This is a genomic window from Vibrio sp. Y176 (assembly GCF_033438945.1).
In genome coordinates, this window is record NZ_JAWOQS010000002.1 from 1 (window position 1) to 57,671 (window position 57,671).

Below are 57,671 nucleotides of genomic sequence, written 5' to 3' on the forward strand. Positions count from 1 at the left end.
TGGAGGCGCCTCCCGGAGTCGAACCGAGGTCCACGGATTTGCAATCCGCTGCATAGCCACTCTGCCAAGGCGCCTTTTTTATTACGCTTCAGGGCTCTACCCCGTTGCGTTGGTGGCTACTTTACGGATTGAGAGAAGATAGTCAAACAAAAATATTTCATTTTCTGTTCGTTTGATTTCTTTTAAGTCAATTCGACCAAAGTTCGATCTTATTGGCTTAAAACGAAGCAATATAAATCTCGCTTTCAGTTCGTTTTGTCCCATGAAACATTAAGGCGTTTAATAGTTGCTGACCCTTTTTAGCAATCTTCCCACAACATTAGGGTGATAAGACCAAGTGTGATCAAACATCGACATTAATGCAGGGTTTCCGTATTTCGATAAGCTAATCGCGTGAAAACGGTTTTTCTTCGCTTTGAGCGCATCCACTTTGGCCAGTAACTCGTCTTGTTGTTTTGGCGCGATAAAGTCGGAAATGACTACCATGTCTGCGTTTTTATATTTATCACCGCTCATCAAGTCGATAGATTTAATCAAAGTTGGCTCTAAGTCTGTACCACCATGGAAGCTATAAGTTAGAAAGTCCGCCGCCTCGCGCAGACCATCTTGTTTGGTTAGTTCGTAGATAATGTGTTCCGTAGAAAAAATAATGACATAGCAATCACGTTGCTCCGCTAGTGCGATTTGCATCAGAGCATAAGCCATGGCTTTGGCGCATTGCTCAGGAAAGCCACTCATGGAACCGGACGCGTCCACACAAACAATGAAGGGGCCTTTTTCGATATTTACCGCTTTATGGTCAGGTCGGTGAGCTTTAACTTTACGTAACGTGCGCGATTTGCCTTGTGTACGATAGTTCATGAGCCTTTTATCAACTAAGTGTTTATAGAATACAACTTCAAGTTCAGGATACGCCAAAAACATCGTTTCGTTGGGAAGTAGCTTATTTAGATCATCGCTTTCGTGAATACCAACAATATCATCCGTCGCCTCATCACTTTTCTCTTCGACCAATTGAAGTTCTTCAGTGGGCGCACGATTTAGTTCAGGATCATTTACTTGCCCCGCCATACGACCGAGTTGCTCCGCAATTTCTTGCAAGCCTTGGTGCTTCTTCAGAAACTCAGCATGGCGTTTCATCACCGTTAAGTCTGTTTTACTCAACTTGGCAGATGCCATATCCCACAGGCGCCCTACACTTTCAGCGTCACCCGACTCCGTGACTTTATCCATATTACGCATGGTTTCCATACGTTGATACAGGTCATTCAGCACCTTTTCTTTATTGGCTTCAAGCTCGCTTACTTGCGCTTGTTTTATAGCATCGGTGAGGCTTTGGTACCATTGATCACAAAAGTAATGAGGGAACATAGGGTTATTCATCCCTTTGTTCTTTTCCATCATTCGGCGAGCTTGCATGTAAAACGCAGAGTGCCATTCCAGCTTTTTAATCACATCTTCGATGTTTTCAAAAAACGCCTCTTCATCCCAGTGAATAACCTCTTGATATAAAGACAGCTCTTGTTGGAAACGCTCTGTCTCACATACCTTGGTGATCCGTTTTTTGACGCTGCCTCGCCACTTTAACAAGTGACCTTTGACCGAAGATTTAACACCTCGGTTTTCTGCCATCATCATGACTTGTGAACGCGCCATCAAATCATTAACTGCGCTATCGATGATGCCGGAGTCGGCCACCATCAGCGCGAGGTTAAGTCCGTCTGCACCTAGCATGTCGTCTCCTTATGAGAAAAACTGATGTAAGTTTTTAAAGCGTTGGATAACTTTTTCACTTTCTGCTTGGATTGATTCAAGTCTCTGACTGACCTGTTGCAGACTCGACTCCATTAGGCGGGGTAATTCAGGATCAACAAAGCTATGCGGAAGCGCATCATGAAAGTTCGCTTTCACCTTACGCATATGGTGTTCTGCCTCACTAAGCTGATTTACGGCTTTTTCGCTCTGCGTTAACCACTTTTGGTAAAGCTCTACATCCAAGCCCTCTTGAGTCACTAGACTAACCAGAATGCCTCGGTTCGCGATATCACGGATAACTAGGTTGTTCGCCGCGTCAACGTCAAATCGTAAACGGCACATGTTGGTGTTTTGATTGACGTAACCATACACATCACCGCTTCCCTCTTTAATGACTCGATCTAACTCATCTTTGGGTACATAAACCCAGCGGCTATCACCTTTTTCTGATTCTGAAACCGACATGTTGCTTTGCAAGACAACCAATTTAACTAAGTTAACGGCTGCGCCAACTTTGTACATCTTGGCTTTAGAGGTATCAAAGCGCATGGTTTCTTTACGCAAAATACCCGTTGCCGCTTCAGACGTTAACGTCATGCGGTAGGCATCTTCAAGTTCATGTTGAACATCAACCAAAGACTCACGGCAGTACTCAATTTCCTGCTCCGCGTCTTGTTGATCAAATGCATGTTTTAAGGCGAACTCTTGAACCACTTCACGTACCACATCTCGCGATTCAGGACTGTTCCATAAACAATCTTGCAACAGTAGAAGGTCAAGCGGATTTATTTCATCGCGACCATTAAAAAACGCGCTCGCTTTTAACAACTTCACGGCTTTCTTCCAGCGGCGGTCAGAGACATACATATCGGTATTGACCACATCACCAAACTGAGCTTCAACTTTGCTTTCTAACATCGTTTTAAGCTGGAAAAGCTTTTCGAATGCATTGTCGGTTAGCGTCAATTTGTCGAGCTGTTGTTGCCATTGATGATATTCTTCATCAGTTATCGCTAGGCCTTCTGGTACTTGTGCCTCTTGCGATGTGCCCACAGTCAACATCGACTTAAAGTTTTGTTTATTCTGAATTCGATTCACAAACACACGTACCAACATGCGGTCGTAGAGCGCATCCAATCCACTATCTTCATCGGGTAATTCATTGGAAGCCGATACCAACAAGCGCATTGGCACACGCTCGATATCGCTGCCATTTTTGAATGTTTTCTCATTAACCACTGTCAGCAATGTATTAAGAATTGCAGGGCCCGCCTTCCAGATTTCATCCAAAAATACGACTTGTGCAGTTGGCAAATACCCTTTAGTTAAGCGAACATAACGGCCGTTGTCTTTTAGCTCTTGGATACTCAGTGGCCCAAACACCTCTTCAGGGGTTGAGAAGCGCGTCATCAGGTATTCGAAGTAACTGCTGTTATCGAACGCTTGGATGAGTCGTTTGGCAATTAAGCTTTTTGCAATACCAGGGGGGCCTAAAAGAAAAACACTTTCACCAGCAAGTGCAGCAAGAAGGCAGAGCTTGATCGTATGTTCACGCTCATAAACGCCATCCGTTAACGCTTTCGCCAATTTATTGATGCGTTCTGAGAGAAGCGCTTTTTCGGCATTTGAGGCAAATAAGGTTTGTGTCATACGTTCTCCGGCTACTGAAGTGGTATTGCGTTAACATTTTTATACACTTGTTATAACTTTGTTACAAATGTATTTTGTCGAATTCCCCTTATAGCAGATGCTTTTCCCCATCTTGACGAAGCAATCAAAGTTTCCATTTATGAGACATTGCTCACTTAAAGTGCAAACGCTTTCGTCGTGTTGCAGTATTTTTTGCTTTTGTTTCCCACCATTTGTGGTTAATGTCGAAAAACGTCAAAAATGCGGTAACAGCTAGGGTTCATAACTGCATGAGCAAGATAATTCATAAATGGAAGCAAATTTCTCTGATTGAAGAAGACGTTATGCTTCCTACAGGACAGGCAATTACGCACACCACAATCCATCATCCGGGCGCTGCAGTGATTCTCCCTATTACAGCGGAGGGTGAGATTGTCCTTGTCCACCAATTTCGGCCTTCACTTAATAAATGGCTATTGGAACTTCCTGCTGGTACCAGGGAAGGCAACGAAGAGCCACTCTGCTGCGCCAAAAGAGAGTTAGAGGAAGAAACTGGGTTTAGTGCAGAGAAATTCACGTCTCTCGGCCAAGTCACCCCTCTTGCCGGATTTTGTGATGAGATACAGTATCTATTTGTTGCCGAAAAGCTCAACAAAACAAACCGTTACGAGTGCGATGAAGACGAAGTGATTGAGGTCGTCACCTTGTCAATCAAGCAACTCGAAGAAAAGATTGTCGATGGCACGATCACCGATGCCAAAACGATCGCCTGCTTAAGCAAAGCGCGCCTTTGCGGATATATTTAGGACTTTGACCAAGGAGACATTCATGGATTTTCGATCAGATACCGTTACACAGCCCACCCAAGCCATGCGAGAAGCCATGTTTAAGGCCCCCGTTGGGGATGATGTTTATGGTGATGACCCTACGGTCAATGAGCTTGAAAAATTTGCTGCGCAGCTTGCTGGTTTCGAAGCAGCTTTGTTTACCACTTCAGGCACTCAAGCCAATCTGCTCGGTTTAATGGCGCATTGCGAGCGGGGAGATGAATATCTATGTGGGCAACAAGCACATAACTACAAATACGAAGCTGGTGGCGCGGCGGTTTTGGGATCAATTCAACCTCAACCAGTCGAAAATAACCCAGATGGCACGCTACCATTTGATAAACTGGCTGCTGCGATTAAACCAGATGATTGTCACTTTGCTCGCACTAAGCTTCTCAGCTTAGAAAACACAATTAATGGTAAAGTACTGCCTCTGTCTTACTTAGCAGAAGCACGTAACTTCGTGAATAAACATAACTTGCAGATGCATCTAGATGGCGCTCGCGTTTTTAACGCAGCCGTTGCACTTGATGTTCCGGTAAAAGAGATCGGTCAGTACTTTGATTCAATGACGATCTGTCTGTCGAAAGGTCTGGCTGCCCCTGTTGGCTCGCTACTGCTTGGTAGCAAAGACTACATCGCAAAAGCACGTCGCTTAAGAAAGATGGTCGGCGGTGGTATGCGTCAAGCGGGTATTCTTGCCGCAGCAGGCAAACTTGCCCTTACCGAACAAGTGGAACAGCTAAAACAAGATCACATCAACGCAAAAACCTTAGCGGAAGGTTTAGCAGAACTGCCTGGTTTTTCAGTCAACCCTGAATTTGTTCAAACGAACATCGTGTTCGCGAAGCTTGATCCTCAAGTGGACATAGTAAGTATCGCTGCGAAACTAAAGGAACAAAACATCACGATAACCCCTGGAAATCCAATTCGTTTTGTAACTCATAAAGATATTTCAGCGAAAGACATCGACACTTTCTTATCAAGTATAAAATCTCTACTTTAATTTGATTTTGATCATTGAGCTTCCCCTAAGGGGAAGCTTTATTGTATCGGCATGATTTTTAGCGAATAGATAACCTCCATGCTCAGATTTGTACTTTTAATCTCTTTTATTTTCTCTTCCGCTATCTATGCCGAACCGTTTGGTGATGCTGATAAAGGTAAAATCAAATCACCTAGCTGTGTCTATTGCCACGGTGTTACAGGCATCGCAACGAACAACACCTATCCAAGCCTTGCTGGTCAAAATGCTCAGTACCTTTACAATGCAATGAAATCTTACCAAGCCGGTGAGCGTAAAGGGCCACTTGCAGAAATGATGGCAGCACAGTTAAAAATGTTAAATGATGGAGACCTTCGTGATGTCGCTGCTTTTTATGCAGAACAGACAGAAATCAAGTGATTAGATCACCTGCAGATGTACTATGAAAGCTCGTGAATCATCCAAACTCAACGCATATTGAAACATTAACCCAACATTTGACCGCAAAACAATCAAATTAACTTCACTTCAAATATTTGATGAATTTATAGTTCAACACAAGCATTAATATTGACTTTTTATTCTATTTTATCGATATTTCATGCTTTATTGAATTTAACGTGAAGTAAGTTATGTCTCACACACATGCGCAACCAGCAGACTCGGTTGCTACCCCCAAGTCGTGGCAGATGCCAGATACCCTCATTTTGATCTTCATTGTTGGTATTCTTGCTGCAATTCTTACCTACTTAATTCCTGCTGGTCATTTTGATAGCCAACAGGTGACCTACATGGTCGACGGTGCAGAAAAAACTCGCACAGTTATCGATCCTTCTTCTTTCTCTTATGCAACCGACGAAAACGGTGAATTGGTTTACAACAAGGTTGGCCTGTTTGCTTCTGGTGGTGGCATTGGTCTAATGAACTTCCCTTTCGAAGGGCTAGTTTCTGGCTCTAAATGGGGCAGCGCAATCGGCGTGATTATGTTCATGTTGGTTATCGGCGGTGCTTTCGGCGTTGTAATGCGCACAGGCACAATCGATAACGGTATCCTGCGCCTTATCGATAAGACCAAAGGTAACGAAGCTCTATTCATTCCAGTGCTATTTTTGCTGTTCTCGCTAGGCGGTGCGGTATTTGGTATGGGTGAAGAAGCCGTAGCGTTTGCGATTATTATCGCGCCGCTTATGGTTCGCCTTGGTTATGATGGTATCACTACGGTAATGGTTACCTATGTTGCGACTCAAATTGGCTTCGCTACTTCTTGGATGAACCCTTTTTCCGTCGCTATTGCGCAAGGCATTGCGGGTGTACCTGTTTTATCCGGCATGACAGTACGCATGGGGTTATGGGCTGGCTTTACGTTAATCGGTATCGCTTTCACAATGATCTACGCCGCTCGTGTGAAGTCAAATCCTAAACTTTCTTACAGCCATCGCACAGACCAGTATTTCCGTCAGCAAGAGCTTGGCAATCAAGATTCTCGTTGGAACCTAGGTGACACACTCGTTATCCTTACGGTTATTGCGACCACGGTGTGGGTCGTTTGGGGCGTAGTCGCTAACGCATGGTACATCCCAGAAATCGCGTCTCAATTTTTCACTATGGGCTTTGTTGTCGCGATCATCGGTACGATTTTCCGCCTGAACGGTATGACGCTAAACTGCGCAGCTGATGCATTTAAAGAAGGTGCAGCTATTATGCTTGCACCTGCCCTATTAGTGGGTTGTGCAAAAGGGGTATTGTTGATCCTTGGTGGTGGTACAACTGATGAAGCGAGTGTACTGAATTCAATTCTAAACAGTGCTGGCGGCGTGATTAGCGGGCTTCCTGACGTGGCTGCGGCATGGTTAATGTATGTATTCCAATCTATCTTCAACTTCTTCGTCACTTCGGGCTCTGGACAAGCCGCACTAACGATGCCTCTACTGGCCCCTCTGGCAGACATTGCAGGAGTTACGCGCCAAGTGGCAGTTTTGTCATTCCAACTTGGCGATGGCTTTACTAACGTTATCGTCCCTACTTCGGCATCTCTCATGGCAACGCTTGGTGTCTGCCGTATCGACTGGGGTGACTGGGCAAAATTCTGCTGGCGATTTATTCTATTACTCTTTACCCTATCAAGTATCGTCGTTATCGCAGCTCATATTATGGGTTTTGCGTAAAACGAAACCAATTGGTAATTAAGGCGAGACATGTTCTCGCCTTATTAATATTCATCGTATGACGACGCTAAGGTTTTAGATTAGCTTATGGTTTTGGAGTGGTAACTTTAATGGCAACACAATTTCTCGATGACATGATTCAGGGTCATCAAGTGATTCAATCTCTCAATGTAGCAGACCTAAATTCGGGCGAGCATAAGTTTTGGTTTCGCATCGCAACGAATGCTCTCTCTCAGTGGCAACACCTACCTGTGCTAGTGTTCAAAGGTGAAAAACCTGGCAAGAAGATCATGATTACCGCAGGGGTTCATGGTGATGAGTACAATGGTGTGTTAGCAGCGCAGAAAACTGCTCGAGAGCTCATCGGCACTGAAGTCGCTGGTACTGTCACTATTGTTCCAACCATTAACATGCCAGGTATACTAAACCACAGCCGCGATTTCTATTCCGCAGACCCTGACGCGTCTCCTGCAAACTTAAACCGCTTTTTTCCTGGTGACCAAAACGGCAATGAGGCCCAACGTTACTTATATGCATTGTGGAATGATTTGCTCAAGCCAAATGCTGATTTAGCCATTGACCTTCACACTCAAACCAGTGGTGCGGCCTATCCACTTTACGTGTTTGCAGATTTCCGAATCGAGCAATCATTAGAAATGGCTCGTCTCATTAATCCTGATGCGATTTTAAATGATCCTGGAGATGCTGGCGTCCTTGAAACGGTCTGGAATAACCATGGTGTCCCAAGCATTACAGTTGAAGTAGGTATGGGGCGATACACCGAGCAAGAGCTCATCAGTCGAACTGTAACAGGCATTTTTAATGTGCTGAAAAAGCATAGCATTGTTGAAGGTGATATGGACCCTATTACGTCATGCTTGGAAGGAAACGAAATCGTCAGTGTGAAAGCGACACACGGCGGCTTTGTACTGCCTCATGTCAGTTTGATGAATTTTGTCGAGCAAGGCCAACTTCTTGCGATTCAATACGACAGCTTTGGCGCTGAGATTAAACGCTACACCGCCCCAACAAACGGCACAGTACTTAGCCACAATGTTGAATCTATTCGAGCACCAGGTTCCCTGATCGTTCGTTTGATTAAGTAAACCATAACCGTTTGTTGATAGAGCAACCTTTCGACGCTCACTCAAATTTATATAAGCCCCATCACGAGTAATCACAAATGATGGGGCTATATCCATTTTGACCACATCAAGTTACGCGGTAACAAATTACTGTTAAGCGAAATGACAAACTGAGCTCTTAATTAGGAAGCTTCCCCTCTGTCCGCTTTTTCAGCCACGCTGATGAACTTAAAGCTGCCGTTGTTTCTCTTGTTCAACAAAAATGAGCTCGTCGATAGCGAAACCTTTCTCTTTAGCTACGTACTTAAAGCGCTCCACTACTTTCTCATCAACGTTAGGCGTTCTAGACAATAGCCACAAATAGTCGTGGTTGTAACCGGAAACAAACGCATAGTCATAGTTTTCACCTAGCTCAAAAACAATGTAAGAAGAGTATATTGGCCCAAAAAAGGAAACCTTTAAGTGTCCAACCGTTTTATCTTCAACAAAATAAGCTTTGCCTTCAGCTTCTGACCACTGTCGCTCTTCTTCGGAATATCCACGGTTTATCACCTTAACCCCACCATCCTCGCGAACCTGATACTCAGCGGTAACGTTGGATAAGCCTCGCTCAAACGAATGGTCTAGGCGTGCAATCTCATACCACTTACCTAGATATGGCTCTAAATCGAAATTATTCACAGGTTCCACCCCATCCGGCTTCGAGGTACAACCAAATAAAGTTGCAAGTGACAAAAGTAAAAATATTTTTATCGATTTCATACAACACCTAAATTTTAATTAGTGATTGATTTTACTCTAGAAGATAACAAATCGATCACTAAGCCGCACCATCACCTTCATAGGTACACATCACAATTCTTCATCAATAGCGCGCTGAACACCGAAACCTCGTCATCTCAGCAAATCGTTAACAAGATTGCTCTATTTTTGACTTACAAGCTGACCGTGCTTGTACATTTTGTCAGCATTTAACCCTATGCATATAGAAACTTTGCACAACATAGACATTCGTAGGCATATCACCCTCCTATAATACGTTGCGTTATAGACAGAGGTTATTGTTATGAAATTAAAAACAGTGTCAGTTTGTGCACTTTTGGTGTTACTTGCAGGTTGTCAGCAGGAAAAGCCGAGCGAAACGACACAATTAACGACCTCGGCAGATGTATGTAATGCACAAGGAAACATGCCAGGTGGGTGGAATGAGTTTAACGCGACCCCTGATGCACAAAAGGCAATGGCCTTTGTTTTAAAGAAAATGGACACAATAGCGTCGTTTAAACAAATACTGAATGTTCACGCGCAAATCGTTAGCGGCGTCAACTATGCTATTGAGTTTGAATTGGATGATGGCTCTGTTTGGAACACGATTGTTTATCGCAACCTCGATGGCGAATATGCGATTACCCAATCGCCAAAAGAAGGCTACTTTTGCGAACAGTAGCGACTTAGTCAGAAAGCCCCTAACAATAGGGGCTTTTTGATCTAACAGTAGTCACTGAATTAGACAGCGAAGCGACATTGAGATTTAATCGACACCGTTGAACCAAGTCTTGATGGTTCAACATCAATCCTCTGCGCCATTTGTTCTTTCAACTCAGAAACGTGAGAAATAACACCGATCATGCGCCCAGTCTGTTGCAGGTCCACTAGCGTTTGAATAGCAAGATCTAAAGACTCTGGGTCTAAACTACCGAAGCCCTCATCAATAAATAAAGTGTCTAAACGGATACCGCCACTATAGGATTGCACAACATCCGACAAACCAAGTGCCAGAGCAAGCGCTGCCATAAATGATTCACCGCCGGAAAGTGTCGCAACATCACGCGTTTTTCCTGTGTAGCCATCTTCAACCATTAAATCTAAGCCGCGACCCGCAGCGCCTTTGAAGCCCTCTGTTTTTCGAGCAAGAATATAGCGCCCTTTACTCATAAGGCTTAAGCGTTGGGAGGCCTGAATCAGCACATCATCCAACAGTACACCAAGAACAAAGCGATGTAGGCTAACCCTGCTGCCTGTTTTACCGCTAGCAACGTCGTACAACGTACCAAAGACTTTGTATTCTTCTTCTAACTTACTATTTTTCTCATGCAACACGGCAATATCTTTACGAACCTTTTCAAGACGTTCAAATATTGAGCGTGTGGTATCAAGTTGATTCCTTACTTCAATATATTGCGCCTGCAGAGTGGTTAACCTGTCGTTAAACGACTCTAAATTAGGCTTTTCAAGATCTTTCAATACATGATTTAAATCATGTAGTGTTTGCTCAAGCTTGGTTTGTGCCTGTTTGAAGCTGTCTATTTCTTGCTGCCAGGCTTGAAGCTCATCGTCTCCCACTCGACTACTTAGATAATGGCTTTCATCCTCAAATTTACTCGCCTGTAGTGCCTCATTCCACGCTAATTCTGCTTGGCTAAGTTTTTGCTCTGACTCAGATAACCACTGCTTGTTCGTCGCTAAGTGACTTTCCGCATTTGATTTCTCCAATATCGCTTGCTGCAAAGCGGTTTGCGCCTTTTCTAAGCCTGTGTTCAAACTCAGAATTTGCTCTTTTGTCAGCAAAATTTCACGTTCAAGCAAGTCAGCGGAACTGTATTTTGGGTCAATAGAAGCTTGTAATTGAGCCAATTGTTCTTGGTTCGCTTCAACGGTTGATTCATTTGCCGCCATTTTATTCTGCAGCTCATGAATTTTATTTTCACCCACGACGCAGCGTTGATTAAGCTGTTCAACGTTCTTTTCTAGCTTTTCAATATCAATAGCTTGTAGACGTAGGAGTTGAGCATTGATCGCTTGCAAATCATTTTGAACCGTCGAGATCTCAGATGTAGCATACTCACCCAACTCCTCTTTCAACTGGTTACACTGATTCTGATACTGACTAATGACAACGTTATGTTGTTCTAGCTGATTGCTTAGTTGGTTCAACAAGGTTTGAGCTTCTCGCTCTTTCGCTCTAGCCGCCTGAACTTGCTCTTTTGTAACGGCTTCTTCAACAAACGTTGCGGGGTTAGGATGCGTTTCGCTACCACACACCGGGCATGCTTCACCTGCTTTTAGTCGCTGCGCTAATACTGCCGCTTGAGAGTTGTGCCACTTAAGCTCTATCGTATCAGCGGCTTGTTGACGCTGCATATAGCGCTGACTGGCTTCGTGTAGTGACTGCTGCTTGCCTACAGTTAGCGCATTGAGTTTAGAGAGCTCTAAAGTAAGATCATGCAGCTTTTGTAGATCCTGTAACAGCCGTTGTTTTTGTTTTATTTCCGCATCGATGCTGCCAATAAGCGCAACATCAACTCGTGCTTTCTCTAGCTCCTTCTGTCCCTGCTGGGCCTGTAACGTTAACTTATCTTTTAGTTCTATGTACTGTTTTAACGTTGCTTCAAATTGTTGTTTTTGTTGATAACCCGCCGTTATTTTACTTTCCAAATTGTCTTTCTCGACCAACTTGTTTTTCATACTTTCAAGCTGATACTGCAGTTGCGTTAACTGCGGGACCTTTGCCGCTGCCTCTTTTGCACTTTGCTGCAAGTTTTCTTGTTCTCTCGCAACGACATTAGCTTTTTCGAGACTCTCTTTCAAAGCTACGATTTTTTGCCTAAGCTCTTGCGTTTGAGCTTTTGCATTTTGTAATGAGATGTAGGGCAACTCTATCTTATTGGCATTTTTAGCGTTTTCTAATTGCTGTTGACGAGCTTTTATCGAATCAGAGTGTTCTAGATGCAGCTTGAGTGCGCTTTCTGCTTGCTCTCGTTTCGAAAACTCTCCATTCAAGGTTTCCGCTTTTTGCAATTCAGATTTAGCAGTATTGAGCTTATCTAACGCTGCTTGCTCATTCTTTTTATCAGACTCTAATTGCTTAGTTACTTGTTCCAGTTGTTGTAATAGTTCTTGTTCAGAACTCGCTTCTGCAACTTGTAAAGCACCTCGAATTTGATTATCAAATTCGCCTTTCGCTTTACTAATTGCACTCGCTTTATCTTTGAGCGCGTACTCAATTTTTTTATATATGTCAGTTTGAAAGAGCTGGCCAAAAATTTCTTCACGCTCTTTAGAGCTAGCAAGCAACAGTTCTCGGAATTTTCCTTGAGGCAACACCATAACTTGACGAAATTGAGTTTCATTCAAGCCAATAATATTGCTAACTTCAGTTTTAACCTGAGTCGTCTTGCTGGTGATAAGCGTTTCAGTCTCACCGAGTTCATAAAGAGCCGCAGTGTGCTTTTTAATCGTCATCCCTTCACCACGGGCCTTGGGCGCTTCCTGCTCAGGGGATCGAACAACTCGGTATTGTTTGCCGTGTAACGAAAATTCGAGAACTACTTCGGTTGGTAAGTCTTGCGCGGATAAGTCACACCGCATCTGAATACCTTGTCGCTCATTACCTGTGGTTTCACCATAAAGGGCGAAGCAAATGGCATCTAAGATCGACGTTTTACCGGAACCTGTAGGACCATTAATCAAAAATAGAGGGTTACTGCCAAGCTTCTCAAAATGAATGATTTCAGTTTTTGCAAACGGACCAAAGGCTTGCATGGTTAGTTTAATTGGTTTCATCTTTGGTCCCTATTGCTGTGATAATTGCTTAATAATGTCAGTAACAGCTTGCTCTTGCTCTTTAGACAACTGGCTATCTTGCGCCTCAATAAAAAAATCTCGGAACATATCAATTTCGCTTCGCGCCAACTTTGCTTGCGCCATTTCCTGCTCTACCCCAATTAACATGCCAGGTTTCTCAAGGTGTAAAACGTTTGGATACACTGAACGAAGTTTTTCCATTGGGTTTAAAATCGCATGTTTATCCATCAAACGAACTAACAAATAATCTTCATTCTTGGGGTCTGTTTTCCCTTGCTCAATAACTTTATCCAGCTCGCCCTCTACAATACGCATTTCATGAGGAGCCGTAAGATCAATATGCTTTGCAGAAACGAATCCTTTCTTGTCCAGTTCAACTAACGTGAAACCTTTTCTCTGGTTCTGTTCACCAAAGCTATACTTCATGAGAGAGCCAGAGTAACGGATATGCTCTGAGCCTTTCTTTTGAGGCTGATGCAAATGACCAAGTGCGACGTAGTCAAAATCTAAGAAGTGTTCATGACTCACGCGATCAGAACCACCAATAGATAATGGTCGTTCAGAGTCTGACTCGATAGCCCCATCAACAAAACAGTGACTCACGAGCACGCGCTTTTGCTTAGAGATAAAGCGCTCTTTAATTTGCTCAACAAGCAATTGATGAGCCTCATCATGAGTGGATACCGAGGCTTTGTAGGCAAACCTGACCTGTTCAGGGTCGTTATAAGGCATACCATAAAACGCGACCTCGTCCGCAGAGTCCGTTTTTATGATGATGGGAGTGAGCATCTCTTCAAAGTTGCTAACAATATGGAGACCTGCATTTTTCATTTGCTCTGAGCCGAAACCTAGCCTTTCTGCACCATCATGGTTGCCAGATATCAATATCATTGGTGTTTCTAACTCGGTACAAATGCGTTTCACGACTCGATTTAACAGTTCTATTGCAACCGTTGGTGGCACCGAACGGTCATAAATATCTCCCGCCACTACAACCGCATCGACGGGGTTGCGTTCAATATAGTTAATCAGTTGTTCGAGTACTGCTTGTTGATCTTCGAGTAGTGATACGTTGTGGAATTGTCGACCAAGATGCCAATCTGAGGTGTGGATAAACTTCATTCGAATTCACTTTCCGCCAATTCTATGAGTAGGCTTGCTTCTGTCAGAGTCCATGTACCGTTTATAAAAAGGAATGCGTCACGGGTGGGATCTCGAACAAGCCAAAACTCAAGTTATTTTATATCGGTAAGGATATCTTGAGTCGAACAGCTTTTCATGTGGTTTGTGTTCTATGGCTTGCTATTTAATCAGAAAGCGAGAAGAACACTGTAAAAACGCGGTGAGCAAAGCTATTTTGACAAGCAAGCTGCGCCTAGTCATTGTCCAAACATCATTAAAGGGCCAGTTTCGAGTCAATCCCCCATAACATTTGCATCACTAAAACCTCAGCTACTAGAAGGAAAAGCAATAGCCAGACCTATTCGCTACGCCAATTGTATATTACTCCTACCGCATAGCCATCTGGCTCGATGTCGGCTTGCAACACGTGAAAGTCTGGGCAGGGGCTGCTTCTTTGAAGCTCATCAATCACTAACGCTTTTAAAACGCCGCCACATGCACCCAATCCGCCAAGTTTGATATCAACAAATTGATACTGAGTTTGCTCGGTCACCCACGGAGACAAGAATTGCATTGAGTTTAACCATTGCGGTTCTTCCTCATTAACGGATAAATACAATTGACTGAGTGGATGTTCACAACTTACTCCTAATTGCTTAAACACTTTGTCCACGGCGATGCGTTGTTGTTTGGCATCTAAATCAATTCGAACAACATCAGGCACAAGACCTGAATGTCGACAAAAACACTTGGTTAAAATGATAGAGCTTTGAGGTTTGACATGCCCTTCTACATCGCTCGTAACCTCTATAGTCAGTATCCAAGTCGCTTGCGTTTCATTAACTTCACGATTTATCCGATTTAGTGCCATCAAAAATGCAGCTTGGCCATAAGGATAAAAGTAAACTTCAGTATTGACAGTTTGGTCAACGAAAATAGAAAGCTCGCTTATCAATGCTTTAAGCAAACTTTTGTCTACCGAAGATGGTAAAAGAACACAGAGATTCCCCTTGATATCAGCTTGCTCAAGACTCTCGCGCTCAGAGCGCACGAGGCTTAATATATGCTCATCTATTGATTGAGCAAAGTCAGGGGATCGGATTTCCTCGGACAATCTAAAAGAATCATCAGCTATCTCGCGAACGGTGTGTGAACGGCCATTAAAGGATAGAAGATGCGTTTGAAATGCGAGTGGCATCTAGCCTCCGATTAAAACCGTAGGCATACCAGATAGAATTTTGCCACCATGAGACGTTGAATCGCCGACTCTCGCGGCTGGTTTACCGTTGATTGTTACGCTAGAAGAACCTGCTGAGATACTATCCGGAGGACCGATACAAATAAGCTTGTCGCCTTGTCTTGCCGCAGGTATCCCGCCAATCGTTACGTTTGGTGAACCAACAACGACGGGACCACCGACATGCGGTATCTTTCCTGTTTTTTTAGGGCAAAGATGAAAGCTGCCCAAAATTGCGGCTGGTTTACCCACTTTAAATCACCTTAGTTCAATGAAATTTGCCCAGCTTTAAGAGCAATAGCTGAGCCGTTAATGGATATTTTATTACCTTTGATATTGATTTCTCCAGAGCTAGACATCTGAATAGAAGCACCACCTACTTTGATCTCGACGCTCTTTCCTGCATTAAAAGACAGCACTTCACCCGTTTCATTCGAAAAGTTTTTACCTACTTTCAAGCTCGCGTTCTGACCAACCTCTTGATTAACATCATTGGTCACTTTTTCGGTTTTACTGTTTTCAACGGCGATATCAACACAGTCTTCAACTAGCATTTGGAACAGTTTTTCAGCATGAAGATAAATGTGCTCTTCACCGGGCTTATCATCAAAGCGCAACTCATTAAAATTGGATGTACCTTTTTGTACAGAGCGTGATTTATAACCACTCTGAGAACTTTGCTCTGGTAAAGCGTAAGGAGGGAGTTGACTACCGTTATATAGTGACCCCGTAACGATTGGTTGATCAGGGTCTCCGTTAACAAACTCGACGATGACCTCTTGTCCGACTCTAGGGTGAAACACCGCCCCCCATCCGTTACCTGCAATATTTTGCGCAACACGAATCCAACATGAACTATTTACATCGTATTTACCAACACGGTCCCAGTGAAACTGAACTTTGATACGGCCATGTTTGTCTATGTAAATTTCACCATCTTTGTTCCCCGTAACTACTGCGGTTTGCAAACCTTTCATCTGAGGTTTCGGGTAGTTAACTGAAGGACGCAGGATTGTCTTTGAGTCAACACAACTAAACGAGACTTTGACACCTTGCGCACCGGTGCCACCTTGACCAGTCTGGTTATAAACAGCAGCAGACAAAAAAACAGAAGACAGTACATATTCTTTGCCGACTCGAGATTTATCTTCATGCTTTTTAAACTTGAAGCACTTGCCTACACTGAATGTTCTGCACGTAGCCTCGCCACGACACAAATATGCATTTTGCTGTAGTGCTTCTATTGCATGCGTGTTTCTCAGTGCGTATTGATCATTGCTCTCCATTTCACCCATGTATTCAAAATACTCGCTTCCAGGTACTGTAAAAAAATCACTTTCACCCTTTGCAGTATTTTTAGGATTCGAAGAAGGCTTGAGCATGTTATAGCCTGACTTTTGACTCGCTTTAGTAGTCAGAATTTGCGTTTCATGCCAAGAAGAAATGTGGCTAGACTTCGCCGTACCTGTATCAAAATCGACTAAAAACTCAGTACCCGGCTTATAAAAACTGATGTCATCAAAAATATTGAGCGTATGGGCAGACTTAGTATGTGTAAAACAAAATGATAGCCCCTCCTCCGATAACAGACGTCGAACAAATTCAAGATCTGATTCTTCATATTGTACTTTGTATGTGTATTTAGGATAGGACTTGGTTAACTCAAAACTAAAGGCAACACTATGCTCCGATAGTACTTCAGAGATAATTTCCTTTATATCTTTATGCTGAAATATTCTACAATTTTTTCGATATTCAGCGAAACGTAATTTAGGCTCTATTAATAATTCTATGTTTTTATAGTTTTCGCCTTTATGTGTATTAGAAACCCTTTTCCCTTCTAATCTTGCAGCAGAAACATAACCATGCATATAACGAGGATTTGAAGAAACATCCTCATTATTTTCAAGGGTAATGGTAACTTCCTTACCAATAATTTCGTTTAACTCACTTCGTTGATCATTAAAGTAAGCTTTAGCACGCAATGAAAAAAGTTCTGAGATCTCTTCTCTATACTCAAACGAGTTTAGTATGATGGCATCTTTACCGAATGGCGAAGAAATTCGGATGAAATTGTTATCTTGAGTTGCTCTTTTCATTAAATACTTCTTTCAAAAAAATGCGGAGGAATACTCCCCCGCATGAAAATTACATTTGTTGACCTTTAACACCGCTGTAGCCGTATACCAATGGAGCAGAAGTGTTGTTCTTATCGTCAGTAGGAGTCACTGTCATCATCATTTCTGTGTAAGAAATTGTGATAGTTTCAACTGGACGATCGTCTTGGATAGAAACTGAGTAGTTAGAAATCATCGCATCAGTCAGTTCGATCTTCATGATCTCTTCAACCTTCTCACCCTGCTTAGTAATATGGAAAACCGCTGGTTTACCTTTACCAATCGTCGCTTCTTTAAATAAGTCAGGAGAAGAACGGTCTTGAAGTTTAGTGATAGTCAAATCATATAGACGAGTAGCGCTCGCTTCACGGTCCATCGCTGTACCAGTGTATGATGAGATCTCACGACCTACACTCCAATCTACAGATAGTAGTGTAATCAAATCTTTGTATTGCTCGGCTGTTGCCTCACCCTTAATATCTGCGTATTTAAGATACGTATTAGACTGCATGCTAATCTCCTATAGCATTATTAATTGACATATATCGTAGTAATTTAATTATCTGACGTTTGGTGATAATTAGTGATTAATGTATCAAAAACTTCATTTTAAATACGCCCTGTTATATCTTTAAATAAGATTTAATTTAAGCGTTTTTTATAAAAAATAATAGTTAATATGAACCAACTCCCAATTATTATTGAGAGTGTAAAGGATGTTAAACTATTGAGACATCGAGTCCACTAGTTGTACCTTTAACAATAATTTCATCAAACGTCTTATCATTAAGAATTGCATGCAATATTTCATGAGAAATCTTCGGAAGTAATGTATTTTCTATGGTTGTTTGTACCACACGCGCACCACTCCCAGACTCATTGCTATTGTCTACAATATCATTAATTAGTTCCTCATCAAAAAACAGGTCAGCGTTATAGTGCTTACGAATACGAGTCGTAATTTTATCCAACTTTAATTTTGTTATTTCTATCAATACTTTTCTTGATAGAGGCAAATAAGGTAATACATTCACACGCCCTAAAAATGCAGGTTTAAAGTCGACCAACAAATCATCGCGTAAAGCATCTTTTAGTGCTGACGGCTCAGGAGATAAATCAGGATCAGAATACAAAGACATCGTCGTTTCGGTCCCTGTGTTCGCGGTCATAATAATAATAGTGTTTTTAAAGTCTATATCTCGACCTTCACCGTCTTTAATTGAGCCTTTATCAAATACCTGATAAAAAATATCTTGAACACCAGGGTGCGCTTTTTCCATTTCATCGAGGAGAATTACACTATAAGGTTTACGTCTAACAGCTTCAGTCAGTACACCTCCTTCTCCATAACCGACATAACCAGGAGGAGAACCTAATAGCAATGAGACTTTATGCTCTTCCTTAAATTCCGACATATTGATAGTCGTGACATTTTCTTCACTACCATACACTTTCTCTGCAATCGCCAAAGCCGATTCGGTTTTACCCACTCCGCTTGGTCCGGTTAGGAGAAATACACCATTTGGTCGTGTCTCATCCGTGAGCTGCGCACTCGCGGTTTTTATCACTTCAGACATGAGCTCTAAAGCGTGATCCTGCCCGACAACTCGCTTGCACAAACTTTCTTTCAAACCCAATACTGCTTGGATTTCATCATCCTGAAGTTTACCCAGCGGTATACCGGTCCAATCCGAAATAACTTCTGCGATTAGCGCTTCATTTACATGCGAAAAAACTAAGGGCTGTGAGTTAGCGGAGAGGTTATTTTCAAGCTCTTGTAACTTGTCTCTCGCAGTCTCAGAACCCTCCTGGATTATTTGGGTTCTAAGTGACTTAGCTTCACTTACCCATTCTTTTTCTTTTTCCCAAAGTACTTCTAATTCAATAATGTCATTAGATAGCGCATCAATCTCTTTTCGGACACTTTGCAGCTGCACATCAAGAGATGCTCCTAGCCGATTCTCTTGGCTAAGATGCTCATACTCAGCTTGCTTTGCTTTAAGTTTATTTCTTTTCGCATCTAGGCCTCCCGGTGTAGATGACTGACTTAACGCAACTCGAGAGCAGGCCGTATCCAAAACAGAAACCGCTTTATCTGGCAGTTGACGACCATTAATGTATCGAGCTGATAGTTGGACCGCTGCATTGAGAGCTTGGTTAGTGATATGAACATCGTGGTGTTGTGCCATTACATCAAGTAAGCCTCGTAACATTTCGATCGCGAGTTCAGGGGCAGGCTCATCAACCTTTACGACTTGAAAACGCCTAGTTAAAGCTGCATCTTTTTCAAAATACTTTTTATACTCTGCCCACGTTGTTGCTGCGATCGTTCTGAGTTCACCTCTCGCTAATGCTGGCTTCAGAATATTCGCCGCATCACCTTGGCCCGCTTGCCCACCACCGCCAATTAGGCCATGAGCTTCATCAATGAACAATATAATAGGCTGTGGAGCGTCGTTTACTTCCTTAACAAGGTTCTTAAGCCTGTTTTCAAACTCACCTTTCATGCCTGCGCCGGCTTGCAGTAACGCCAAATCCAGAGACTTAATTGCCACATTTTGCAGAGCGGGAGGTACATCGCCATCAATGATCTTTTGCGCCAAACCTTCAACAACGGCTGTTTTTCCAACACCAGCTTCTCCCGTAAGAATCGGGTTGTTTTGTCGACGTCTTAATAAAATATCGATCATTAGGCGAATTTCATTATCTCTACCAATCACCGGATCTATTTTACCTTCCCTAGCTTGCTCAGTAAGGTCTGTTGTAAATTGATTCAAGGCGGAATTCGCGTTTGACTGCGCTAAGTCATTCGATCTTGATTGAGGCGCATTACTTTCTTTAAAGTTCAATAAGCGAGATGGTTCTATCTTGTTTAGTTCAGGACTAATCGAACCAGCCATGTTGACTAACGTATCATCAGACAAGTAGGCAAATAAAAGATGGATGCACCCCAACTGTTCTTGATTGAATTCAATGGTTGCAGACAACAAGGCATTTTGCATAACAGTCACCGTATGAGCTGATAGCCCAGGCACCGACTGGCATCCTGTTTTGTATTTTTCTAATGCCTTTTGAATATCGGTTTCAACCTTGATTTTATCGACATCAAATTCGTCAAAAACTTCAGAGTAAATATCGTCAGGATGGCGGATAATCATCATTAACCAGTGAGACATTTCAATACTGTGATGAGTTCGGGAGCTTGCCATCGCAGCTGCCTGTTCAAGTGTTTCCTTAGCCTGAGGAGACAATCTTTCGACCAACGCTGAAAGTGAGAGTGAAGCCATTACATTTCCTTTAAATAGTAATTGTTATAGTTCGATCTTTTGTACGTTCGTGTTTTTTAAGCACAGAACCAATACCTAACTGCCCCTGCTGTTTCGATAAACAAGCTTGTGGTAGCAAACTATGTTTGGTGGTGAGCTGCCACTTCAGTTGTTTATGTTTTCCAATCAACTCATAAGCAGCGTTCTTAATGATTGCTATATTGGGTTGGTTAGGAAGCAATTTACTAACTAGCTGTTTATCTTTTGGCAGAAATTCTATTGTTGTCCCCGCGTTGATGTTCCATGCTTTCGAACCCAAAGACGCTCCTAAACCAAGTTGAGCAAACTGCCCTTCAGGCATAGTTCGGGATGCAAGGCGTGTTTGCTCTTCTTTCGTAAGGTGTAACCATTGTCCTTGAAATTCATGAACTTTTACTTGGCATCCAGATAAACATTCAAGAATACTTTTTAGTCCACCTTTACTTCTCACTGGTGAAGCAAACACACCACCATAGTGCCGGGACAGTGAACTCCCTTTCCCAGTTAATGCCGATTTACAGCTTTCTAACGGCGAACGCGCGCCCTGCGCATGCGCACGAGACTGAACAGTCAGCTGACTCAGTTGCCAACATCGATAATAAAGAGATAATAAGCGATGATTGAAAATATCGTAGAAGTCCACCATAGCCGTATCGCCTTCTTTTTGGCGATGTAAAGCTAATTCACTATAGTGCTGGGGAAGCACACCTTGCTCACCCGTTAGGCCTATTAAATTGGTCTCAATCTCTAACTTGCTGTCATCTATATTTTTCAGTTCACAAAACTGAGCATTTTCAAAACCTAATGATGGATTAACCTTTAAGTTTAGCTTTTCATGCTTCGGTAACGCATCTGTTCCTATTTGCGCCTCTGCTTGCAGAACTTCGTGTTCAATAAGATGAATCGCTTCAAACAATGGATGTTGCTTTAATTCTCGATAAAATTGTTCCGCGCTCATAGCAACACCTTATCGCCAGTTAATGCGGGCCATAGGTGGAAAGACTTTCCCGTGGACTTAAGTCTTATTTCTAACTGCGTAAAAATGTTAATTTCAGCATATTGCGAGAAGTAAACAGATAAAACACTACCTAAGAGAAAGATCTGCTCTTTAGGTAAAATTTGATCAGAAACCGTCAAAATAATTTTTATACCGTGCGCAAATCCAACTTTGCCTTTCTGACTAATTCTTCCTGTAGTAGGCTCAAACTCTAACTTAGTTAAAGCATCGATTACCGCTTTCGTTTCTGCTGTCCCAGAAAATGCATAGAGATTAAGGGTCTGCTTCAAAGTTGCTAAACCATCTTCCTCGGTAAAATGGTTTAAAGTTAAAAGCTTAGTTAACTGCCATCGTGTGCTTTCATCCATTTCTGGCCGAATAGTTTCTGATAAAGAAACTAAACAACGAACAGATTCGAAATTGTCATTTACCTCCGGTAAAGATACTTGCGGCAGCCCACCTCCAAATGGAAGTTTCTGCGCTAAGTTGCGGTTACAGCACTCAGCTTCCACGTACATTAACCAGTTTTCCCGGCTATCCGGGCTGAACAATTGATGTTTTTTATCAACAAAAGAAATGTAAGTTTCTCTACCTGGCTCATCATACCCACCAGCCCAGTTCTTATCCTCACGTCTCATCAACCAATAAATCTCACTAGTGTTCGTATAATGCGTGTGCTCACCAGCGTGATAACATGGCAAATTGTGGTACGTTTTGTTCCAGTTTCTCAACGTTACGTCAGAAATTGAGACAACCTCATTACTTTCAGCTTCTTGGTATTGCGGAGACAAGTGGTAATCGTATTCAGTTGGTAGAATACGCTTAGGCTCCATAATACTTTTAAATAAGTTGATCACAGGCACACAGCCTACCATTAAGCTTTCTTCGTCCACTTGCTTTGGAAGCCAGTCATCGTTGGTATCAAAGTAAAAATACAGTTCGACTTGCTCTCTAAGATCTAGCTCTGATAATCCAAGTTCGGTGATATCAAAGAACATAAACTTCTCAGGAAAGTGTAAATACTCAACAAGTAATCTTGCTCCTGAAAAGCTTCTTTTACTGTATGGCACAACTTTCTCATCTTCTGAAAATCCCACTTCAGAAAGATGCCTTTTGGTTAAAGGACGAACTTCTTTGCCATCCACAACAACAGATAAACCAATTAGGTTTTGAAACAGCATTTGGTAGAGCTTAAAAGTCAATTGAGATTGACCGTTTAAATAGAAGCGCAGCCGTTCTATCCCCATTTCACCAAGAGGAGTCTCTTCATCTTGAGCCGTGAGCTGTACTTTCAAAACTGAATGAGCATTGCTTTCCCATCGTGAGCCAACTGGCTTGAAAGGCGCATTTTTAAAAACGCCAGAGGTCACATCAACAGGATACATTCTGACCGGATAACAAGTTCTAAACTCGCACTCATGATATCCAGGAGCACCGATAACAACTCGCTCGCCTTCTTCTACATCAAAATAAGAGGAAGTGGAGTTAGAACAGCTCATTTTAATGACTGACATTGACGGGATTGGGGCGTGAAAATCAGGATATAACTGTCCCATCAAAGACTCTGTAAATTGAGGGTAACTATTGTCTAAGCTTTGTCTAATCCTTGCTGTTAGAAATGCGCAGCCTTCTAACAATCTTTCTACGTGCGGATCGTCAACCTGTTCCTCACTAATACGAAGTCTCGCAGCAATCTTAGGATACTGCTCCCCAAATTCTTGCCCTTTGTGACGCAAATAAGCTAACTCGCGATTATAGTACTTGAGAAACTCTTCACTCATTTTGCTCTACTCAGTTTCATACCTAAATTTACCGGCTCTACTTCAGAATTGAATCGCACTTCATGAATACTGTTATCAATTAAGCAAGTGGCATTTATCTGTAACCTCAATACCCTATCAATAGCGTTTTTCTCGTCTGAAATCTGGACATGAGGGTTCCTTAACCTCGGCTCAAACTCTTTAATTGCATCATGAACGATGTCGCAAAGCTGATTCTGCCCTTCTTGGCTGCTATAGGGCATTGAGGAAAAATCTGGCAGCCCATAATTCAATATTGAATAACGAACCTCTAAAAGATCATCAGGAATGTTTTTCCATCCAATACGACTATTCAGCATCGACTCTAGATCTCTAAGTAAGCTGCTCAACATCTGTTGCTGGCTTGCAGGGAAGTCTTTCTCATCTCGAGTGAGAGGATCACTATCTATCAATTTGTCGAGCAGAGAAACGGTTAAAGACATGATATTTCTACGCTATTTGTTTCTGTTCTAATAATGTAGTCAAATCACAGATTGGAAGTGCTAAATCACCGACTAACCAACATTTTTGACCCAAGCCAACAAAAGATTCTTGCTCACCAATCTGCTTCCAATCCGTTTCTCGGCCTAACTTTTGTGCATCGGTCTCTGAGTCAACATATGTCAACGGCATATGGCCTTCGCCTTCACCGAGTCCATCGATATCAAACTCGACAGGTCGCCAAATACTCTCTAACAAAGAAGTAGGTGCTTTAACTTCTAGCGTATGGATGCTCGATATGGGTACAAGAAAATAGTTACCTGCTGTAGAAAACAGTTCAATGTAACCACCTAAACGATCATCAATATCTCTAGCATCTTCGTAGTTTGTGCCGTTTACGTTAAACCCTTTAATAGTACGATGCTCTTCAATGCGATGCGATAGACGTGACGCTTCTTCGTACTCTTGATTTCCGAGAGCAAGATTAAATCGAACAAGCTCTTTAGTTAATTCCTCATCACCTAATACTTTGGCACTAGCCGCACCATTGATAAAATCCTTTCTAGCTTGAGCTGCTTTCACTAAATGTCGTAGCTGACTTGCACCAGGCAGATACTCAGGAAACAATTTAATCGATTGCATGAGCTGAGCGTCCGCACGCTCGAAGTCCCCATCAATGCAAAGAAGCTCAATGAAGGAACTTCTCAAGCTCGCATCTTTAGGTGTTGCTTTAATTTCATCAGTTAACTGCTCTAGAGCGTGTTGCAATAGGCCTTGGGACAAAGCATTTTTCCATTGAGTCATTGTTATTTCCTTACACCATGTGCTCTGGTGATAATTCGGTAATTAATTTAATGCTAGATACCATTTGATCGAGTTGAAAATGCGGTCGCAAATGGATAACTGAGTAATAATGTCCAGGAGTTTCTCTTTTCTCTCGAACTGTAATTTTCGCTTCATTTAGGGGATATTTAGCTCGAAGCTCATCAGACGCTTCATCTGATGCGGTAGTGTACTGATGTAACCAGCGTTGAAAGTCACGCTCTAGGCTTTCTGCGTCTTGATACCCACCAATTTTGTCACGCCCCATAACCTTGAGATAATGTGCGACTCGCGATACACACAATGTGTATTGCAACATCGATGTCAGTTTTGCATTCGTTGAAATATGCTTTTCTGCGTATTGTTTGGGCTTGTAGAGAGATACATTCGAGGTCATCCCTACCATATCAGTCTCAGGTATTGGAGAAATAGAAATAAAACCGCACTCAGACAATTCTTGTTCTTTTCTCTCAGAGATTTTCAAGTTTAACGGACATCTTTCACGATCATTCTTGCCGTTAACACGCATCTTGCTCCTTGTAGGAGCGACGATAATGCCCTGACTGTAATCGCCTTGTTTAATCCCTCGCATATGCGTGAACCAACCATGTTCCTGAAATGCTCTAATTGATACGGCAGCAAAACAGTACGCACTACTCCCCCATAGCAAATCTCGGTTGGAGTCGTAGATGTGTTCTTGAAAATTGAATTTATCATTCCGCGAGCCATCACTTTTGTATGGCTGACGGAACAAGACGTTAGGTGCAGTCAAACCAATAAATTTAGCGTCATCGTTGTCTCTCAAACTACGCCACTTTGCATAATCTTCCTGTTCAAATTGGGCCGCTATATCTCTTATCGCAGAGAGTTGAGCGAAACTATCAACACCAAACATCTCTGGCGATGCAGACATGATAAATGGGCTGAATGCTGCAGCTGCAGACTGAGAGATCTTACTCAACACAGACAGATCTCTATCAAAATAATTTTTACTAGGATCACAGCGAAGCTGATAATCTCCAACCACCACACCAAAGGGTTCTCCCCCTGCCATGCCATATTCATTTTGATAGAGCAACTTAAATAGTGCTGATTGGTCAAACTCGATGGCTTTTAAAGCATCTTTACTGATTTCATTCCATGTCGCCGTTAAAACCTTAACTTTTACAGAATCCGATGAACGAGAATCAACCTGTTCACATAAATACCTAACTCCAACCCACCCCCTTTCGAGCTGTTGAAACTCAGGATGATGTAATATTTCATTTAGTTGAGATTCTAATAGCTCATCAATGCGGTTAATTGTGTTCATCACACTATGACGAAAGCTGTCTAAATCTCTTGAACGTGTACCTTCTAGCCAAATTCGCGCTGACGATACAAGATCAGAAGATTCATTGAATCGAGTCAACCACGGGCTATCAAGTTCAGCGTAGCCTCCGGTACTGAACTCATGTTTTAGCTTGCTAGGGTCGCGAAAGTTAAGTGACACTGCTAATTCCATCTAGAACATAAAGATTGGTCATGGCTGGCCTTTCGACCAGCCAATTCGTTTCTTATCCACCTGACTGAGGGATCTTGGCCACAAGTCGCAAAGATGTCGTCAGTTCTTCCATTTGCAACCAAGGTTTCAGCCATGCTACGGCATTGTAAGAACCAGGTGCGCCAGGAATTTCCTTAACCTGAACACGAGCGTCTGCTAGAGGGTATTTCGCTCTGATCTCTTGACCACCGCCTTCAGAAGCATTGACGTAACCTAGGATCCAGCGGTTCAGCCAAGACTCAACGTCTTCTGCTTCCATAAAGCTACCAATTTTATCTCGAGCCATTACTTTCAAATAATGCGCAAAACGAGATGTTGCCATCATATAAGGTAGGCGGGCAGAAATGGCCGCATTGGCCGTTGCTTCAGGGGATTCATGGTTCGCTGGTTTTTGACAGGTTTGCGCACCAAAGAACACTGCATAGTTGGTGTTTTTGTAGTGACAAAGCGGTAAGAAACCAAGCTTACCAAGCTCCGCCTCACGTCTGTCGGTAATACCAATCTCTGTTGGGCACTTCATATCAGGGTCGCCATCATCACTCATGAAGAAATGCGTTGGCAAGTTATCCACTCGACCGCCGCCTTCTGCACCACGGATGGCAGTACAAAATCCATATTTTGAAAATGCGTCGGTTAACTTAACACCAAGAACATACGAAGAGTTCATCCAACAGTAGTCGTTATGTTCAGCGTTAACAGCAATACCTGAAACAGGATCTACTTCGAACTCTTCAAACCCAAACTCTTCGACTGGAGCGGTAGCTTGTCCGTATGGCAAACGAGCAAGGACTTTTGGCATCGTCAGACTAACGAAGCGCGAATCGGCACTCTCGCGGAACGAACGCCATTGGGCGTATTCTAGTGATTCAAATACCTTATCTAGGTCGCGTGGTTTTGACAGCTCAGTCCACTCATCAAAGCCGAATAGTGCTGGTGAAGCCGCGGACAAGAATGGAGAGAAACCAGAAGCCGCTACATTTGACATTAGGCGTAACGACTCAATATCTTCTGGGTGGTTGGTAAACTCATAGTCTCCAATCAATGCACCATACGGTTCACCACCAGCACTACCAAACTCAGACTCGTAAACCTTTTTAAAGATCTGGCTTTGATCAAACTCAACAGCTTTGCTCAAGTCTTTATGTAGCTCTTTCTTGGTCATACTAATCATGCGAACTTTCAGAGTAGAGCTGGTCTCTGAATTCATCACTAGATAATTTAAGCCGCGCCAAGAACCTTCGAGTTTCTGTAATTCTGGGTGATGCATTACTTCAGACAACTGATCAGAAATCTGCCTATCGAGCAAATTAATCGCTTCACGAAAAGTTACTGTTAGGTTTTTGTTCCAAGTAACTGTCCCTTTCATTGCTTCTTCAGCGAGCGTTTTAATCAGCTCCTCAGCACGAGAAGCTTCGGTCTGCTTTGTCGCACCAATAGCTTGATCTAAGAATGAAGTTGTCTGTTCATTAACTGTTGGATCTAACTGTTTTTCAGCTTCAGTCGTCATTATTCCGCTCCTTCAGTACTGTCTGACTTCGCTTTCTTGTCAAGATCTAACTCGCCTGCAAGTCTTGCCAGATTGTCCGTATTGTTCAAAACATCCTCTAGGATATTTTCAAGCTCTTCTGAGCGGTCAACTTTTGTCATCAAATCACGCAGTTTATTACGCGTTTCCATCAATTGGCGTAGTGGATCAACTTGATTTACGATCGCAGCAGGCTCAAAGTCTTGCATTGATTTAAAGTTTAAATCGACCTCAAACTGTGAATCGTCATTCGCAAGCTTATTCGCAACTTTAAACTTCACCGATGGATTCATTTTTTTGAGTACATCGTCAAAGTTATCTCGATCGATCTGAATAAAACGGCGGTCTTTTAATGGCTTCAACGCTTCTGTGTTTTGACCAGCGAAATCACCCATTACACCTACAACAAAAGGCAGTTCTTTCTTAAGAGTTGTACCTTCAGTTTCAACATCATAGGTAATGTGGACACGAGGCTTCCGTACTCGTGATAGTTTCGAGTGGATACTCGTCATACCATTCTCCCTTTATTAATTTTCATTTTGTTCTGCTATGCCAACCAAACGGAAGTAGCTTTTCTTTGCATCCCCGTCGGAGATAAGTTCCGCCAGTAACTCCGGCAGAGGCATCCCACACCAACGAATGATCTGTTCGATGGAGTAAGAAACTGGTGAGTGAGGTTCACTCTCTCGGAAGAAATCAGCTACTTGCTGCAATTGTCTAATTGCCTGCTCTCGTGATTTCATGTTTGTCGCTAATAATGCGTCACAACTTTGTGCACTTAACGGTTGTTCAGAAGAAGATTCATCAAGATCCTCTAGCTCTTCAATCACTGCTTGTGGTTGATTAAAACGGTCTCCAAGAAGGTGCTTTAATGCCGAGTGTATTGATTCAAGTCTTTTTGATATATAAGAGCTAGGAGTCACATCACCGACCGCTTCATCTAATCGCTGACTGAATTCATTAAATGATTCCGTAGCGAACTCCAAATCCGTGATTAATTCTCGATAAAACGTATCAGAAGTCGACTTAACCGTAGTTGTAATTTCAGATAGCTCAACAGCCCCAAGCTCGACTCGATTTCGGCGCTTATCTTCGTCTAAGCGCTCAAGCTCTATAGCTTGCTGATATTCCCAATAGGCATAAGCTTGCTCTACGCCTAAGTCAGTCAATGGTATACAAGCAATTGGAAAAATAAGTGTTCCTTCACTATCGATACCATTGAGGCCAATAATCGCCGATATTCTTGTCTCAATACCATCTTCATCAGGCATTGGGTACAGATCATCCCAAAAGTTCTCAATTAAACTGGTTGCGAGTTTGTAGCCAACGCCCATACCACGAAAACCATACAATCGAGTTAGGGCTTCTATAAGCCAGGCAACAAATTCCAAATCTTTAGACTGATTCGTGAGTATTTCTGGGACATCTTCAATAAATACTCGCCATAAATTACTGTGGGTATAGATACTTTCTTCTTCTATAAGAGCGTTACGTTCAGCGTTGCGGGCGGCCATACGCTGATCTTTCAACCGATAGTAAGCAGACTGTGGTGATACATCCTCTCTAGGATCAACACCTGTAGGATTTTCTTGAGATATAGGAGCCAACGCTTGTTCATACCAATCAAACATTTCATTACTCATAAGCTCTCCCTCTTAGAAAGACAGGTATTGTCGCGTCTTCTCTAGTTACTGTTTCGCACTCCGTTTGCGCTTGGCGAACTTTGATCAAAGCACAAGTTACGTTATCACTTGCGCCCCGAACCAAAGCCGAATGCATGAGCGCTAATCCAGCTTGGTTGACTGAGTCTGCATACAATGTCCGATGAATTTCATCACTCGTAAGTTCCTTAGAGAGCCCATCGCTACAGAGTAAAAACTGATCGCCGTCAGCCAACTGCCCTGAAACTTGATCAATAGTGACACTTTCGTCGACCCCAACAGCTCTGGTAATAACATTTGCAAGAGGGTGAGATTCGGCATCTTCAAATGCCAATAAGCCCTGATCCACTAAGTCCATGACTTGACTATGATCACGTGTTTTTTGGACAAAATTACCACTTCTAAGCTGGTAAATTCGGCTATCCCCCACCCAAAGACAGTGGTAATACCCATCCTGAATAAACAACAAAACAAGTGTTGTTCCCATCGTTTTACCGTCTAAGTGATTTTGTGCGTATTGGTAAATTTCTAAGTTCGCTTCTTGAACCACTCTTCGGATATCATCGATATTAGTATTGGAGACATCCTGCATGTGGCGCGCGACTCTATCCACTAGCATCTGGCTTGCTATATCGCCAGCACTGTGTCCACCCATTCCATCGGCAACCACCCAAATATGCTGCTCTGTCATATCCAACAGAGCATCCTCGTTATAAGGGCGTACTTTTCCTGCGTGCGATTTAGCAAAGGTAAAATAGTTCCAATTCATTCTTCTATCCTACCAATTCCACTTTTTCCAGCCGCCATCAAGCATGGCTGAAAACTGACCAATTGAAGGAAATCCACTAGTAATGAACATGCATGGTTCAACCTTCGTTGAACCTTCAGTCCACCAAAAACATGGTTTACTCAATTTTTCTTTAATGAGGTAATTCAAAAGCGTATTTTGATCAGTATTGCCGTGATCATGAAAAACTGTAGATATTTGGCTTTGATAAAGAAACTCTAGAGGCCTCACTTCACTTGTTACATTCGCAACGAGGTCATTTTTTTCTTGAGTACTCTTATGCCAAACATCAAAGACAAAGTCGTCCTCAAGTACTGAAAGAGCAAGAGCGGCACTGTCCTCTGTCCAAGCTCTGTCACCCCAATATTGCGCAGCTTCACCTTTTACGGCACGAGCTATAGTAAAGAAAAAGTATCTACCGCATGCATCAACACTAGGAATCATGCTACCAATGTAGGTTGAGTCTTCTAAATAGCTAATATCCAAAGCAAAGTGCCACACAGGAGCCGTTAAAAAGTGCTCATTCCAGCTTTCACCCAGTTGTTCCCTGCTGACTGCAATAACCGCCTGTTGCCAATCATGCCAACGCTCCGAGAAATCTTGTGATAAACCATCTTTCACAAAGTCCCCTTTTGCAGGCATTTTACCGATATAGCCCCAGCCTGATGTTATAAGGTTCGTGGACATCTGAACCTCTCCATTTCATTTGACCAAAACGGATTAATGGCACTAGAAGGAATAAGCTCTAGCTGCACCTTATTTCCCTTTAAATCAATCATAACTATATTGTCTTTACGCGATTCTGGCCTTGCTTTAAGTGATTGATCCAAAAGCTTGAATATGCCCCACTCACCTTCATAGGTATGCGCAATTTCGCGTTTAGATTCAGGTGGTGTGAACACAATTCGAGTCTGATCTTGACCGGCAGGCCAACTCAACGATTTAGCTCTTGCTGGTCCATGCTTATAAACCAAATCTTGTCCACCCAACTCTAAGACAAATCGAGTAATGTGCTGGTCTAGATAAACAGGCCTCATCCCAAACTCTACGCGTAAGGAATTATCAGATTCAAAGAAAGACTGCCTGATACGTTGCGCTCTTTGAAAGACCATTAGTGTTTCTGGACGAACTCCAATTTCCTTTTCTAATCGCCAACGACTTTTCGAAGTATCCACAAACGGTTCGAGGTATTCTTGGAAGAATGCGTCAAGCGTACCTCCATAACCAAAGAATCGCTTAAAGTCTTTCAATCTAACTTCTCTGCTCGCGTTGGGCTCGAATGGATATCTGCCAGCAATAGTCCGCTGATAAGGGCGGACCACCTGTGTTACCCAAAGTTGATTTAGATGATCCTTCGAACCGCTCTCCGCAAACTTAACCGACTCTTGAGAAAGCTCACCTAGCCATTGATTAAATGGTCTCGGCAAAAGTTCTTTAGCACGAGCAAAGGAAGCTGCGACATCTTGTGTAACGGTTCCATCTAAAATACTTTTGTAGGCAATTTTCTGATTGTTACCAGAGCTTGATAAGTCACTTAAATACGAACGCAAGTTAACCATTGCTTGTTGAATATCATCAAAGTCTTGCTCACCAAGGCGTAAGATCTCTGAAAAATGCGATTCGACTTCTTTACCTGGCAGAGCAACATTGAAACCGTTTTCTTCAGGTAAATACATGTCTAGTCTATCTGCCGTATTTGAAAACTTAACTTTGGCAACTTTACCAGCAACTTCAGAAGCGGCTTTTTGATTTTCTGACAATGATACTTTTGATAGAGCAACCTCTTTTTGGATTGCTCTCAACAAAGATTCGATTGGTCTTTCAACTCCAGATAAAACCCTCGCTTGCTCTGTCGCAAGTTCTAGGCTCGGAGCCTGCTTCAATTGAATATCTTCGATCAACGTTTTCCATTCATTAACATAATCTTGATAGTATCGTGACTGAACGCCTTGGATGGCACTATCTTGATCAATTTCATGAGCCTTAAGATCGTCACCATAAACCCAGTTCTCTTCCATTAGGCTTTTTACTGTACGGTTGATCTGAATCTGAAAAATGCTATGAAAACCATTGTACGTGTAGAAGCCCGAAATGCCTTGTGATAGCGGTTTTCCACTAGCTCGCTCGAACTGCTCAAGCCCTTTAGGTCCCAATACATCAGTCAAGCGAAATGAAGGTACATGACTCTTAGAAAATTGTATTTTCATTCGCTGATAAGCACGTTCAGGTAGAGACATTTGAGTCAACACTTCTCGAGCACTCGTCACAGCAGCAGTGTTGTAAGTAAAGCCTTGTCCATCGTTGCCTAATAAATATTGAGTGTGCTGTAACAAGCGTCTTCTTAAGTCTGCGTTTAGCTCACCCGGATATTGACGTTCGAAATAAAAGTTAAACCAAGCCAACACTTCATCTTGTTGATATTTGTCTGGATTGAATAACATCAAATACGTTTTTAACGTTTCGTACAAATACTCACGATGCTGTTGATTGCTCTCCATTTCTGACACCAGGCTATCAAGAAGCAAAGGGGCGTAATATTGGGTCAAAGCATCAGAATATGCATTGCTTGCCGCCTGAGATACTTTGTCTCCTTGATAGAGACCAAACCTCTTTACAGAGTCGGCATCACCGTAGTTGCTTTGCTTTCCGAGAGGAAGCGTCATCAACCTATCTAATGTTTCTACAGCTGAAACAATATCCGCTTCAAAATCTAAACTTTGAGCGCCAATCATTGCATCAATATGGCTAGCTTGTTCATTGGTGTCGACAATTAACTGTGAGTTCCACTTATAACTCATAAACCAAAGCGAAGAAGCTCCGAGCAGTAGCGTTGTACATCCAATGTAAACACCTCGACGCATCCAACCTGACTGCTTTTGATAGTGACGATTAACTGTTCCTAACAGTTGCTCTTTGAAAATAACCTTGTCAAAAAGATTCTTTACGAAATAACTATGAGAACCAGTCTGACTCTTTGCTAGAGCTAATCGATTTAACCCAAGTCCATTGGTTGATTCATTCATCAGCTTATCGACTGGTAAGCCTTCTTGGACCGAACTCAACATAAACACACCACGAATCAAGGCAGGCTCTTCAAAACTGTTTTGTGCAAAAATTTCAGCTAAAAACTCGTCAAGATTAGCTTGTAGCACTCTTAATTGCTTTGGAAATTCAAAGATAAGCGCGCGTTTATCTAAATCGTCCTCTGTTTCAAGTATTCTAAGCATACGGGCATCAAGGCGCTCCAACATGCCATGAAATTCTTTGTTGAATAGAGAAATAACGCCTCTTTCATCATCCACTTCACGAGGGAACATGAAACCAAATAATTCCTCTCGCTCTTCCTTACTTAAATCGGCAAAGAACTCATTGAAACCGGCAACTAAATCCATTTTGGTGAGCAGTACGTAAATCGGAAACTGCATGCCTAACTGGTTTTTCAGTTCTTGAAGTCTCGACTTAATTGCTCGAGCATGAAGACTTCGCTCGGTTCGAGTCTGAGACATCACGCTGGCTAAACTTATCGTAACAATCGCACCATTAATTGGTCTTTGCGTTCTATACTTTTTCAACAATCCTAAGAAACCATGCCACGCTTTAGAGTCGACCTTTTCTTGACTGTCTTGTGTCGTATACCGGCCAGCCGTATCTATAAGAACTGCTTTATTTGCAAACCACCAATCACAGTGGCGAGTGCCGCCTACACCGGCAATAGAGTCAGAGCCAAGGCTGTCTCCTAATGGAAACTCTAACCCCGACTGCTTTAATACGGTTGTTTTCCCCGTTCCAGGAGGGCCAATCAATACATACCACGGTAAGTCATACAAACTTCTCTTGCCTTTGTGTGTTTTCGTCACTACTTTTACAGCTTGCTCAATACGCTCGCGCATTAAGTCAATTTCACTTGCCGCTTCTTTATCTGATTGGCTATCAACCTCAAGCAACGTTTGAATACTTTCGTCTTCTTTCACCTTTTGCTTATGCTGCTTGGTAACGTTAAATATCGCCCAAAGCAACACCAACACAAGAATAGTGACTAGCCGTTGAAAGTCACTCTTTAGGGGCTCATATCCCGCTATCGTAACAAGTGGACCAACAACCCAAATGAAAATAGAACAAGCAGCGACACCGATAAGGCCGAGAAACCATCTTTGAGTAAATATTCTGCCAATTTCTTTAATACGCATCTCTATCTACCTATTATTAATTCGCGACAAGAAGGTCGATTTCAATCCGGCGGTTAATAGCTCGGTTTTCATCACTACTGTTTTCAACTAATGGTCTTGCATCCCCCAATCCCTCGGGTATCACTCGCCCTTCTAATGCACTATTCGAGATCAGTTGTTCAGACATAGCAGTGGCTCGAGCTAATGATAGGTGCCAGTTCGAGGGATATTTACTCGTGAAAATAGGCCTATCGTCGGTGTGACCAGTAACAATGATCTTGCCTTGGGTCGACTCCAATGTTCTCGCAAGCTTAGAAATAACGGGTTGGATGTAAGCGACAACATCAGCACTACCTGATTCAAATAGATCTTGAGACTTTAACGAAATTCTTACCCTGTCTTGCAGCGGCTCAACATTGATTAGCCCCTTACCGATCTCAGTTGCTAGATACATTGAAATCTTTTCTGCAATTGGCGCTGATTTTGATTCTGACGTTGCATCTTGGTTAAGTTGTTGCGGTTGAATCAAATTGACTAATTGAGAAAAGGTGCGATTGGATGCCTTATTTAGCTCATAGCTAAAATACATATATATGCAGACCAATAATGCCGCCGTTACAGAACATACAACCCAAAGAGGGGCTCTATCAGAAGCCTTTGAGCCATTCAAAATGTGTTGGTCGATACTATTACTTAGCTCCTGAGGGACTCCTCTCCCATAAGACTTAAGAGTAGCAATAACCTGTCTTCTCAATTTCCGGTGCGATTCCAGTCCATTTTTTTCTAAACGGTATTGACCCAGAAACCCGAGAGATAAGCACACATACATTAGTTCAAGCAAATCTAAGTTCGCATCTGGTTTCGCCATGCACTTATCAAGATGCTTAAAGAACGCTTCCCCACCTTGACTGCTAGCATAGAAGGAGCTAAGTAATGAATCGTGACTCCAGAATGAATTCCCACCCCAATTGGTGTTAAGGACAACTTCATCTAGTGAACAGCATAAACAATAACGAGCTGTATCAATGGTATCCAAATCAACGTCATGCTGACGTAATCGGTTCTCATAATCTCTAAGCTTTTGTGCCAATGTCTCTTTTAGAAACAACGGATCGGAATGAGTCGCTGTCGACCGAATTTGACCGATAATAGATAACAGGCCATTCGCCTCTGCTAGTAGAGAGTTATTCCCATAAGCGACCACTGAATCATTGTTCACCAATTCAGGGCTTTTTGAGATAACTACGGTATTATCCACAGACTTTTCTGATTGTGGTTTCGATGCGGGTGCTCTTCCACCCGGTGTTGGTTTTACTATCGTTTGTTCCATACAGAGCGCGCCTATTGATTAATACTCCAAAGCTCAAGTTCAGCATTCGGAAAATGCCCTGATAGGTGAAGCGCAATACCGCCACTATCTTTTAGCCTCATCCAAAATGGCCCTTTCTTGACAACTTCGAAATAGACATAGCCCGTTTGGTAAGGAATCTGTCTCGGGACGACACTCAACGGCACTACGTTTATACCGTTGATCTGATTATTAATTAGATCGCGAATCTGTTCTGCCGGGCCAAACTTGAGTTGCGCTGGGACCAGGCGTCTTATTTCATCTGTTGTGGTATCTGCTTTAATTGCTAGCACAAATTGGCATGACTCAAGCAAGCGTTTATCTGGAAGCGGCGTCACTTGAATACCGTATTGGCGAGGCTCCAACGGAAGTTTGGTCGCAGTTTGGTCAAGAACAACACTGAGGTACTGACTGAGTATCTGATTCAACTCGCTATAAACACTTGATACATCTAAGTGATCATACGCAAGCAAACTTGGGAGTCTTTTAGTTTTATTAGAAAAAGTGGCTAACTCACCAATGTAACCTTTAAGTGTCGTCGCTAATTCCAGTGGATGTAACCTATCTAACTCACTGAAATGCTTTAACTTCGCCTCATATCGGTTCAACATTTGGAGCATGATGAAATCAACAGCAGATGCCGATGCAGATTTGCCCTTAATCAAGCGCTGCGCAATAACGTCAGCACGCATCTTTGTCATCGCGATAACGTTACGTAGATAAGCTGACATGACTTTATCGCTCAGGAGATTGATAAGCGGAGGAACGTACTCATCGTCTAGTATAACTTCCCCTTCAGGGGTTACCTCTTTGATCCTTAAGATAGGTAACTCCACATAACCCGCTAATTTGTCATTACTCGCTTTCAACTCAAGGTTGAGGGCTGCAACTTGGATGGTTTCTTCATCTTGTCCTGTAAGGTTATCTATCACGTCGATATCTTGAAGTACATAACGAGAGACGATCGATTCGCTTACATCCGAAACGTTTTTACCTGTAACACTTGAAAGAGGGAGAGTTATTTTTACTAACGTATTTTCAGTGTTTTTATCAATAAGTAGAGGCGAAACTGAATCGTTGGATATTAACGTATTAACCAACGTCATATCTGGCAAAACAGCTTCAAGATGCTCAAGTTCAATAAGACCATCTTTTAGCGCGTGTTTTTTTACTCGACATTTCCAAACTCCCCAATTGTAAACCCCACCTAACTGATGTAAGCCCTTGAATTCTTGAGAGGTTGCGCGTTCTTGTTGTTGGAAGTGCTGGGGACGTAAAAACATTCCTTCGCACCAAGCCGTCTTGGAGTATTGCGTCATTTATAATTAGCCAACTAAACGTTATTTAACGACCAAAGACAGATCTTCTAACAATACTTGATATGTGTTGTAACCGGTCTTATCCACTTTAATGACTTGTCGCCAATTTGAGTTTTCAATATCTCGAAACGCTACGACAATGCCTAAATATTCTGTCTTTGGAGACATACTTGCTTGATATGTTTCTTTCTGACCTGGAGTTAATGAAACTTCATATTTATTCACTAAATCAGGTCCTAAGACTTTTTCACTTTCTTCATAAATAGAAAAAAAGTCCTGGCTTTCGAAAATGGTATTTGACGTTAATTCAAATACATACACCACTACAGGAGAAGGCCTGCCGTTTGAATCAGGATTAATGTTATAACTTGCTGCTATTTCTAAATCTGAGTATGGATCAACAACTAGGTTCGCTGCTGAGCACCCAAATAAAGCCATTGAAATTAATAACAAAATATATTGGTAAAACTTTTTCATCACCCTAATTCCTAGCCTTTGTTTTTTAATGCTAATTCATAGTGCTTAGCGAAGTCTTCTAAATAGAACGGAGACTCTTTATTGATAATATCATCGGATAACTTTTCATGAATATCCTCAAACCTCTTCCAACTTTGAGCATATTTTCTAGCTGGAATAACCTTATTAATAACCGTGTCTTTCGCTAAAGCATCTGAGTATATAGAAGTAGGTTCAACAAGTGACATAACACTCGAAACCGTACCTTCAACACCTTTCATTAAGGCTTGCTCATGACTTTCGATGTCATTAAATGCTTCTTTAATGGCTGCATTTGGCTTTAAGAAGCTAGCGGTTTGACGGTTATATAAGTTATGAATCGCATCTTCTAAGTTTGCAGAAAACTTTAAAGGGTTATTTTCTGACTTACGAAATGCGGTATGACTAAGTCGATTTGTTTGTTTAAACACTGCTCTGTTATGCAGTGTTTCCATTAAACCAACTAGCATCAAAGAAAATGACTCCCCCAGTTGTTCGAACCATTCCTCTCGGTTATCGCTGGGAATCATCATTGGATCTATACCCACCCCTCTAACAAAAGCCGCAAGTTCACCCCCATTGGTATCAAAGTTGGGAGTCGATAGGTGTTCTGATTGTCGGTTAACTTTCGGTAAAGTTTCAGATACGGTGCTCTGTTTTTCGGGCTTTGGGATATCAATAAAATCATCGACTAAACCAATATCTAGCTGAAAGTCAGAAGGAACACTTTCGTTTAAGAGTTCACTAGCACTAAGGCCTAGGTCAACAAATTCCTCTTCTGATGGACTTGAGACTACTTCAGGGGGGGCGCTAGAAAGACTTTTACTTGTCTCAAGGCTGAATACATCTGTATCTGTTTGAACAGAAACTGAAATTTGATAATCCCCTAAGCTAACCATATCGTCATTGCTTAGTGCTATTTCATTTCCTTGACCCACAGGAGTTACAGCATTATTTACAAAAGTACCATTAGTTGAGAGGTCTTTTATCAAGTATTTGTCACCAAACTTAATCAGTTCTCCGTGGGTTCCGGATACCACTCTTTCAGGATCTGGTAGTGTCCAATCACATTGTTCAGACCTACCAAATGTAACCTTGGCATGTTCATCACTTGATTCAAACACGAACTCACTCTCAATCTCTGGAGTAAATTTGTGAAAACTTGTTATGGTTAAAACCAACTTCATGTAAACCTCGCCAAAGACCTGCTAGATATTATTTTTAATTTTATTATTAACTGCTTTCTTATTAACAGTAAGATTAATAAAAACCTTAATACTGCCATTGAAAATCATGCACGGAATAATGAATCATTTTTTTATCAAAGCAATCACGTATTGTTCAACAATTTTAATTATCCAACCAAGTTCAAATTTTTGACACTTAGACTTTCATCAATAAAAAAACGAATGTTAGTTTGGCCGAGAAATTCTAACATAATGACTTTTCATTGAGCAGAAAGGTATATATTCCCCCATCATTTATACGGAGTTCTTGTGATGGAAGACAGTAATAAAAACAATTCTATAAATAACGAAGAAAGCGGAGATAAAACTAAAATTGTAAAGACTCAAAAACGAGACAATGCAATTAAAACAACTAAACTCACTAATAATGAAACCTCCGTTAAAAATAAAAATGAAAAAAATACAAAACTGTCTCAAAAAGAAAACACTCCGTTAGTTAATAAGAAAAAAAACAATAAAGATGACTCATTAAATAATAACAAAGATGTTATTAACAAAAGCTTAATAGGAACGACCGTTAAAAATCGGTATGAAATTGAGTCGGTTATTGGGCATGGTGGGCTTTGCGATGTTTACTTAGCTAAAGATAAGATTCTTGAATCTTCAGGTTCAGAAACACCCTACGTTGCGTTAAAAATATTACAGAAAGAGTTTGCTTCTCAACCAGAGACTGCACGCATGTTAATACGTGAAGCTCAACAAACTCAAAGGTTAAGCCACCCTAATATCATTAGGGTTTTTGATTTTGGTGTTGATGGCGAAATATACTTTTTAGTTATGGAGTATATTAACGGAGAAACATTAGAGAGTTTAATACAGCGTTCTAGGCCCCATGGGCTGAAGTTTAATGCAACTTTATCAATCCTAAATCAGGTACTCGATGCACTCTCATATGCTCACTCTCTTGGTGTAGTGCACGCCGACCTAAAGCCCGCTAATGTGATTTTAACGTCTGAGGGTAACGTTAAGCTGCTTGATTTTGGTGTATCTAAAACACATCAATTAAAGCAGGATCAATATGCGGCTAAACGTAAATCCGAAAATGTTGAAACGCTTGGTTATACTCCCAACTATGCATCACTCAACCTGTTATCCGGTAAGGAACCGAACTTAAGCGACGATATGTTTGCTCTATTTTGTATTGCTTATGAGTTATTGAGTTGCAAACACCCTTACGCAAGAACTCCAGTTAATGAAGCTCTCAAAAAGAAGATCAAGGTCTCTAAACCAACTAACATGCCTGCATCTAAGTGGCCAATATTTTCAAGCGTATTTTCAACTGGCATCATTCCGAACGAGCTGACCCCTGAGCAGTTGAAACGCAAATTGAATATGCGCTATTGGCCTATCGCTAGCGGCGCGGCAGCGAGCATATTATTAGTTAGCGGCATTGTATTTGGTTATCAGCAGCAACAAGAAACCATCGCCAATTTGGAAACCGTTATTAGCAAGCAAAATGATCAAATTGCCGGACAAGAGTGGCAGCTTGATACGCCAGAAGAAAAAAGTTTGGCACTGATTGATAGTGAAAAAAGCTTACATCCAGTCGTTAAGGCTGGCTTATTACGATTACACAAGACCTATATTCTCAGCGAGTTTGAATCTGAAATTGATCAGGTTTTGAATTCTGATGCCAACAACTACCCGAATTATGATGAAATTGAGTCCATACTTGATAAAGCAAAAACCTACTACCCTGACTCACATAAAATAGAAGTTCTTGCCTTAGATATTCAGTCAAGCAAGCACTCCACGTTACTTTCGATAGCAAGGCAAATCAACAGTCAACTTGAAAAGTCTCGGTACAGTAAAGAAGACGGCAGTAAATCCATCTATGAGCTCAAGGATGAGTTAAATCAGATTCATCAAGGTTATCCTTTCACGCCAAGTTCGTTATCTAGCGATGTTTTCGGTCAGCACCTCACTGAAGCACTCAAAAAGAAAGACGCAGCTGCACTTGTTGCTCTTATTAAGGTTGGGAACACCTTCTTTTCAAACGTAGAAGAGCATCAAGAGAACTTACAGATAAGTAATGCGATGAAAGATGCAGTGCTGGAAATGAAATTATATGAGACAGCGCTAGATTCCAACAGCCCTCTACCGTTTCCAGAAGATGCCGCTAGAATCCTGTTCCAAGAAGAGTTTGAAAACTTTTATTCTCGCCTAGAAAAGGCAAGGACGACAACTCATCTCGATAACTTGGTGAAGGATGTGGATCTGTTCTCGAAAAACTTTCCTATTGGTTTTCAGGATGTTAACGATTTAAGATTCAAAACTGCTGATAAATACTTACGCTTCTCCGATATATTGCTTAATAAGCGAAGGACTTCAAGCGCAAGACGCGCTATGAAGAAAGCCAACGAGCTTATGAAGCAAATAGAACAGGACTCTAAGCAAAGCTAGTAATACAAAAGGGACGCGAGTCCCTTTTTTGCCGTAGATTACTTGCCAATATGCAACTAGATTGCTAATTTATACTTGTACTTAATGAGGAGAGTTAGCCTTGACTGAAGGAATAGTCAAAGTTGGCGAACGTCTGGCGTCCGTATGTAACGATAGCCTTAAACTAGGACTGCAAGACACTTACCGACTCGGCGTTTTACTTGGAAACATCCCCTTTGCTACTTGTGTTAAAAACACGCGAGTTGAAGTTTTTTCATCCCTACATTTCGACCATTGCCGTTTGGATATAAGTCAAAATATCTTTAACAATGACTTTCTTTTTGTAAGTTTATCTCAAGCGACAAGCAAACTATTTCTGCTCAAATACTGGTTATGCCATTCATACCTTCGGCTAAGCCTTCATTATCCGAAACATTCCTCTACCTCAACGTTTAATAGGGGTATACATGATTAATTTCGATGTTCTCAATACATACATGGATAACGACGTAGATCTGATCGTCACTGTTTTTTCTACATACCTTGAAGATCACACGAATGATATAGAGCGTATAGATGAGCTATATGCAAGCAAATGTTGGTCAGAACTCTATCTATTAGCTCATAGTTTAAAGGGCATTCTAGAGAGTTTCGGAGAAGACACCGCGGTCATTGCGTTTCAAAGAATAGAAGAAAAAACCAGAAACGATACAGCGCCAGATAGCTCAGATATAGCTATAGTTACTAAAGAGCTAGCTGCAATTAATCAACAAATCTTCACTTACTTGAAGAATATGCAATAAAGAAATTCAAGGCTTAACTGGGGGAAATATGGCAATGAATAATAGCAATTTCAGGGAGTTGATTGAGTCTCTCAAAGACTTAACACCAACTCAAAAAAGGTACTTACTTAGCCGTACAAAGATGGCGCTAGATGATGAAAGTAATATGTTAAACATCAGTGATATTCTAACACCAGAAGAGTTGGAGGCGTTACTATCACCGGCACCAACAACGAATACAAAATAACAATGATATACAACGCAACCGTCAGATTAACGCTAGGGACCAAGTGAAGCAAATCGACTTTGCTTGGTTGTTAGTTTCTCTCCCTATTCCTTTTCACTACAACAAACGTATTGTTTTCGAAACCTTTTTCCAATGTAAACAGGTCAGATAATTGAGCGACTAACATCAGTCCGCGACCTGAGGAGGACCAACTATCGTCATCCATTAAGTTAGGTGCCTCAATCTGTTTATTTTTATGTTGGATGAACGTCTTTTCATTGATCGGCGCTCCGCAATCAGAGACTCTCAGTTCCACGAAACCGGACACTTGGTCATCCCCAACCCTACACTCCACTTCAATTGGCAGGCCTTCTATTTCACTGTAAGAATGAATATAAGCGTTATTCATGAGCTCAACGACACAAAGCTCCAATGATTGAATTGCATTTAAGGGGATTTGATGACCCATCAAAAACCGAACAACGTCTTTGCTCGCACTTCGTGAGTGAGTAAGGGAGCTCCCGTAAGTTCGTTTAAATTCGCTCTTTGACATTCTTTTCCTTAAAATCGAGCCTCTCACCATGCCATTTTACCTGTAAAAGGCTGGCATCATCATCAAACTCATCTTCGTTGTGCCAAGATTGTACTTTTTTAAAGACGTCTCCCACTTGATCTTCAACTGGCAGCGTGCAAACAGCTTTTATACTCGATGCCAATCGTTGTAGTGAAAACATCTCCTCACCCTGCCTCGCTTCAATCAAACCATCCGAATAAAGCCACAATGCATCGCCCTCATCTAGACTAATTTGGTTACCGCTATATTCCATCGGCTGCATTGCACCAACGATAAAGTTATCGTCACCTATCTGTTCCATCGTTTTCGTACTCGCTCGCCAAACTAAGATCCTGGGGTGGCCAGCCGTGCAATAGCTAAGTCGCCCTGATTTTGTGTTAAGAATGGCGTAAGCCATAGTAAAGTAAAGTTGACTGTTTCTAGTTTGCTGATAACGCCGATTTAGCCGTTCAATCACAGATGCTGGCTCACTTACGCAATAGCCGTCATCTCTCAACTCCATCGTGATCGAATCAGGCCCCTGACTTTGAGATAGTGTCTGTTGAATAGAAAAAGCCATCAAAGCTGAAGAAATACCATGACCAGAAACATCACATACATAAAACGCAACATGGTGTTCATCGAGCTCCAAATACCCCAACATATCACCACCAATCTGGGAGCATGGTTTGTAGACATAGCTAAAATTTACATTCTGAATAGTTGATTCAGCAGGGAGTAGTTGCTCCATCAGATGACTCGCAGACTGTAGGTCTTGGTGGATTGTTTGATAGGCCGCATCTAGCTCTTTATTTCTCTCAACGAGTTTGTTGTGCAGTTCTAAAGTACGAAACCCCGCACGGATTCTGGCCTGAAGTTCCTCTACAGACGTCTTCTTATCTACGAAATCATCTGCGCCAGCATCAATGCCTTTCACGATCGAACTTTGGTCATTTCTAGAAGACAGTAGAACAAAGAAAATGTAACGTTCGCTAACTTTAGATTTTAATTGGCGACACAATTCAATACCATTAATTCCAGGCATCATTAAATCACTCAGCACAAACTGAATATCAGGGCGGTGGGTTAGCACTTCAAGCGCCGCTCTTCCGTCTTCAACTGCAACCACTTCATAGCCCTGCTTTTCCAATGCACTGCTGATGTAAAGCAGGACTGTTTTACTATCATCGACCAAAAGAATGGATTTCATCTTCCTCCTTAATACGGTTGCTATACTGGCTAACGCAAAACACTAGTCACTGACTGCTCATTTCTAAAACGGCTGTAGTCTTCGGCTAATAATTGGTGTTGATATCGAGTGTAAGACAACGCTTCATTAGAAATTAGTATCTGATGCTCTTTTTCGATTAACTGACTTTGCAGCCTTTCAATCTGTTCATTCTGCTGTGTGTAATTGAGGTACAGTGCGAATAGACCAAAAACCGAAACCATTAACAGGGCTATTAGAATATTATTGATAGTTTTCACTTGAATACTCATGACCTCTCCTTGTCTATTATTAGACTTTCCATGATGAAAGAGAGCGTCTACGGACCAAGAGCTCGAGGCTCTAAAACGCAACGAAGCAAATTGAGGTTGTTTTTCCAATTATAGGCGATAGGAGAAAAAATAAGAAAAATCTGAAAAAATTTGAATATCCTGCTGAGTTAAGAATCGGTAAGGTGGTAGCAGCGAGCTATCATCCACTCGCTGCAATACATTAACTCTGAAATGCAGGTCTAGCTAAAATTTGGTTATACCATCGAGCAATGTTTGGCGACGTCGATAGCACATCAATTTCTAGGCCTTTAATTGCGAAACTGATCAAAATAAAGCCTGTTATATCGACAATAGTAAAATGGTCTACGGCGATAAAATCATTATGTTCAAGACGCTTGTCTAAGACAGGCAGAAATTCGTAGACGCGTTGTTTTGATTCTTCGCCCCATGCTTCAACGCAACGTTCTCTGTCTCCATAAACTCCGGTCATGTTTCGAAACGCCTGAAATGCCGCATTTAGTCCTTGGAACTCCACCACACGATGCCACATTTCCACCTGAGCACGTTCGAGCTGGTTAGCACCAAACAGCGCCAGATCATTTTCAAACGCTTCATCTAGGTAGCGACAAATCGCCACGCTTTCACAGATCGTCGTGTCATCATCCAGTTCCAGTAGAGGCACTTTGCCGTTCACGCTTTTCGATTTAAACGGTTCAGATAGGTTATCGCCCTCACGAACGTTCAGCGCAATTCGCTCAACCTCGCCACCGATTTCCTTTAGAAAAATGCTAACTCGCTTACAACTTGGAGTCATTGCGGTTTCATAGAGCTTCATTTCACATCCTTTTATCTTTTTCTAACCGATTGGTTAGGATATACTGTAGCCAGTTTATAAACGATCAGTCAAGAACTTCACTATCAAAAATTTTCAAACAGTTGTGGGTCTGTTTGCTGAGCGAGATTTTTGATGCCGTTTGTGAGTTCACATGAATTTGGAGGCTGATACCCAAGAATAGATGGGTATTCATCATATTGGTTCAGTTCGAACGCTAGAGGTTCTCTGTACCATCCCTCCAAAGCAATTTAATTACCCGATAAGCAGACCCAGGCAGGTAATTTATGGCAAGAAAAGCCAACTTCGACCGAGATGAAAAGCTTCTCGTGGCTATGGATGTGTTTTGGCGCAAGGGCTTTGCGAACACGTCTATCTCGGATCTCACCGACGAGTTGAACATCAACCGCTTCAGTCTTTACAACACCTATGGTGACAAGCAACAGCTCTACTACGAAGCGCTCGATACCTACTTGAAAAAGGTCTCGCTACCGTCACTCAATGATTTGGAAAAAGACGACGCGTCTTTACCTGAGTTGGAATCGTTCCTTAAATCTTTTGCTGAGCTGCAGCGCAAACGCAACTGTGGGTGTTTTATTCAAAATGCGTTGATTGAGCATGCAGGTGAAGACGATGACGTACTGCGCAAAGGGCATTTTTTGTTTGACCACCTTATCGACATCATTGCGGATGCGCTGACCAATGCGCAAAAAGAAACCTTAGTGCCGAAAACGCTGAAACCAGAAGAGCTCGCTCGTTTTGTTCTCAACAACATGCAAGGTATGCGCGTACTTGGCAAAGCCAAACGCTATGCCGACTTGGATACGGCGCTTTCCTGCTTGCTGGTTTTGATTAGGAAGTGACATGTCGATTGAAGTGATAGCAGTACGTCTTACCAAAGGCATGGACTTAAAGCTGAGCCTAGCGAAATTGGTCGAGCAACATGGTATCAAAGCAGGCTCGATTGCCTCATGCGTTGGTTGTGTCTCTGACCTCAACCTTCGTTTGGCAGGTGCAGAGAGTACGTTAACCAAACAAGAGCCATTTGAAATCGTCTCTGTGATGGGAACCCTAACGCCTGAACATCAGCACGTTCATATCTCGGTGTCTGATCGTGAAGGACGAGTCTGGGGTGGGCATTTGCTGGAAGGCACAGTGATTGATACTACCGCAGAATTGATCATCCATTCTTACTCAGAACTTGAGTTCACCAGAACGATGGACGACTCGACTGGCTATACCGAACTACAAGTGAATCCTTCCAAATAGTAAAAAGCTCCAGAACCATACTTTGGTGTCTCTGGAGCTTTATTCGCATGTCCCTCACGCGAAGAATTCACTCATATCGAGCAAGCTAACTTCGGAGATCATTCTTCGACTAAATAACAAACCTGATTATCGTCAACCGTTACTTGCCACGTTTTTAGACAGTGCGCTTCGTCTTCTAAACACTGCCCGCTCTTTAAGCTGAAATGCTGTTTGTACAGTGGTGACGCAACACACATCTCTCCATCAATATCACCGACAATCCCTCGACTCATCACATAAGCCTTACCAATTGGGTCCCAATCTTGAACGGCGTAAACACCGCTATCTGGAATGTAGAATAGCGCAACGTGCTCGCCTTCAATCAATACAGTAGCACCGATAAACGGCATTAAGTCATCAAGCTGACACAATTTCACTTTGGTTAAAGCTGCCATTTACACCTCCTGTTTCACTGGAATACGCTGACCGCGCACACGTTGGTACGGCAAGACTTTGCTGCCCGACGTGCTGTTCAAGAAAGGACGGAAGCGTTGCAGTTTTTGAGGATTATCCAGCGTACTCTTCCACTCACATTGATAGGTATCTATGACTCGCGCCATTTGCTCATCCAATGAATCACATAGGTTGAGAGAGTCATCCAAAATCACTTGTTTAAGGTAATCTAGGCCCCCTTCCATGTTCTCCATCCACACCGACGTACGCTGCAAGCGATCTGCGGTGCTGACGTAGAACATCAATACTCGGTCGATCATGGTGATCAACTCTGATTTGGATAAGTCGGATGCAAATAAATCAGCGTGTCGTGGTCTCATGCCGCCATTACCACAAACGTATAGATTCCAGCCGTTTTCAGTAGCGATCACCCCAATATCTTTACTTTGCGCTTCTGCACACTCGCGAGTACAGCCCGATACGGCAAACTTAAGCTTATGGGGCGCTCGCAATCCTTTGTATCGGTTCTCTAACTCAATGGCTAATCCGACCGAGTCATCAACACCATAGCGACACCACGTAGAACCGACGCAAGATTTCACGGTGCGCACCGATTTGCCGTAGGCGTGCCCTGTTTCAAAACCAGCATCAATCAAGGTTTGCCAGATTTCAGGAAGCTGTTCTAACTGCGCGCCAAATAAATCCACGCGCTGACCGCCGGTGATCTTGGTGTACAAATCATATTGCTGCGCAACTTCGCCTAGCACGATAAGTTTATCTGGTGTAATTTCGCCACCCGGAACACGAGGCACAATCGAGTAAGAGCCATCTTTTTGTAGGTTCGCCATAAAGGCATCATTAGAATCTTGCAGAGATTGATGCTGCGGCTCCATGATGTGTTCATTCCACAAAGAAGCAAACACAGATGCCGCTGTCGGCTTACAGATATCACACCCATGCCCTTTGCCATGCAGTGCAATTAAGGTGTCGAAGTCTTTGATCTGTTCCACTTGGCAAATATGGAACATCTCTTGGCGACTTAACTCAAAGTGCTCACAAAGGTGGTTGTTAACCTCTACCCCCATGGCTGCCAGTTGAGTATCCAATACCGACTTCACCATATTGCTACAGCCACCACAGCCAGTACCGGCTTTAGTGTTGGCTTTAAGGTCCGTCAGGTTGGTAGTGCCAGCTTGAATCTCGGCAACTAAGTCGCCTTTTGTGACGTTGTGACAAGAACAGATGATGGCGCTGTCTGGCATCTCTCCATCCAGCATTCCGGTATCAAACAGCAGGTTCGCCACGTGGCCTGGCAGGACCGTTTTGTTCAAATAACACTGTAAGAGCGCATCGTAATCGCTGTTGTCACCAACGAGAATCGCACCGAGCAATTGGGTACCGCTCGCATCAACCACCAGCTTTTTGTAGATACCTGCAACCGCATCTTGCAACACCATTTCCTGTGCGCCTTCAGTTTGCATTTGTGCATCGCCGATAGACGCCACATCCACCCCAAGCAGCTTGAGTTTGGTGCTCATGTCTGCACCTTTAAAACCTTCGCTCGGCATACCAGTCAAGACATCGGCAGTGGTTCTCGCCATGGTGTAACCGGGAGCGACCAAACCAAAGATCTTCTGCTCCCAAAGGGCACATTCGCCAATCGCGTAAATGTTCTCATCGCTGGTTTGGCATTGGTTATTAATCACAATGCCGCCTCGCTCGCCTATTTCTAGCTCAGCCAGCCTTGCCAACTCATCTTGAGGACGAATACCTGCGGAGAAGACAATCACATCCACTTCGAGAGGATCTTTGTCTTTAAACACCATACGATGCTTAGCCGTTTCACCATCGCAGATTCGTTCCGTACCCGTTGAGGTGTGAACGGTTAGCCCTAGCGCTTCAATCTTCTCTTTTAGCACTAAGCCAGCACCATCATCTAACTGCACGGGCATCAGGCGAGGTGCAAACTCAATGACGTGAGTTTCTAGCCCCAATAATTTGAGCGCATTTGCCGCTTCTAAACCCAACAAGCCGCCACCAATCACTGCGCCCGTTCTTGCGCCTTCACATGCTTTTTTGATTTGTGAAAGGTCATCAAGCGTGCGGTAGACAAACACGTTGTCTCGGTCTTTACCCTCAATTGGAGGCACAAACGGGTAAGAACCAGTCGCGAGCACAAGTTGGTCGTAACCCAGCACATCTTCACCATCAAGCAGAAGGCGCTTTTGTTCTCTGTCGATGCCTGTTACTTGGCTGCCAAGTACGAGTTGGATGCCATGCATGTCGTACCATTCTTGGTTACTCAGCATCAAATCATCATGAGATTTGCCCGCAAACAAAGAGGACAACTGTACACGGTCATACGCGATAAAGCGCTCTGCACCAATCACGGTAATTCGGTGCTCCAAATGCGCGTTTTTCTGTACCAATTGCTCGACAAGGTGTTGCCCGACCATACCATTACCTACCACAACGATGTGGCTCAATGCGTTCTTTACTGGGATCGTTAAAGGACTGTTCATTGCTGCCTCCTTATGCCGTTTGCACTGCGGTTTTGGGTTTGTCTTCTTTCGAAGCAGGAATCTCGACTTTGGATTGCTTCTCGTAAAGGAACTTCAGCACTGCTTGTCGACACTTCTGATACTGCGCATTATCTGCCAGTGCTACACGCTCACGAGGGCGAGGTAGATTCACTTCTAACACTTCACCAATGGTTGCCGCCGGTCCGTTAGTCATCATCACGATTTTGTCGGATAGCAGCACCGCTTCATCCACGTCATGGGTAATCATGATGACAGTGTTGTTTAGCTCGGCTTGGATCTTCATCAGTGCATCCTGTAGGTGTGCACGTGTCAACGCATCCAACGCGCCAAATGGTTCATCCATCAGCAAAACCTTTGGTTGAAGTGCCAGTGCTCTCGCGATGCCGACTCGCTGCTTCATACCGCCCGAGATTTCATCCGGCTTTTTGTGCGCAGCATGCTGCATTTGAATCAACTCTAAATAGTGGTTCACTTGTTCCTGAATCCACGCTTTGCCCTTTTTGTCGGCAATTTGTTTTACTGCAAGCTCAACGTTTTGATACACGGTTAACCAAGGCAGTAATGAATGGTTTTGGAACACCACTGCGCGGTCAGGTCCTGGTCCAGCTACTTCTCGTCCATCGACGATCACGCCGCCATCTGTTGGCATGTGTAGCCCTGCGACTAAGTTCAATACCGTTGATTTACCACAGCCAGAGTGACCAATTAGGGATACAAACTCGCCTTTATTGATTTGTAAATCGACGTTCTTAAGCGCGATGAACTCGCCATCTGGCGTTGGGAATCGCATCCCTAAACGCGTTAGATCTAATAATGCTTTTTCCATGATCGTTTCCCTTATCTCAACGCTTGTTGTTTATTCCAAGACAGCCACTTTTGAAGTTGCAGCATGCCTCTATCGAGCATCAAACCGATAAAACCAATGGTGATGACTGCCACCATGATGCGCCCCAATGATGCCGAGCTGCCGTTCTGGAATTCATCCCAAACGAACTTGCCTAACCCCGGGTTCTGAGCGAGCATTTCTGCCGCAATCAACACCATCCAAGCGATACCTAAAGAGAGACGTAAACCTGTGAAGATCATTGGAATGGCAGAAGGTAAAACGATAGTGCGAATGTGCTGCCACCACGAAAGTTGGAGCACTTTGCTCACGTTGATTAAGTCTTTATCAACGCTCGTTACACCCACAGCGGTATTAATCAGTGTCGGCCATAAGCTACATAGCGCTACTGTGATCAGAGAGTTAATGAACGACTTAGCAAACATCGGGTCATCACTCACATAAGTGGCACTTACAACCATGGTAACGATGGGTAGCCAAGCTAAAGGTGATACGGGCTTGAGCAGTTGAATGATTGGGTTGAACGCTTGATACAGCCCTTGATTAAGACCAAGCACGATGCCAAGCGGAATCGCGATAATCGTCGCCAGCAGAAAGCCCGCGGTCACAGTCACTAAGCTAGTCACGATTTGGTCGAAAAACGTCGGTTTACCTGTGTAAGGACGAATCTTCACTTCCGCGTCTGGATTCTTCGCTAACTTCGCAGCATTGCGCTTTTCCTGACGCTCGATAAACGCTTGTTCCTTTTCTCGCTCTTGCCAATGGTCATCGACAAGGTTGCTAAACTGCTGAAAAGTTTGCACTGGTCCCGGTAGCGTACCTAATGAAGTTTGCACTTCTCTCGCCGCTAAGTGCCACATTGCCAAGAAGATCAGCAAACCAATGACGGGCAAAAGCACCAACCGACTTCGGTTCACTACCTGCTTAGCAGGAAAAAGGGAAATGACATTACTAGACATACTCACTCCTAAGAAATTTACATCCTTGTTGCCACAAGCGAATCCCCCTCGCCTGTGGCGTTTATCGTTATGGTTAAACTTTGTCTTTTCCTTTAAGCCCGATAGAGAACTTCTCTAGATATTTATTTGGCTCGCGACCGTCATAAACGATGTTGTCGATAAAGTGTGTTTGTGGCGCACGAAAGCCATCTTCAGCACTGAAATCTGGGAAGTCTTTTTTGCTCAACACACCATCTTCAATTAGCGCTTGAGCCGCTTGTTGGTAAATGTCCGGACGGTAAACCTCTTTTGCGACATCCATGTACCAATCATCGGATTTCTCGCTTGAGATCTGTCCCCAGCGACGCATTTGGGTCAGATACCAAATCGCATCGCTGTAATACGGATAAGTGGCGTTATGACGGAAGAACACGTTGAAGTCTGGCACGTCTCGTTTGTCGCCTTTCTCGTATTCAAATGTGCCGGTCATTGAGTTGGCGATAACTTCGGCATCGGCTCCGACGTACTCGCTTTTTGATAGCATCTTCACTGCTTCTTGGCGGTTGGCATTGTCGTTTTCATCCAACCAATGTGCCGCTCGAATCAAGGCTTTCACTACGCGAATGTGTGTGTTTGGATATTTCTCAGCCCAAGCTTTGGAAACACCAAATACTTTCTCTGGGTTGTTCTTCCAGATCTCGTAATCGGTCACGACTGGCGTACCAATACCTTTGAATACGGCTTGTTGGTTCCATGGTTCGCCTACGCAGTACCCTTTGATCGTGCCCGCTTCCATTGTTGCTGGCATTTGTGGTGGCGGTGTAACACTCAAAAGAACGTCAGCATCCAATTGGCCACTGTTATCACCTGAGTCTGGAGCGTAAAAGCCTGGATGAATCCCACCTGCCGCTAACCAGTATCGCAACTCATAGTTGTGCGTCGATACAGGGAACACCATCCCCATGTTGAACGGTTTGCCTTTATCCAGATAGCTGTCGACCACAGGCTTCAATGCATCCGCTTTGATTGGGTGAACAGGTTTGCCATCTGGTTGTTTTGGAATGTATTGCTTCATCTGCTCCCAAGTATCATTGGAAACCGTGATTGCGTTGCCGTTCAAATCCATACTGAACGCAGTAATCACTTCTGCTTTTGTGCCAACACCAATCGTTGCGCCCAATGGCTGACCAGCAAGCATGTGCGCACCGGCAAGTTCACCGTCGATGACTCGGTCTAGAAGCACCTTCCAGTTTGCTTGAGCTTCTAAAGTGACGTACAAGCCTTCGTCTTCAAAAAAGCCTTTCTCATAAGCAACCGCCAGCGGTGCCATATCGGTTAACTTAATAAAACCAAACTTCAGGTCTTCAATTTCTGGCTCACCCAACTCTGCCTTTACGCTAACCGTGGTGAATACCGATAACGAAATTGCTGACACTTTCAGCATCGAACTCCATTTCATTGGTTTGCTCCCATAAAAAAAGCGCCACTACTCCGAAGAGCAGTAGCGCCGTTGCTAAGTCTACAATTACCGCCGTTGATAATTGAGATAAGCGATTCAACAATAAACCCATACCTAGTAATCCAATTACTGTGCCAACTTATTTTTCACAGTAAATACAATGAATTAGTTTATTCCACCGTTTCTTATTCCCTGTTATTGCTTGCTGATAGTGCAACACGCACCACGTTAGAAAATGCACCCTAACCCCAAAGTGGTAGAGCGACTAATCCAACACTTCCAAAGTAGTTATCAAATTCTTGGCAACTTGTGCGAGCGTTTGGCTCGATTGCATGGCTGAATTTCTAAGTGCTTTATAAGCCTGTTCTTCATCAACGCTGTGCATCTTCATCAGCAGACCTTTGGCTTTTTCCACCAGCTTGCGCTCTTCAATCTTATGGGTCAGCGATTCAATTTCCGATTGCATACTTTCGAATTTCGCTCTCACTAGTGTCGCATGTTCAATCCAAGGCTGAAGCGCAAACTCACTATCGTGCGGCATGAGCACATAGTCCATTTTTTCTGATAACCGATTGATATCATTAGATGATAACTGCTTTAAGACGATAAGAAGTGGTGCCGATTTTCTGCGGCAGAAATCGACGATCAAACGCAGTTCTGCGGTTGGTTGCTGCCATCCAACCACAACGCTTGCTGACGGTTCTCGCTGCATAAGCGTTTCTAGCTGTGCCAATTGGCAGCCGATGATGTTGTCGTAATCTTTGCTCAATAAACCGGACAATCGAGCCTGCTCTTGGAGGCTATCACAGCATACTATGATGGGTGTTTTTGACGTTGATTGAGTCATGCACATTCCTTGTTTATATCTCACTCACTAAGAGAGACATAACAAGGAATGTGCCAACTAAAGTAGAAGCCTTTTAACTAGAGGCGAGATGTTCTTTGAAGAAGCCGAGTGTGCGCTCCCAAGCGAGTGCTGCTTCTTCCGGTGCGTAGCGTGCTGTTGAGTCGTTATGGAAGCCGTGGTTGACGTTCTCATACATTAACGCTTGATACTGTGCGTCGGTTGCGATCAATTGCTGCTCATAAGCAGGCCATGTGTCGTTAACACGCTTATCGAGCCCTGCAAAGTGAATCATCAACGGCCCTTTGACTTGCTTTTGGATCTCTTGCGCAGCTGGTGTTCCATAAAAAGGCACACCTGCATCGAGCTCTTCAGGCATTACCGCTGCAAGCATATTGACAATGTATCCACCGAAGCAGAATCCAACCGCGCCCAATTTACCGTTGCCACCCTCGTATTGTTTGAGGAAGTTAGCGGCTGCAATAAAGTCTTGTTCGATCTTGGCTCTGTCCATCTCTTTCTGCATGGCGCGACCTTCATCGTCGTTCCCCGGATAGCCGCCGAGTGGATAAAGTGCGTCTGGAGCGAAAGCAATAAAGCCATCTTTTGCAAGTCGTCTTGCGACATCTTTGATGTATGGGTTTAGACCTCGATTTTCATGAATCACCAACACAGTCGGCGATTTTAAGGTCTTCTTCTGTGGCATCACCAAATAACCACGCCCTTCTCCATGTCCATTTGGAGATGGAAAGGTTTCGTACGTTGCCTTGATGTCAGGATCGTTAAATGAAACTTGTTCTGCGAGTGCGTAATTAGGGGTTAGCGCGTCGACCAGTGCTGTCATGCTAAAGCCAAGCACAGCAAGACCACCCAGCCTATTAAGAAACTCACGGCGCGAGATTTTTCCGTGGGCGTATTCGTCGTACCAATCGAAGGCTTCTTGCGGGATCGGGTGAGAAGCCTTTTCACTAGGAGTGGTATGCTTTAGAACCATTATCCATGTCCTCTGTGTCTTACCATATGGGATTTTCTCATTCTCAAAAGCGCAGCGAGAAACGAACGCGATTGAGGCTAAAACTGCGGTTTCACCACTCTGATACGGAGCAAGGTGGTGAAACACATCATTGGCGAGCTAGGATCTTTTACCTTCTTCAAACAATAGATAATGGATTCAGATTCAACAACTTTGCGTCGTTGGTTTTACATTAATTGACAATAGTGCGTTATTGCTGGCCACAATAGGCTTGCCAGTAGGAGAAGGCGCGTTCGAATGCTTTTTCCCTGTCGTGCATTTGTGCAAACAAGACCACTGTCATCGTAGCGAGAACCGTATTCGCCATTTGGTTCATGTCATCTTCTGACGTCCCAAACGGGCAGTTCGCAGGCATTGGCACCTCAGACAGCATTTGCTCCGTCCAGTAGTGCGATGTCACGCCGCTTGTTTGGCTTAACCATACGGTTTGGCTTACTTTCGGGTTGTATTCGGACTCACCCGATTGTCCTTTGAATGACACAACGGCATGAGCGGTTTTGCCAATCTCGAATTCGACTTCAGCATGAAGTTGTTGAAACCCGGGATGAAAGCTACCACGAATACCAACCGTCGCCTGCCCCGGATTCAATGCACGAACCACGGTATTAATCGGCGTTCTAAGCCCATAACGATTCTTCCAACCGATCATGGTTTCTGCTTGACGAGCAAACGCACTCAGCGGCAGATACACGATGTTTTGCGTTTCTAAGACACGCTTTGCTTCTTCTGCTGATTCCGCTTTCTTGATAGCAAACTTGTCGAGGTAATCTTCTGCGTGTAAACGACCAGATTGACGATCGTGGTAGCCATGCATCAGCACCTTATGACCATTATCGGCGAGGATCTTCGCTGCCAACAGGTGCCAAGGCTGACCTGCCGCTTCACGTTTGCCTGCATAACATGGCCAGTCAATGTCTGCACCAATGGCTGGCATGCGGGATTGGAATGCTTTCACAAAGCCAGCGATTTCTTGTTGAGTCTCGTTCTGTACGCGGATCAGCATCAACAGCATTGCCATCTGATCGTCGTCGCACTCACCGTTTAGGTATTCATCCATAACTCGAAACGCTTGGTCAAAGTTCAGTGGTTTTCTACCACGTTCGCCACGACCGACTGTTCTAATACATTCCAAAATGCTGCTCATATTCCCTCGTATTCCGTCACTGACTGTACGGTTTCTATTAGTTGTTCGCGCAGTTTGACAACTTCTCCCATTACAATCAATGCTGGGCTCACGCCTTTAAGTGTAATCGATAAATCATTGAGCTGATTGAGTTGTGTAACGTGCACTTGTTGTTGAGGGCTGCAACCATGAGTGATGATCGCGACTGGGAAATCTGCTCTTAAACCAGAGCCTATTAAACCCGTTTGTATTTGCGATGACTTTTCTAACCCCATATAGAAGACTAACGTTTGTCCGCTTTGCATCAGTTGGCTCCACGCTTCAAATACGCCTGTAACCACTTGCCCCGTCACAAAGGTAACGCTGCGAGCAACGCCACGATGAGTCAGCGGAATCAAGCTGTTTGCTGAACATCCAATCGCAGCGGTAATGCCGGGAATGACTTCGTACGCGATTGAGTGTTTGACGAGCGCTAATGCTTCTTCGCCTCCACGGCCAAATACGAAAGGATCTCCCCCTTTTAAGCGTACAACTCGCTTTCCTTGTTGAGCGAGCGATACCATCAAGTCACAAATTTCTTCCTGACCAATACTAGGTTGTCCGCATCTTTTGCCCACGTAAATCCAATCGGCTTGTGGCGAAGCCAACTCCAAAATATCTTTGTTAACCAAACGGTCGTACAACAGTACCTCTGCCGACATAATCGCTTTCACAGCCTTTACCGTTAACAAGTCAGGATCGTGCGGCCCTGCTCCGACAATCGAGACAAAACCTTTGTGGTTCGCGTCCAGGTCTAGTGAATGGTCTTCTAAAAGTTGGTTCAGTTTGCTTGCTTGATCATGCTTAGAAAAGCGAGACGAGCGTTCTTGTTTCTGACTCGCTTGTCCTTTCTTAAACCAAGACTTTTGATAAGGCGCTTCCATGTGCTTATCCTCTTTATGACTTACTTTATTTGAATAGCCAAACTTTGCTGGTTCGCTTGCTGTTTGCCCTTTTGATGCTGATGGCTGTCGACCATTTGTTTGATTTGAGAGACGCACGAGCCACAGTTAGTACCGCATTTGAGTTTGTTTTGAAGTTGGGTCACTGACGTACAGTCTTGTTTCTCCATCGCGTCATGTATTTGTTTATCGGTAACGCGGAAACAACTACAAACCAGTTTGGCACTGCTTTGCGATTGAGTGATGGTAAGCAGTTGCGATAGCTCCATCGGCTTGCCAATCAAGCCGGTAAAGTTGGTGTAGTCGGTTTGAATCGGTTCACTAGACACCACCAAAACAGAGCGAATGATACGCACGTCTCCAACAAGGTCATAGTCCACCGCTAGCCAACCTTGGACAATATCTATCGTAATTCTGCGGCTCTTTTCCGTTCGACAAAAACTCTGCTTCTTTGGTCGCTTATCATGTGCAAAGCGCCAAATGCCCAAATTGCTTTCTGCTTGAAATGCGCTGTAGAGAAATTTACCGGAATCAAACTGTGTACCGATGAACATACCGTAGGTTTTGACCGCGGCGTCTTGCACTTCAACATAAGACGACTTAAATGCAGGCTGCCCTGAAATAGGGTCTTTTGCGCTGTTTACTATCGCATTAACACTGCTTTCACCGCCATATCGACCCGCCCAGTGCATTGACATAAACAGCTCCTGAAAACCCAAACCTTCATCAATGGCAACTTTGGCATAAATACCGGTGTTTGAAGCAGGCTGAAACAGCTTGGTGAGCTGTCCTGCTTTTAAGCGATTTTGAGTGGCAGAGAGCGTGTTCATGTACACGGTTGGTTCTAACTCTGAGGCGGCAAGGTGGGCGATATGCCCTGTGCGCGTCATGGTATGCCATTGGTCACGTTGCCTGCCCGTATTGAGCCACCAGCCTTTTGTTCTTTCTAAGCGCGTTGGAGATTCACTGGTCACGACAAAACGCGCTTTTCCATCTGGGTGTGAATAGA

The 57,671-nt window shown here is 43.1% G+C and carries 50 protein-coding genes and 1 tRNA gene (1 of these 51 running past the window's edge); 11 read left to right on the forward strand and 40 right to left on the reverse strand.

What is annotated here, in order from left to right; translation table 11 throughout:
• The 3 genes from R7O13_RS04320 to R7O13_RS04330 all read right to left on the reverse strand — a co-directional run bounded on the left by R7O13_RS04320 (position 1) and on the right by R7O13_RS04330 (position 3,405).
• A tRNA-Cys gene (locus tag R7O13_RS04320) sits at positions 1–74 on the reverse strand.
• Between the two features lie 205 nt (positions 75–279).
• The gene (gene viaA / locus R7O13_RS04325; protein WP_318303105.1) at positions 280–1,734 is read right to left on the reverse strand and encodes an ATPase RavA stimulator ViaA; all 1,455 of its coding nucleotides are present in this window, start codon (positions 1,732–1,734) and stop codon (positions 280–282) included.
• 9 nt (positions 1,735–1,743) lie between these two features.
• Positions 1,744–3,405 (reverse strand): ATPase RavA domain-containing protein, encoded by a 1,662-nt coding sequence (locus R7O13_RS04330; protein WP_213903764.1) that lies wholly within the window; start codon positions 3,403–3,405, stop codon positions 1,744–1,746.
• 269 nt (positions 3,406–3,674) lie between these two features.
• Here R7O13_RS04330 and R7O13_RS04335 point away from each other — a divergent pair, with 269 nt between their 5' ends.
• From R7O13_RS04335 to R7O13_RS04355, 5 genes are all read left to right on the forward strand, one after another.
• Entirely contained in the window at positions 3,675–4,190 is a 516-nt protein-coding gene (locus R7O13_RS04335; protein ID WP_017820203.1) for an NUDIX hydrolase, read from the forward strand.
• A 22-nt stretch (positions 4,191–4,212) separates the two neighbouring features.
• The gene (gene ltaE / locus R7O13_RS04340; RefSeq protein ID WP_318303107.1) at positions 4,213–5,217 is read left to right on the forward strand and encodes a low-specificity L-threonine aldolase; all 1,005 of its coding nucleotides are present in this window, start codon (positions 4,213–4,215) and stop codon (positions 5,215–5,217) included.
• Between the two features lie 78 nt (positions 5,218–5,295).
• On the forward strand, positions 5,296–5,616 hold the full coding sequence (locus R7O13_RS04345) for a c-type cytochrome (protein WP_054701389.1): 321 nt from the start codon (positions 5,296–5,298) through the stop codon (positions 5,614–5,616).
• Positions 5,617–5,828: 212 nt separating this feature from the next.
• Entirely contained in the window at positions 5,829–7,361 is a 1,533-nt protein-coding gene (yfcC, locus tag R7O13_RS04350; RefSeq protein WP_005387492.1) for a putative basic amino acid antiporter YfcC, read from the forward strand.
• A 110-nt stretch (positions 7,362–7,471) separates the two neighbouring features.
• Entirely contained in the window at positions 7,472–8,467 is a 996-nt protein-coding gene (locus tag R7O13_RS04355) for a succinylglutamate desuccinylase/aspartoacylase family protein (RefSeq protein WP_318303109.1), read from the forward strand.
• A gap of 207 nt (positions 8,468–8,674) precedes the next feature.
• On the opposite strand, the gene R7O13_RS04360 is transcribed toward R7O13_RS04355, so the two are convergent.
• Positions 8,675–9,208 carry a lipocalin family protein gene (locus R7O13_RS04360; RefSeq protein WP_017820207.1) on the reverse strand — a complete coding sequence of 178 codons (534 nt, stop codon included), beginning with the start codon at positions 9,206–9,208 and terminating at the stop codon, positions 8,675–8,677.
• Between the two features lie 304 nt (positions 9,209–9,512).
• Here R7O13_RS04360 and R7O13_RS04365 point away from each other — a divergent pair, with 304 nt between their 5' ends.
• Positions 9,513–9,893 (forward strand): cystatin domain-containing protein, encoded by a 381-nt coding sequence (locus tag R7O13_RS04365; RefSeq protein ID WP_170893256.1) that lies wholly within the window; start codon positions 9,513–9,515, stop codon positions 9,891–9,893.
• Positions 9,894–9,952: 59 nt separating this feature from the next.
• Here the strand turns inward: R7O13_RS04365 and R7O13_RS04370 are convergent, their stop codons facing one another.
• The 22 genes from R7O13_RS04370 to tagH form a co-directional block, all read right to left on the reverse strand.
• A complete protein-coding gene (locus R7O13_RS04370; RefSeq protein WP_318303111.1) occupies positions 9,953–13,009 on the reverse strand; it encodes an SMC family ATPase in 3,057 nt (1,018 codons plus the stop codon).
• Between the two features lie 9 nt (positions 13,010–13,018).
• A complete protein-coding gene (locus R7O13_RS04375; RefSeq protein ID WP_213968363.1) occupies positions 13,019–14,152 on the reverse strand; it encodes an exonuclease SbcCD subunit D in 1,134 nt (377 codons plus the stop codon).
• A gap of 358 nt (positions 14,153–14,510) precedes the next feature.
• The gene (locus R7O13_RS04380) at positions 14,511–15,350 is read right to left on the reverse strand and encodes an NAD/NADP transhydrogenase subunit beta (protein ID WP_318303114.1); all 840 of its coding nucleotides are present in this window, start codon (positions 15,348–15,350) and stop codon (positions 14,511–14,513) included.
• Positions 15,351–15,641 (reverse strand): PAAR domain-containing protein, encoded by a 291-nt coding sequence (locus tag R7O13_RS04385; RefSeq protein WP_005375969.1) that lies wholly within the window; start codon positions 15,639–15,641, stop codon positions 15,351–15,353.
• 11 nt (positions 15,642–15,652) lie between these two features.
• Complete coding sequence (gene tssI / locus R7O13_RS04390; RefSeq protein ID WP_205460990.1) at positions 15,653–17,488, reverse strand: type VI secretion system tip protein TssI/VgrG; 1,836 nt, start codon at positions 17,486–17,488, stop codon at positions 15,653–15,655.
• 49 nt (positions 17,489–17,537) lie between these two features.
• Complete coding sequence (locus R7O13_RS04395; RefSeq protein ID WP_005375967.1) at positions 17,538–18,017, reverse strand: Hcp family type VI secretion system effector; 480 nt, start codon at positions 18,015–18,017, stop codon at positions 17,538–17,540.
• 208 nt (positions 18,018–18,225) lie between these two features.
• The gene (gene tssH / locus R7O13_RS04400) at positions 18,226–20,793 is read right to left on the reverse strand and encodes a type VI secretion system ATPase TssH (protein ID WP_054576745.1); all 2,568 of its coding nucleotides are present in this window, start codon (positions 20,791–20,793) and stop codon (positions 18,226–18,228) included.
• Positions 20,794–20,803: 10 nt separating this feature from the next.
• A complete protein-coding gene (tssG, locus tag R7O13_RS04405; RefSeq protein WP_213867748.1) occupies positions 20,804–21,769 on the reverse strand; it encodes a type VI secretion system baseplate subunit TssG in 966 nt (321 codons plus the stop codon).
• Positions 21,766–23,589, reverse strand: coding sequence for a type VI secretion system baseplate subunit TssF (tssF, locus tag R7O13_RS04410; RefSeq protein WP_238967150.1), 1,824 nt, complete (start codon positions 23,587–23,589; stop codon positions 21,766–21,768). The genes tssG and tssF overlap by 4 nt, the downstream gene beginning before the upstream one ends.
• Positions 23,586–24,050: a type VI secretion system baseplate subunit TssE gene (gene tssE, locus R7O13_RS04415; protein WP_017635621.1), complete on the reverse strand. Its 465-nt coding sequence runs from the start codon at positions 24,048–24,050 to the stop codon at positions 23,586–23,588. Before tssE ends, tssF begins: the two co-directional genes overlap by 4 nt.
• 7 nt (positions 24,051–24,057) lie before the next feature.
• Positions 24,058–24,852 carry a type VI secretion system accessory protein TagJ gene (locus R7O13_RS04420; protein ID WP_238967149.1) on the reverse strand — a complete coding sequence of 265 codons (795 nt, stop codon included), beginning with the start codon at positions 24,850–24,852 and terminating at the stop codon, positions 24,058–24,060.
• 10 nt (positions 24,853–24,862) lie between these two features.
• A complete protein-coding gene (gene tssC / locus R7O13_RS04425; protein ID WP_025767712.1) occupies positions 24,863–26,374 on the reverse strand; it encodes a type VI secretion system contractile sheath large subunit in 1,512 nt (503 codons plus the stop codon).
• 52 nt (positions 26,375–26,426) lie between these two features.
• Positions 26,427–27,920 carry a type VI secretion system contractile sheath large subunit gene (gene tssC, locus R7O13_RS04430; protein WP_149192234.1) on the reverse strand — a complete coding sequence of 498 codons (1,494 nt, stop codon included), beginning with the start codon at positions 27,918–27,920 and terminating at the stop codon, positions 26,427–26,429.
• Positions 27,920–28,450: a type VI secretion system contractile sheath small subunit gene (gene tssB / locus R7O13_RS04435; RefSeq protein ID WP_005387524.1), complete on the reverse strand. Its 531-nt coding sequence runs from the start codon at positions 28,448–28,450 to the stop codon at positions 27,920–27,922. Before tssB ends, tssC (R7O13_RS04430) begins: the two co-directional genes overlap by 1 nt.
• Before the next feature lie 15 nt (positions 28,451–28,465).
• On the reverse strand, positions 28,466–29,581 hold the full coding sequence (tssA, locus tag R7O13_RS04440) for a type VI secretion system protein TssA (protein WP_017635624.1): 1,116 nt from the start codon (positions 29,579–29,581) through the stop codon (positions 28,466–28,468).
• A complete protein-coding gene (locus R7O13_RS04445; RefSeq protein ID WP_005375947.1) occupies positions 29,574–30,368 on the reverse strand; it encodes a PP2C family protein-serine/threonine phosphatase in 795 nt (264 codons plus the stop codon). The genes tssA and R7O13_RS04445 overlap by 8 nt, the downstream gene beginning before the upstream one ends.
• 9 nt (positions 30,369–30,377) lie before the next feature.
• The gene (gene tagF, locus R7O13_RS04450; protein WP_005387528.1) at positions 30,378–31,073 is read right to left on the reverse strand and encodes a type VI secretion system-associated protein TagF; all 696 of its coding nucleotides are present in this window, start codon (positions 31,071–31,073) and stop codon (positions 30,378–30,380) included.
• Positions 31,055–34,573 carry a type VI secretion system membrane subunit TssM gene (tssM, locus tag R7O13_RS04455; RefSeq protein WP_318303122.1) on the reverse strand — a complete coding sequence of 1,173 codons (3,519 nt, stop codon included), beginning with the start codon at positions 34,571–34,573 and terminating at the stop codon, positions 31,055–31,057. Before tssM ends, tagF begins: the two co-directional genes overlap by 19 nt.
• A gap of 16 nt (positions 34,574–34,589) precedes the next feature.
• Positions 34,590–35,882 (reverse strand): type VI secretion system protein TssL, long form, encoded by a 1,293-nt coding sequence (gene tssL, locus R7O13_RS04460; protein ID WP_318303124.1) that lies wholly within the window; start codon positions 35,880–35,882, stop codon positions 34,590–34,592.
• Positions 35,883–35,893: 11 nt separating this feature from the next.
• Positions 35,894–37,219: a type VI secretion system baseplate subunit TssK gene (tssK, locus tag R7O13_RS04465; protein ID WP_085569002.1), complete on the reverse strand. Its 1,326-nt coding sequence runs from the start codon at positions 37,217–37,219 to the stop codon at positions 35,894–35,896.
• 21 nt (positions 37,220–37,240) lie between these two features.
• Positions 37,241–37,696, reverse strand: coding sequence for a type VI secretion system lipoprotein TssJ (tssJ, locus tag R7O13_RS04470; RefSeq protein WP_318303125.1), 456 nt, complete (start codon positions 37,694–37,696; stop codon positions 37,241–37,243).
• A gap of 11 nt (positions 37,697–37,707) precedes the next feature.
• Positions 37,708–38,901 carry a type VI secretion system-associated FHA domain protein TagH gene (gene tagH / locus R7O13_RS04475; RefSeq protein WP_053307738.1) on the reverse strand — a complete coding sequence of 398 codons (1,194 nt, stop codon included), beginning with the start codon at positions 38,899–38,901 and terminating at the stop codon, positions 37,708–37,710.
• Between the two features lie 312 nt (positions 38,902–39,213).
• Here tagH and R7O13_RS04480 point away from each other — a divergent pair, with 312 nt between their 5' ends.
• The 3 genes from R7O13_RS04480 (at position 39,214) to R7O13_RS04490 (ending at position 42,372) form a co-directional block, all read left to right on the forward strand.
• Positions 39,214–41,364 carry a serine/threonine-protein kinase gene (locus R7O13_RS04480; RefSeq protein ID WP_318303524.1) on the forward strand — a complete coding sequence of 717 codons (2,151 nt, stop codon included), beginning with the start codon at positions 39,214–39,216 and terminating at the stop codon, positions 41,362–41,364.
• 446 nt (positions 41,365–41,810) lie between these two features.
• Positions 41,811–42,146: an Hpt domain-containing protein gene (locus tag R7O13_RS04485; RefSeq protein ID WP_031781126.1), complete on the forward strand. Its 336-nt coding sequence runs from the start codon at positions 41,811–41,813 to the stop codon at positions 42,144–42,146.
• 34 nt (positions 42,147–42,180) lie between these two features.
• Positions 42,181–42,372 (forward strand): hypothetical protein, encoded by a 192-nt coding sequence (locus tag R7O13_RS04490; RefSeq protein WP_025767706.1) that lies wholly within the window; start codon positions 42,181–42,183, stop codon positions 42,370–42,372.
• Positions 42,373–42,442: 70 nt separating this feature from the next.
• On the opposite strand, the gene R7O13_RS04495 is transcribed toward R7O13_RS04490, so the two are convergent.
• From R7O13_RS04495 to R7O13_RS04510, 4 genes are all read right to left on the reverse strand, one after another.
• On the reverse strand, positions 42,443–42,904 hold the full coding sequence (locus tag R7O13_RS04495; RefSeq protein WP_025998580.1) for an ATP-binding protein: 462 nt from the start codon (positions 42,902–42,904) through the stop codon (positions 42,443–42,445).
• A complete protein-coding gene (locus tag R7O13_RS04500; protein ID WP_318303127.1) occupies positions 42,885–44,114 on the reverse strand; it encodes a PP2C family protein-serine/threonine phosphatase in 1,230 nt (409 codons plus the stop codon). Before R7O13_RS04500 ends, R7O13_RS04495 begins: the two co-directional genes overlap by 20 nt.
• A gap of 29 nt (positions 44,115–44,143) precedes the next feature.
• The gene (locus R7O13_RS04505; protein WP_017820228.1) at positions 44,144–44,404 is read right to left on the reverse strand and encodes a hypothetical protein; all 261 of its coding nucleotides are present in this window, start codon (positions 44,402–44,404) and stop codon (positions 44,144–44,146) included.
• A 220-nt stretch (positions 44,405–44,624) separates the two neighbouring features.
• Entirely contained in the window at positions 44,625–45,239 is a 615-nt protein-coding gene (locus R7O13_RS04510) for a glutathione S-transferase (protein ID WP_318303128.1), read from the reverse strand.
• Between the two features lie 284 nt (positions 45,240–45,523).
• Between R7O13_RS04510 and R7O13_RS04515 the strand changes: the two genes are divergently transcribed.
• Both R7O13_RS04515 and R7O13_RS04520 read left to right on the forward strand, forming a co-directional pair.
• Complete coding sequence (locus tag R7O13_RS04515; RefSeq protein ID WP_005375904.1) at positions 45,524–46,099, forward strand: TetR/AcrR family transcriptional regulator; 576 nt, start codon at positions 45,524–45,526, stop codon at positions 46,097–46,099.
• 1 nt (position 46,100) lies between these two features.
• A complete protein-coding gene (locus R7O13_RS04520) occupies positions 46,101–46,505 on the forward strand; it encodes a PPC domain-containing DNA-binding protein (RefSeq protein ID WP_213874029.1) in 405 nt (134 codons plus the stop codon).
• A 98-nt stretch (positions 46,506–46,603) separates the two neighbouring features.
• On the opposite strand, the gene nirD is transcribed toward R7O13_RS04520, so the two are convergent.
• The 10 genes from nirD to R7O13_RS04570 form a co-directional block, all read right to left on the reverse strand.
• Positions 46,604–46,939, reverse strand: coding sequence for a nitrite reductase small subunit NirD (nirD, locus tag R7O13_RS04525; protein ID WP_017820230.1), 336 nt, complete (start codon positions 46,937–46,939; stop codon positions 46,604–46,606).
• Complete coding sequence (nirB, locus tag R7O13_RS04530; protein ID WP_318303130.1) at positions 46,940–49,459, reverse strand: nitrite reductase large subunit NirB; 2,520 nt, start codon at positions 49,457–49,459, stop codon at positions 46,940–46,942.
• Positions 49,460–49,469: 10 nt separating this feature from the next.
• Positions 49,470–50,306: an ABC transporter ATP-binding protein gene (locus R7O13_RS04535; protein WP_318303131.1), complete on the reverse strand. Its 837-nt coding sequence runs from the start codon at positions 50,304–50,306 to the stop codon at positions 49,470–49,472.
• An 11-nt stretch (positions 50,307–50,317) separates the two neighbouring features.
• Entirely contained in the window at positions 50,318–51,283 is a 966-nt protein-coding gene (locus R7O13_RS04540; protein WP_053303689.1) for an ABC transporter permease, read from the reverse strand.
• Positions 51,284–51,356: 73 nt separating this feature from the next.
• Complete coding sequence (locus tag R7O13_RS04545) at positions 51,357–52,721, reverse strand: CmpA/NrtA family ABC transporter substrate-binding protein (protein ID WP_005375887.1); 1,365 nt, start codon at positions 52,719–52,721, stop codon at positions 51,357–51,359.
• A 265-nt stretch (positions 52,722–52,986) separates the two neighbouring features.
• Positions 52,987–53,568, reverse strand: coding sequence for an ANTAR domain-containing response regulator (locus R7O13_RS04550; protein WP_012842515.1), 582 nt, complete (start codon positions 53,566–53,568; stop codon positions 52,987–52,989).
• A 73-nt stretch (positions 53,569–53,641) separates the two neighbouring features.
• Positions 53,642–54,559, reverse strand: a complete 918-nt coding sequence (locus R7O13_RS04555) for a dienelactone hydrolase family protein (protein WP_009704599.1) — start codon at positions 54,557–54,559, stop codon at positions 53,642–53,644.
• Between the two features lie 229 nt (positions 54,560–54,788).
• The gene (locus R7O13_RS04560; protein ID WP_053349949.1) at positions 54,789–55,742 is read right to left on the reverse strand and encodes a glycosyl transferase family protein; all 954 of its coding nucleotides are present in this window, start codon (positions 55,740–55,742) and stop codon (positions 54,789–54,791) included.
• Entirely contained in the window at positions 55,739–56,644 is a 906-nt protein-coding gene (gene cobA / locus R7O13_RS04565) for a uroporphyrinogen-III C-methyltransferase (protein WP_053349950.1), read from the reverse strand. The genes R7O13_RS04560 and cobA overlap by 4 nt, the downstream gene beginning before the upstream one ends.
• Positions 56,645–56,664: 20 nt before the next feature.
• A protein-coding gene (locus R7O13_RS04570) for a nitrate reductase (RefSeq protein ID WP_318303136.1) crosses the window boundary here: on the reverse strand, positions 56,665–57,671 show its 3' end. The gene runs 1,657 nt beyond the window's last position; 1,007 of the gene's 2,664 nt are visible here — the last part of the coding sequence; its start codon lies off the right edge, out of view; its stop codon occupies positions 56,665–56,667.

Bases quoted from the DNA above. Each gene is read 5' to 3' on its own strand.
- viaA (WP_318303105.1), bottom strand. From the start codon at position 1,734: ATGCTAGGTGCAGACGGACTTAACCTCGCGCTGATGGTGGCCGACTCC.
- R7O13_RS04330 (WP_213903764.1), bottom strand. From the start codon at position 3,405: ATGACACAAACCTTATTTGCCTCAAATGCCGAAAAAGCGCTTCTCTCA.
- R7O13_RS04335 (WP_017820203.1), top strand. From the start codon at position 3,675: ATGAGCAAGATAATTCATAAATGGAAGCAAATTTCTCTGATTGAAGAA.
- ltaE (WP_318303107.1), top strand. From the start codon at position 4,213: ATGGATTTTCGATCAGATACCGTTACACAGCCCACCCAAGCCATGCGA.
- R7O13_RS04345 (WP_054701389.1), top strand. From the start codon at position 5,296: ATGCTCAGATTTGTACTTTTAATCTCTTTTATTTTCTCTTCCGCTATC.
- yfcC (WP_005387492.1), top strand. From the start codon at position 5,829: ATGTCTCACACACATGCGCAACCAGCAGACTCGGTTGCTACCCCCAAG.
- R7O13_RS04355 (WP_318303109.1), top strand. From the start codon at position 7,472: ATGGCAACACAATTTCTCGATGACATGATTCAGGGTCATCAAGTGATT.
- R7O13_RS04360 (WP_017820207.1), bottom strand. From the start codon at position 9,208: ATGAAATCGATAAAAATATTTTTACTTTTGTCACTTGCAACTTTATTT.
- R7O13_RS04365 (WP_170893256.1), top strand. From the start codon at position 9,513: ATGAAATTAAAAACAGTGTCAGTTTGTGCACTTTTGGTGTTACTTGCA.
- R7O13_RS04370 (WP_318303111.1), bottom strand. From the start codon at position 13,009: ATGAAACCAATTAAACTAACCATGCAAGCCTTTGGTCCGTTTGCAAAA.
- R7O13_RS04375 (WP_213968363.1), bottom strand. From the start codon at position 14,152: ATGAAGTTTATCCACACCTCAGATTGGCATCTTGGTCGACAATTCCAC.
- R7O13_RS04380 (WP_318303114.1), bottom strand. From the start codon at position 15,350: ATGCCACTCGCATTTCAAACGCATCTTCTATCCTTTAATGGCCGTTCA.
- tssI (WP_205460990.1), bottom strand. From the start codon at position 17,488: ATGAAAAGAGCAACTCAAGATAACAATTTCATCCGAATTTCTTCGCCA.
- R7O13_RS04395 (WP_005375967.1), bottom strand. From the start codon at position 18,017: ATGCAGTCTAATACGTATCTTAAATACGCAGATATTAAGGGTGAGGCA.
- tssH (WP_054576745.1), bottom strand. From the start codon at position 20,793: ATGGCTTCACTCTCACTTTCAGCGTTGGTCGAAAGATTGTCTCCTCAG.
- tssG (WP_213867748.1), bottom strand. From the start codon at position 21,769: ATGAGCGCGGAACAATTTTATCGAGAATTAAAGCAACATCCATTGTTT.
- tssF (WP_238967150.1), bottom strand. From the start codon at position 23,589: ATGAGTGAAGAGTTTCTCAAGTACTATAATCGCGAGTTAGCTTATTTG.
- tssE (WP_017635621.1), bottom strand. From the start codon at position 24,050: ATGTCTTTAACCGTTTCTCTGCTCGACAAATTGATAGATAGTGATCCT.
- R7O13_RS04420 (WP_238967149.1), bottom strand. From the start codon at position 24,852: ATGACTCAATGGAAAAATGCTTTGTCCCAAGGCCTATTGCAACACGCT.
- tssC (WP_025767712.1), bottom strand. From the start codon at position 26,374: ATGGAATTAGCAGTGTCACTTAACTTTCGCGACCCTAGCAAGCTAAAA.
- tssC (WP_149192234.1), bottom strand. From the start codon at position 27,920: ATGACGACTGAAGCTGAAAAACAGTTAGATCCAACAGTTAATGAACAG.
- tssB (WP_005387524.1), bottom strand. From the start codon at position 28,450: ATGACGAGTATCCACTCGAAACTATCACGAGTACGGAAGCCTCGTGTC.
- tssA (WP_017635624.1), bottom strand. From the start codon at position 29,581: ATGAGTAATGAAATGTTTGATTGGTATGAACAAGCGTTGGCTCCTATA.
- R7O13_RS04445 (WP_005375947.1), bottom strand. From the start codon at position 30,368: ATGAATTGGAACTATTTTACCTTTGCTAAATCGCACGCAGGAAAAGTA.
- tagF (WP_005387528.1), bottom strand. From the start codon at position 31,073: ATGTCCACGAACCTTATAACATCAGGCTGGGGCTATATCGGTAAAATG.
- tssM (WP_318303122.1), bottom strand. From the start codon at position 34,573: ATGCGTATTAAAGAAATTGGCAGAATATTTACTCAAAGATGGTTTCTC.
- tssL (WP_318303124.1), bottom strand. From the start codon at position 35,882: ATGGAACAAACGATAGTAAAACCAACACCGGGTGGAAGAGCACCCGCA.
- tssK (WP_085569002.1), bottom strand. From the start codon at position 37,219: ATGACGCAATACTCCAAGACGGCTTGGTGCGAAGGAATGTTTTTACGT.
- tssJ (WP_318303125.1), bottom strand. From the start codon at position 37,696: ATGAAAAAGTTTTACCAATATATTTTGTTATTAATTTCAATGGCTTTA.
- tagH (WP_053307738.1), bottom strand. From the start codon at position 38,901: ATGAAGTTGGTTTTAACCATAACAAGTTTTCACAAATTTACTCCAGAG.
- R7O13_RS04480 (WP_318303524.1), top strand. From the start codon at position 39,214: ATGGAAGACAGTAATAAAAACAATTCTATAAATAACGAAGAAAGCGGA.
- R7O13_RS04485 (WP_031781126.1), top strand. From the start codon at position 41,811: ATGATTAATTTCGATGTTCTCAATACATACATGGATAACGACGTAGAT.
- R7O13_RS04490 (WP_025767706.1), top strand. From the start codon at position 42,181: ATGAATAATAGCAATTTCAGGGAGTTGATTGAGTCTCTCAAAGACTTA.
- R7O13_RS04495 (WP_025998580.1), bottom strand. From the start codon at position 42,904: ATGTCAAAGAGCGAATTTAAACGAACTTACGGGAGCTCCCTTACTCAC.
- R7O13_RS04500 (WP_318303127.1), bottom strand. From the start codon at position 44,114: ATGAAATCCATTCTTTTGGTCGATGATAGTAAAACAGTCCTGCTTTAC.
- R7O13_RS04505 (WP_017820228.1), bottom strand. From the start codon at position 44,404: ATGAGTATTCAAGTGAAAACTATCAATAATATTCTAATAGCCCTGTTA.
- R7O13_RS04510 (WP_318303128.1), bottom strand. From the start codon at position 45,239: ATGAAGCTCTATGAAACCGCAATGACTCCAAGTTGTAAGCGAGTTAGC.
- R7O13_RS04515 (WP_005375904.1), top strand. From the start codon at position 45,524: ATGGCAAGAAAAGCCAACTTCGACCGAGATGAAAAGCTTCTCGTGGCT.
- R7O13_RS04520 (WP_213874029.1), top strand. From the start codon at position 46,101: ATGTCGATTGAAGTGATAGCAGTACGTCTTACCAAAGGCATGGACTTA.
- nirD (WP_017820230.1), bottom strand. From the start codon at position 46,939: ATGGCAGCTTTAACCAAAGTGAAATTGTGTCAGCTTGATGACTTAATG.
- nirB (WP_318303130.1), bottom strand. From the start codon at position 49,459: ATGAACAGTCCTTTAACGATCCCAGTAAAGAACGCATTGAGCCACATC.
- R7O13_RS04535 (WP_318303131.1), bottom strand. From the start codon at position 50,306: ATGGAAAAAGCATTATTAGATCTAACGCGTTTAGGGATGCGATTCCCA.
- R7O13_RS04540 (WP_053303689.1), bottom strand. From the start codon at position 51,283: ATGTCTAGTAATGTCATTTCCCTTTTTCCTGCTAAGCAGGTAGTGAAC.
- R7O13_RS04545 (WP_005375887.1), bottom strand. From the start codon at position 52,721: ATGAAATGGAGTTCGATGCTGAAAGTGTCAGCAATTTCGTTATCGGTA.
- R7O13_RS04550 (WP_012842515.1), bottom strand. From the start codon at position 53,568: ATGACTCAATCAACGTCAAAAACACCCATCATAGTATGCTGTGATAGC.
- R7O13_RS04555 (WP_009704599.1), bottom strand. From the start codon at position 54,559: ATGGTTCTAAAGCATACCACTCCTAGTGAAAAGGCTTCTCACCCGATC.
- R7O13_RS04560 (WP_053349949.1), bottom strand. From the start codon at position 55,742: ATGAGCAGCATTTTGGAATGTATTAGAACAGTCGGTCGTGGCGAACGT.
- cobA (WP_053349950.1), bottom strand. From the start codon at position 56,644: ATGGAAGCGCCTTATCAAAAGTCTTGGTTTAAGAAAGGACAAGCGAGT.